The 56133-nt window shown below is 74.3% G+C and carries 54 protein-coding genes (2 of these 54 running past the window's edge); 30 read left to right on the forward strand and 24 right to left on the reverse strand.

The window, feature by feature from the left end:
• The 3 genes from HNR61_RS05670 to HNR61_RS05680 all read right to left on the reverse strand — a co-directional run.
• Positions 1-1057, reverse strand: partial view of a glycosyltransferase gene (locus HNR61_RS05670; RefSeq protein WP_182841952.1) — the 5' portion only. 86 nt of this gene lie to the left of the window's left edge; 1057 of the gene's 1143 nt are visible here — the first part of the coding sequence; it begins with the start codon at positions 1055-1057; its stop codon lies off the left edge, out of view.
• Positions 1054-1530 (reverse strand): hypothetical protein, encoded by a 477-nt coding sequence (locus HNR61_RS05675; protein ID WP_182841953.1) that lies wholly within the window; start codon positions 1528-1530, stop codon positions 1054-1056. Before HNR61_RS05675 ends, HNR61_RS05670 begins: the two co-directional genes overlap by 4 nt.
• Before the next feature lie 407 nt (positions 1531-1937).
• Positions 1938-2822, reverse strand: a complete 885-nt coding sequence (locus HNR61_RS05680; RefSeq protein WP_182841954.1) for a glycoside hydrolase family 16 protein — start codon at positions 2820-2822, stop codon at positions 1938-1940.
• Between the two features lie 145 nt (positions 2823-2967).
• Here HNR61_RS05680 and HNR61_RS47345 point away from each other — a divergent pair, with 145 nt between their 5' ends.
• The gene (locus HNR61_RS47345; protein ID WP_182841955.1) at positions 2968-4170 is read left to right on the forward strand and encodes a sensor histidine kinase; all 1203 of its coding nucleotides are present in this window, start codon (positions 2968-2970) and stop codon (positions 4168-4170) included.
• Entirely contained in the window at positions 4167-4856 is a 690-nt protein-coding gene (locus HNR61_RS05690) for a response regulator (protein ID WP_182841956.1), read from the forward strand. Before HNR61_RS47345 ends, HNR61_RS05690 begins: the two co-directional genes overlap by 4 nt.
• A gap of 24 nt (positions 4857-4880) precedes the next feature.
• Here the strand turns inward: HNR61_RS05690 and HNR61_RS05695 are convergent, their stop codons facing one another.
• Positions 4881-5105 carry a hypothetical protein gene (locus HNR61_RS05695; RefSeq protein WP_067820500.1) on the reverse strand — a complete coding sequence of 75 codons (225 nt, stop codon included), beginning with the start codon at positions 5103-5105 and terminating at the stop codon, positions 4881-4883.
• A gap of 259 nt (positions 5106-5364) precedes the next feature.
• On the opposite strand from HNR61_RS05695, the gene HNR61_RS05700 reads away from it, so the two are divergent.
• Positions 5365-7515: an MMPL family transporter gene (locus tag HNR61_RS05700; protein WP_182841957.1), complete on the forward strand. Its 2151-nt coding sequence runs from the start codon at positions 5365-5367 to the stop codon at positions 7513-7515.
• 72 nt (positions 7516-7587) lie between these two features.
• Here HNR61_RS05700 and HNR61_RS05705 read toward each other — a convergent pair whose 3' ends face one another.
• Positions 7588-8256: a TetR/AcrR family transcriptional regulator gene (locus HNR61_RS05705; RefSeq protein WP_182841958.1), complete on the reverse strand. Its 669-nt coding sequence runs from the start codon at positions 8254-8256 to the stop codon at positions 7588-7590.
• Positions 8257-8387: 131 nt separating this feature from the next.
• Between HNR61_RS05705 and HNR61_RS05710 the strand changes: the two genes are divergently transcribed.
• Positions 8388-8993 carry an HAD-IA family hydrolase gene (locus tag HNR61_RS05710; protein ID WP_182841959.1) on the forward strand — a complete coding sequence of 202 codons (606 nt, stop codon included), beginning with the start codon at positions 8388-8390 and terminating at the stop codon, positions 8991-8993.
• A 22-nt stretch (positions 8994-9015) separates the two neighbouring features.
• The gene (locus tag HNR61_RS05715; protein WP_182841960.1) at positions 9016-9165 is read left to right on the forward strand and encodes a hypothetical protein; all 150 of its coding nucleotides are present in this window, start codon (positions 9016-9018) and stop codon (positions 9163-9165) included.
• Between the two features lie 42 nt (positions 9166-9207).
• Here the strand turns inward: HNR61_RS05715 and HNR61_RS05720 are convergent, their stop codons facing one another.
• Positions 9208-9726, reverse strand: coding sequence for a hypothetical protein (locus HNR61_RS05720; RefSeq protein WP_182841961.1), 519 nt, complete (start codon positions 9724-9726; stop codon positions 9208-9210).
• A 170-nt stretch (positions 9727-9896) separates the two neighbouring features.
• Here HNR61_RS05720 and HNR61_RS05725 point away from each other — a divergent pair, with 170 nt between their 5' ends.
• A complete protein-coding gene (locus HNR61_RS05725; RefSeq protein ID WP_182841962.1) occupies positions 9897-10691 on the forward strand; it encodes a hypothetical protein in 795 nt (264 codons plus the stop codon).
• 81 nt (positions 10692-10772) lie between these two features.
• On the opposite strand, the gene HNR61_RS05730 is transcribed toward HNR61_RS05725, so the two are convergent.
• A complete protein-coding gene (locus HNR61_RS05730; RefSeq protein ID WP_182841963.1) occupies positions 10773-11780 on the reverse strand; it encodes a 1-aminocyclopropane-1-carboxylate deaminase in 1008 nt (335 codons plus the stop codon).
• A 23-nt stretch (positions 11781-11803) separates the two neighbouring features.
• Complete coding sequence (locus HNR61_RS05735; protein WP_182841964.1) at positions 11804-12472, reverse strand: GntR family transcriptional regulator; 669 nt, start codon at positions 12470-12472, stop codon at positions 11804-11806.
• Between the two features lie 103 nt (positions 12473-12575).
• Between HNR61_RS05735 and HNR61_RS05740 the strand changes: the two genes are divergently transcribed.
• Positions 12576-13535, forward strand: a complete 960-nt coding sequence (locus tag HNR61_RS05740) for a UbiA family prenyltransferase (protein ID WP_182841965.1) — start codon at positions 12576-12578, stop codon at positions 13533-13535.
• Here HNR61_RS05740 and HNR61_RS05745 read toward each other — a convergent pair.
• A complete protein-coding gene (locus HNR61_RS05745) occupies positions 13532-14590 on the reverse strand; it encodes an Rv1352/Rv1906c domain-containing protein (RefSeq protein ID WP_182841966.1) in 1059 nt (352 codons plus the stop codon). The genes HNR61_RS05740 and HNR61_RS05745 overlap by 4 nt on opposite strands.
• A gap of 229 nt (positions 14591-14819) precedes the next feature.
• Here HNR61_RS05745 and HNR61_RS05750 point away from each other — a divergent pair, with 229 nt between their 5' ends.
• Complete coding sequence (locus tag HNR61_RS05750; RefSeq protein ID WP_182841967.1) at positions 14820-15491, forward strand: aminoacyl-tRNA hydrolase; 672 nt, start codon at positions 14820-14822, stop codon at positions 15489-15491.
• 78 nt (positions 15492-15569) lie between these two features.
• Here HNR61_RS05750 and HNR61_RS05755 read toward each other — a convergent pair whose 3' ends face one another.
• Entirely contained in the window at positions 15570-18098 is a 2529-nt protein-coding gene (locus HNR61_RS05755; RefSeq protein ID WP_182841968.1) for a M14 family zinc carboxypeptidase, read from the reverse strand.
• Positions 18099-18293: 195 nt separating this feature from the next.
• On the opposite strand from HNR61_RS05755, the gene HNR61_RS05760 reads away from it, so the two are divergent.
• Positions 18294-19364 carry a zinc-binding dehydrogenase gene (locus HNR61_RS05760; RefSeq protein WP_182841969.1) on the forward strand — a complete coding sequence of 357 codons (1071 nt, stop codon included), beginning with the start codon at positions 18294-18296 and terminating at the stop codon, positions 19362-19364.
• A 4-nt stretch (positions 19365-19368) separates the two neighbouring features.
• Here HNR61_RS05760 and HNR61_RS05765 read toward each other — a convergent pair whose 3' ends face one another.
• Entirely contained in the window at positions 19369-20085 is a 717-nt protein-coding gene (locus tag HNR61_RS05765) for a hypothetical protein (RefSeq protein ID WP_182841970.1), read from the reverse strand.
• A gap of 235 nt (positions 20086-20320) precedes the next feature.
• On the opposite strand from HNR61_RS05765, the gene HNR61_RS05770 reads away from it, so the two are divergent.
• The 6 genes from HNR61_RS05770 (at position 20321) to HNR61_RS05795 (ending at position 26398) form a co-directional block, all read left to right on the forward strand.
• Positions 20321-20617 (forward strand): hypothetical protein, encoded by a 297-nt coding sequence (locus HNR61_RS05770; protein ID WP_182841971.1) that lies wholly within the window; start codon positions 20321-20323, stop codon positions 20615-20617.
• 338 nt (positions 20618-20955) lie between these two features.
• A complete protein-coding gene (locus HNR61_RS05775) occupies positions 20956-22041 on the forward strand; it encodes a sugar ABC transporter substrate-binding protein (RefSeq protein ID WP_182841972.1) in 1086 nt (361 codons plus the stop codon).
• Positions 22042-22140: 99 nt separating this feature from the next.
• Positions 22141-22953 (forward strand): ATP-binding cassette domain-containing protein, encoded by an 813-nt coding sequence (locus tag HNR61_RS05780; RefSeq protein WP_182841973.1) that lies wholly within the window; start codon positions 22141-22143, stop codon positions 22951-22953.
• A gap of 11 nt (positions 22954-22964) precedes the next feature.
• On the forward strand, positions 22965-24260 hold the full coding sequence (locus HNR61_RS05785) for a sugar ABC transporter permease (protein WP_182841974.1): 1296 nt from the start codon (positions 22965-22967) through the stop codon (positions 24258-24260).
• A gap of 162 nt (positions 24261-24422) precedes the next feature.
• Positions 24423-25175 carry an ATP-binding cassette domain-containing protein gene (locus HNR61_RS05790; protein ID WP_067820428.1) on the forward strand — a complete coding sequence of 251 codons (753 nt, stop codon included), beginning with the start codon at positions 24423-24425 and terminating at the stop codon, positions 25173-25175.
• Entirely contained in the window at positions 25175-26398 is a 1224-nt protein-coding gene (locus HNR61_RS05795; RefSeq protein ID WP_182841975.1) for an ROK family transcriptional regulator, read from the forward strand. The genes HNR61_RS05790 and HNR61_RS05795 overlap by 1 nt, the downstream gene beginning before the upstream one ends.
• A 4-nt stretch (positions 26399-26402) precedes the next feature.
• Here HNR61_RS05795 and HNR61_RS05800 read toward each other — a convergent pair whose 3' ends face one another.
• Complete coding sequence (locus HNR61_RS05800) at positions 26403-26906, reverse strand: flavin reductase family protein (protein ID WP_312897780.1); 504 nt, start codon at positions 26904-26906, stop codon at positions 26403-26405.
• Positions 26907-27311: 405 nt separating this feature from the next.
• Between HNR61_RS05800 and HNR61_RS05805 the strand changes: the two genes are divergently transcribed.
• From HNR61_RS05805 to HNR61_RS05820, 4 genes are read left to right on the forward strand one after another with little or no spacing between them, the layout of a single operon-like run.
• Complete coding sequence (locus tag HNR61_RS05805) at positions 27312-28487, forward strand: thiolase C-terminal domain-containing protein (protein WP_067820435.1); 1176 nt, start codon at positions 27312-27314, stop codon at positions 28485-28487.
• Entirely contained in the window at positions 28484-28936 is a 453-nt protein-coding gene (locus tag HNR61_RS05810; protein WP_182841977.1) for a Zn-ribbon domain-containing OB-fold protein, read from the forward strand. The genes HNR61_RS05805 and HNR61_RS05810 overlap by 4 nt, the downstream gene beginning before the upstream one ends.
• A 54-nt stretch (positions 28937-28990) precedes the next feature.
• Positions 28991-29197: a winged helix-turn-helix transcriptional regulator gene (locus tag HNR61_RS05815; RefSeq protein WP_376770246.1), complete on the forward strand. Its 207-nt coding sequence runs from the start codon at positions 28991-28993 to the stop codon at positions 29195-29197.
• A 5-nt stretch (positions 29198-29202) separates the two neighbouring features.
• Positions 29203-30738 carry a hypothetical protein gene (locus HNR61_RS05820; RefSeq protein WP_220508904.1) on the forward strand — a complete coding sequence of 512 codons (1536 nt, stop codon included), beginning with the start codon at positions 29203-29205 and terminating at the stop codon, positions 30736-30738.
• Here the strand turns inward: HNR61_RS05820 and HNR61_RS05825 are convergent.
• The 5 genes from HNR61_RS05825 to HNR61_RS05845 all read right to left on the reverse strand — a co-directional run bounded on the left by HNR61_RS05825 (position 30664) and on the right by HNR61_RS05845 (position 37421).
• Entirely contained in the window at positions 30664-32247 is a 1584-nt protein-coding gene (locus HNR61_RS05825; protein WP_182841979.1) for an AMP-binding protein, read from the reverse strand. The genes HNR61_RS05820 and HNR61_RS05825 overlap by 75 nt on opposite strands.
• A gap of 65 nt (positions 32248-32312) precedes the next feature.
• On the reverse strand, positions 32313-33392 hold the full coding sequence (locus tag HNR61_RS05830; protein WP_182841980.1) for a phenylacetate--CoA ligase family protein: 1080 nt from the start codon (positions 33390-33392) through the stop codon (positions 32313-32315).
• Entirely contained in the window at positions 33389-34456 is a 1068-nt protein-coding gene (locus tag HNR61_RS05835) for an LLM class flavin-dependent oxidoreductase (RefSeq protein ID WP_182842318.1), read from the reverse strand. The genes HNR61_RS05830 and HNR61_RS05835 overlap by 4 nt, the downstream gene beginning before the upstream one ends.
• Positions 34457-34578: 122 nt before the next feature.
• Positions 34579-35766, reverse strand: coding sequence for a lysylphosphatidylglycerol synthase transmembrane domain-containing protein (locus HNR61_RS05840; RefSeq protein ID WP_182841981.1), 1188 nt, complete (start codon positions 35764-35766; stop codon positions 34579-34581).
• Between the two features lie 95 nt (positions 35767-35861).
• Positions 35862-37421, reverse strand: a complete 1560-nt coding sequence (locus tag HNR61_RS05845) for a hypothetical protein (protein WP_182841982.1) — start codon at positions 37419-37421, stop codon at positions 35862-35864.
• Positions 37422-37553: 132 nt separating this feature from the next.
• Here HNR61_RS05845 and HNR61_RS05850 point away from each other — a divergent pair, with 132 nt between their 5' ends.
• Complete coding sequence (locus HNR61_RS05850; protein WP_182841983.1) at positions 37554-38243, forward strand: HAD family hydrolase; 690 nt, start codon at positions 37554-37556, stop codon at positions 38241-38243.
• A 33-nt stretch (positions 38244-38276) separates the two neighbouring features.
• Here the strand turns inward: HNR61_RS05850 and HNR61_RS05855 are convergent, their stop codons facing one another.
• Positions 38277-38597, reverse strand: a complete 321-nt coding sequence (locus HNR61_RS05855) for a hypothetical protein (RefSeq protein ID WP_182841984.1) — start codon at positions 38595-38597, stop codon at positions 38277-38279.
• 93 nt (positions 38598-38690) lie between these two features.
• On the opposite strand from HNR61_RS05855, the gene HNR61_RS05860 reads away from it, so the two are divergent.
• Positions 38691-40154 carry a TerD family protein gene (locus tag HNR61_RS05860; RefSeq protein ID WP_182841985.1) on the forward strand — a complete coding sequence of 488 codons (1464 nt, stop codon included), beginning with the start codon at positions 38691-38693 and terminating at the stop codon, positions 40152-40154.
• Positions 40155-40201: 47 nt separating this feature from the next.
• On the opposite strand, the gene HNR61_RS05865 is transcribed toward HNR61_RS05860, so the two are convergent.
• From HNR61_RS05865 to HNR61_RS05875, 3 genes are all read right to left on the reverse strand, one after another.
• Positions 40202-43480 carry a S8 family serine peptidase gene (locus HNR61_RS05865; RefSeq protein WP_182841986.1) on the reverse strand — a complete coding sequence of 1093 codons (3279 nt, stop codon included), beginning with the start codon at positions 43478-43480 and terminating at the stop codon, positions 40202-40204.
• Positions 43481-43553: 73 nt separating this feature from the next.
• Positions 43554-44015, reverse strand: a complete 462-nt coding sequence (locus HNR61_RS05870) for a DUF4439 domain-containing protein (RefSeq protein WP_182841987.1) — start codon at positions 44013-44015, stop codon at positions 43554-43556.
• Positions 44012-44527 (reverse strand): hypothetical protein, encoded by a 516-nt coding sequence (locus tag HNR61_RS05875; RefSeq protein WP_220508905.1) that lies wholly within the window; start codon positions 44525-44527, stop codon positions 44012-44014. Before HNR61_RS05875 ends, HNR61_RS05870 begins: the two co-directional genes overlap by 4 nt.
• Positions 44528-44748: 221 nt before the next feature.
• On the opposite strand from HNR61_RS05875, the gene rimP reads away from it, so the two are divergent.
• The 8 genes from rimP to truB all read left to right on the forward strand — a co-directional run bounded on the left by rimP (position 44749) and on the right by truB (position 53053).
• Positions 44749-45393: a ribosome maturation factor RimP gene (rimP, locus tag HNR61_RS05880; RefSeq protein WP_182841988.1), complete on the forward strand. Its 645-nt coding sequence runs from the start codon at positions 44749-44751 to the stop codon at positions 45391-45393.
• 13 nt (positions 45394-45406) lie between these two features.
• Positions 45407-46408: a transcription termination factor NusA gene (gene nusA / locus HNR61_RS05885; protein ID WP_067820478.1), complete on the forward strand. Its 1002-nt coding sequence runs from the start codon at positions 45407-45409 to the stop codon at positions 46406-46408.
• A 55-nt stretch (positions 46409-46463) separates the two neighbouring features.
• A complete protein-coding gene (locus HNR61_RS05890) occupies positions 46464-46772 on the forward strand; it encodes a YlxR family protein (RefSeq protein ID WP_182841989.1) in 309 nt (102 codons plus the stop codon).
• A 149-nt stretch (positions 46773-46921) separates the two neighbouring features.
• A complete protein-coding gene (gene infB, locus HNR61_RS05895) occupies positions 46922-50020 on the forward strand; it encodes a translation initiation factor IF-2 (RefSeq protein WP_182841990.1) in 3099 nt (1032 codons plus the stop codon).
• 278 nt (positions 50021-50298) lie between these two features.
• Positions 50299-50595, forward strand: coding sequence for a DUF503 domain-containing protein (locus HNR61_RS05900; RefSeq protein WP_182842319.1), 297 nt, complete (start codon positions 50299-50301; stop codon positions 50593-50595).
• A gap of 36 nt (positions 50596-50631) precedes the next feature.
• Positions 50632-51123, forward strand: coding sequence for a 30S ribosome-binding factor RbfA (gene rbfA / locus HNR61_RS05905; RefSeq protein ID WP_067820488.1), 492 nt, complete (start codon positions 50632-50634; stop codon positions 51121-51123).
• Entirely contained in the window at positions 51120-52184 is a 1065-nt protein-coding gene (locus HNR61_RS05910) for a DHH family phosphoesterase (protein WP_182841991.1), read from the forward strand. The genes rbfA and HNR61_RS05910 overlap by 4 nt, the downstream gene beginning before the upstream one ends.
• Positions 52181-53053, forward strand: coding sequence for a tRNA pseudouridine(55) synthase TruB (gene truB / locus HNR61_RS05915; RefSeq protein WP_182841992.1), 873 nt, complete (start codon positions 52181-52183; stop codon positions 53051-53053). Before HNR61_RS05910 ends, truB begins: the two co-directional genes overlap by 4 nt.
• 68 nt (positions 53054-53121) lie before the next feature.
• Here truB and HNR61_RS05920 read toward each other — a convergent pair whose 3' ends face one another.
• From HNR61_RS05920 to HNR61_RS49840, 3 genes are read right to left on the reverse strand one after another with little or no spacing between them, the layout of a single operon-like run.
• Positions 53122-54141, reverse strand: coding sequence for an SCO family protein (locus HNR61_RS05920; protein WP_182841993.1), 1020 nt, complete (start codon positions 54139-54141; stop codon positions 53122-53124).
• Positions 54142-54171: 30 nt separating this feature from the next.
• Positions 54172-54750: a hypothetical protein gene (locus HNR61_RS05925; RefSeq protein WP_182841994.1), complete on the reverse strand. Its 579-nt coding sequence runs from the start codon at positions 54748-54750 to the stop codon at positions 54172-54174.
• 29 nt (positions 54751-54779) lie between these two features.
• The gene (locus HNR61_RS49840) at positions 54780-55742 is read right to left on the reverse strand and encodes an endonuclease/exonuclease/phosphatase family protein (RefSeq protein ID WP_220508907.1); all 963 of its coding nucleotides are present in this window, start codon (positions 55740-55742) and stop codon (positions 54780-54782) included.
• Positions 55743-55938: 196 nt separating this feature from the next.
• Here HNR61_RS49840 and HNR61_RS05935 point away from each other — a divergent pair, with 196 nt between their 5' ends.
• On the forward strand, positions 55939-56133 hold the start of the coding sequence (locus HNR61_RS05935; RefSeq protein WP_182841996.1) for a bifunctional riboflavin kinase/FAD synthetase. The gene runs 753 nt beyond the window's last position; 195 of the gene's 948 nt are visible here — the first part of the coding sequence; the start codon lies at positions 55939-55941; the stop codon falls past the right edge of the window.

Raw genomic sequence — 56133 nt, forward strand, 5'->3', positions numbered from 1 at the left:
CGCCGTCCAGCGCGTCCTGGGCCGCCAGGGCGGTGCCGAGGGCCAGGGCCAGCGCCGCCGGGTCGTGCTCGCAGACCAGGCCGCGCTGGGACCGGGTCACCAGGTGCTGCGCCAGGTTGTCGGAGGCCGAGGTGGTCACCACCGGCAGCCCGCAGGCCAGCGCCTCCAGGACCGCGATGCCGAAGCCCTCGCGCTCGGACGGGAAGGCGAACACCCGTCCGGCCTTCAGCAGCGAGTACAGGTCCTTCTGCTCGCGCACGTCGTGCCGGAAGTCCACCGCGTGCGCGATCCCGAGCCGCGCGGCCTGCTCGTGCAGGGCCTGCTCCTCGGGGCCGGTGCCGATGACGCGGCAGGTCACGGGCCTGCCCTCGGCGTGCAGGCGGGCGACGGCGTCCAGCAGCATGTCCAGCCGCTTGTGCACCATCAGGCGGCTCACCACGACCAGGTCGGTCGTGTCGGGGTCCGGGGAGGAGGCCCGGACCGCGGACAGGTCGATCCCGTTGGGGGCGACCATGATGGAGGCGCCGGGGCCCAGGTAGCGGGTCAGCCGGTCGGCGGTCTGCGGGGACGCGGCGATGATGTGGTCGGGCAGGCGCATCGACACGCGCTCCACCCACCAGGCGAGCCGGCCGCCCCAGCCCAGGTAGTCCCGCCAGTACTCGGGTCCCCACACCTCGTGCCAGGTGGCGATCAGCGGCTTGCGGCGCACGGTGGCCACCAGGCGCAGCGTGAACAGCTGGAACTGGGGGATGTGGTCGACCTTGAGGATGTCGAACCGGCGGCGCAGCAGCACCAGGCAGGCCAGCGCGAAGACGAGGGCCTGCCGGAACGAGCGGCGGCGGCCCCGGTACAGCGGGCGGTACCGGGTGATGCCGTGCAGGGTGACGGCGCTCTCGGTGAGCCTGGCCGGACCGTCCCACCAGCGCATCGTGTACACGTGGACGTCGGCGTCCACCGCCATCAGCCGCGACAGCTCGTGGTAGCGGATCTCCCGGCCGCCGAAGCTGTAGGGATGGACCGCGTCGGTGACCAGCGCCACCCGTGGGCGGGCGCTCATCCCTGCCTGCTTCCGATGTCGTTGACGCACTCGGCCTGGTAGGCGATGGCCCGCCGGTCGTCCAGCCGGACCTCCACCCGCAGCGTCCCCGGACGGCACATCACGCGGGGCCGGGTGGTGATGGTGGCGTCCTCGTCCGGCGCCAGGACGGTCTGGCCGCCGTCCAGCCGCTGGACGGCGTTCTGGGCGGTGCCCGCCTGGGGGGTGGCGTTCTGCACGGTGGCGGTCACCGACCAGGTGTAGGTGCGCCGCCGGTCGGTGGCGTTGTGGATGCTGAACGCCAGCGGCAGCTCCGACCCGCCGACCAGCACGCGCTGGAGCTGTCCCGGGTCGGTGAAGGCCAGCTCGCTGTAGTGCTCGGTGGCGCCGACCAGTCCGGCCGACTCCAGCAGCGACCGGCCGGGCGGCGTCTGGACCAGCCCGCCCACGGCGACGACGAAGGCCAGCAGGATCAGGTAGGGGCGCCGGCGCACGAGGGGACGGCCCGGTCGGGCGGGGGCGGCGGCGGGTTCCGGGTCGGAGCCTCGGCGGGATCCGGGGGAGGGGGGCCTGCCCGTCTCGTGCGGGGGACCCGCGTGGTGATGAGACAAGTCACTTCCATGGCTGGGGGACATTTCCGAGGCGGGGGTGAAGGGAAGTATGCCCGATATGTGAAGTGACGGGGACGGCTGGTGGGGCAAGAGGGGATGAGATCTCAGATATTGAAAAATTTCGCCTGAGGAGGCGGGTCCACCCAAGCTGATCAGGAATTTTTCACAGCGGATGTAAACCTCTGATGGGTCTCGCGCGTCGGGTTCGTATCGCGACGTGTTCGAAAAGGGAAAGCCCCCGTGTTCCAGAGGGAACGCGGGGGCTTCGCCAGGCGGTCGGACGCCGCCGGTCAGGCACGGTAGACGCGCACCCAGTCCACCGACATGTACGCCGGGAAGCGGGTCGTCCGGTCGGGCTTTCCGGGCCAGTTGTTCCCGACCTGCAGGTTGAGGATCAGATAGAACGGCTTGTCGAACGGCCACCCCTTGTACGCCTTCATCTGCGCGTAGGGCTTGCCGTCCATCCACCACACGATCCGCCAGGGAGTCCAGTCCACGCCGTAGGTGTGGTACTCGGCCGACACCGGCTTCCTCAGCTTCAGATGCCCCGCCCCCACCCTGCGGTTGGCGTGCGCGAAGCCCTGGACGAGCTTGGGGTACTTGCCGGAGATCTCCACCACGTCGATCTCGCCGTAGGGCTTGCCCCGCTTCTGCATCCAGAAGGCGGGCCACATGCCGCTGCCGGTGGGCAGCTTGGCACGCACGGCGAACCGGCCGTAACGCTGCTCGAACTTGCCGATCGTCTGGATGCGCCCGGAGGTGTAGCCGCACCTGCCGTTCCAGCACTTCAGCTTGGACGAGGCCGGCGTCTTCCGGGCGGCGATGACCAGCTGGCCCCGGCCGTTCTGCCGGCTGGCCTCGGGGACGTAGTACTGGCGCGCCTGGTGGCCCCAGCCGCGCACGCCGTTGCCGGTCAGCGCCGTCCAGGCGGCGGACGGCTTGCCGCGGCCGTTGAACTCGTCGCGCCAGGACAGCTTCCAGTCGACCTTCGGCAGCGTGATCCTCGGCGCGGCCGCCTTGCCGCTGATGCCGGTGTTGCGCGTCTTCCGGGGCTCCTGCCCGCCCAGGCCGACCGCCGCCACCATCGTGGTGGCGGCGATGATGCCGCTGACCGAGCCCGCAGCGATCCAGATGCGTCGTCGGCTCCGGAGCGGAGAGACGGACGGTGCTGTCATGTCGATGTCCTTGGCCATGGGCGGGTGCCCGAGACGGAATGGGATCGGCGGGGGGAGTCCGACCTTAGGGGGAGGGAGTGGCTTTTGCGAACCTTCGGCCGATGAGGGCGGGCCCGCGCGGGCCCGCGCGTCGTACCGTGACGGCGTGGAGAGCACATCGTCGTCGGACGGGGACCGGGCGCCCGCCCGGCGGGAGCGGCTGGTGGACGCGGGGGCCGTCGTGCTGGTCACCGCCGTGGTGGCGCTGATGGTCCGGGAGACCCGGGAGGAGGGCGCGGTGCCGCCCGACGCGCGGGCGTACCTGCTGGCCTTCCTGATGGCGCTGCCGATCCTGGCGCACCGGCGGCGGCCGGTCGCGGCGCTGATGCTGTCGAGCCTGATGCTGTTCGTGTACTACGCCAGCGGCTATCCGGGGATCTCGCCGACGATCGCGCAGGCCCTCCCGATCTACTCGGCGGTGGTGGCCGGGCACCTGCGCTGGGCGGTGGGCGTGACCCTGGGGTTCTACACGGTCGGCTACGTGATGGTGGTCGTGGAGAAGCACCTCACGCCGATGCTGGCGCTGGCGGAGTTCCTCTCCCACATCGGGCTGGGGGTCACGGTGATCCTGCTGGCCGAGGTGGTGCGCAGCCGCCGCGCGCTGGCCGCCGAGACCCGAGAGCGGCTGCGGCTGGCCGCCGAGGAACGCGACCGCGAGAGCGCCCGCCGCGTCGCCGAGGACCGGGTGCGCATCGCCCGCGAGCTGCACGACACGCTCGCCCACAGCATGGCGACCATCACCGTGCAGGCGGGCGGCGCCCTGCACGTGCTCGGCGAGGCGAACGGCGACGGCCGGGCGGACGAGCGGGTCCGTCCCGCGCTCACCGCGATCCGCGAGACCAGCAAGGACGCGCTGCGGCAGCTTCGGGCCACGCTCGGGGTGCTGCGGTCGGGCGCCGACCTCGGCCCCGCGTTCGGCCTGGACCGGCTGCCCGCGCTGGCCGAGGCGGTGCGGGCGGCGGGCGTCCCGGTCGAGGTGACGGTCACCGGCCGGGCCGCGCCGGTCGCCCCTCCCGTCGACCACGCCGCCTACCGCATACTGCAGGAGTCGCTCACCAACGTGCTGCGGCACGCGGGCCCCGACGTGCGCGCCCGCGTGACCGTCGCCCACCGGAAGGACGGGATCGCCCTGGAGATCGTCGACGACGGGGCCGGCGGGAGGCCCGGGGGCGGGCACGGGCTGACCGGCATGCGCGAGCGCGTGGCCGCGCTGGGCGGGACCTTCGAGGCCGGGCCACGCCCGGAGGGCGGGTTCGCGGTCCGCGCGGTCCTGCCGGGCGGCGCGGGCGGCCCGGGGGACGCGGCGTGATCCGGGTGGTGCTGGCCGACGACCAGGCGCTGGTGCGGGCGGGGTTCCGGCTGCTGCTGGACTCGGCCGACGACATCGAGGTGGTGGGGGAGGCCGAGCACGGCGGCCGGGCCGTCGCGCTCGCCCGGGAGCTGCGGCCCGACGTGCTGCTGATGGACCTGCGGATGCCCGAGGTGGACGGGCTGACCGCGATCGGCCGGATCTCCGCCGACCCGGCGCTGGCCGGGGTCCGCGTGGTGGTGCTGACCACCTACACCGAGGACGAGAACGTGTTCCGCGCGCTGCGCGCGGGCGCGGCCGGGTTCCTGGTCAAGGACATCGAGCCGGTGGACCTGCTGAACGCGGTGCGAGTCGTCGCCGAGGGCGCGTCGCTGCTCGCGCCCTCGGTCACCCGCGCGGTCGTGGAGGCGTTCGTCGGACGGGCGCCGGCCGGGGAGCCGCCGGGTCCGGGACGGCGCCCCGAGGCCGCCGGGCTCACCGCGCGGGAACGCGAGGTGGTGCGGCTGGTCGGCCGCGGCCTGTCCAACGAGGAGATCGCCGGCCACCTGGTCATCAGCCCGCTCACCGCCAAGACGCACGTCAGCCGGGTGATGGGCAAGCTCGGCGTGCGCGACCGGGCGCAGCTGGTGGTGTTCGCCTACGAGTCGGGTCTGGTCACCCCCGGGAACGGCCCCGCCCGCCCCTGAGCCCGCCGGTCCCTCCCCGGCGCCTCATCCCTGGGAACGAGCGTTGATGATCGCGTCGCGCAGCAGCTGGGGGGTGGGCGCCTCCACCAGGCGCGGCCCGTTCGCCGACGGCACCAGCGCCCACCATGCCCGCGTCGCCTCGCCGTACCAGACGCGCACGCCGGGGAACTGCTCCTGCAGCCCCTGCACGGTGTTCGCGCGGACCGCCGCCTGGTCCCCAGGTCCGGCGGCGCCCCGTTGAGCCGACATGATGTCCACACACCCCCGTACCCCCGCTGGCCTCATCGGTAACAGCGTCCCCAGCACCATGAACGTCACGCCTATTCGCACAAGTGTGACCAAAGACACGAAAGCAAACGTAAAGGGGGGTCAACCCTTCCGCCGAGCGGCGTACGCCCGGGGGAGTACGCGCGCGGACAGGTGACTCCGCGGGTCAGATGTGGGGGCGGGCGCCCGGCGGCCAACCTCGGGGGGACACGTTGAGACTTCTCTCCGAGGTGAGTGCCCCATGCCCGTTCCCGATCCCGCCGGAGGGCCGCTGTCGCGGCTCGCCAGGCTCTGTTACCGCCGCCGACGCCTGACCGTCCTGGCCTGGATCGTCGGGACGGTGGCCGTGATGTTCCTCGGCTTCTCCAACGCCGCCGAGCCGCTGAACGACTTCACCGGCGGCGAGTCGGAGTCCGCCCGCGCCCAGGAGGTCCTGGAGAGGCATTTTCCCGGGACCAGCGGTGAGAGCATCATGCTGGTGGTCCGCGCCGACGCCGGGGTGCGGACGCCCGCCGTGCGCGCGGAGGTCGAGCGGGCCGTGCGGCGGCTCGCCACGACCCCGCACGTGACGTCGGTGTCCTCGCCCTACCAGGCGCCCGGCCAGATCTCCCGGGACGGCCGGACCGCGTTCGCCTCCGCGGGCCTGGCCGTGTCGGCCGACGACATGCCGACGGCCGAGGTCGTCAAGCTGCTGGACGAGGTGCGCAGGAGCGACGGGCCGGTGCGGCTGGAACTGGGCGGCTCCGCGGTCACCGCCGCCGAGACGCCCGGCGGCGGCCCGTCGGAGGGCGTCGGGGTGCTGGCCGCCGTCGTCATCCTGCTGGTCGCGTTCGGCTCGGTGCTGGCGATGGGCCTGCCGATCCTCACCGCGCTGCTGGCGATCGGCTCCGGGCTCGCGCTGATCATGCTGCTGGGGCACCTGCTGCCGGCGCCGTCGTTCAGCCCGATCGTCGCGGTGCTGATCGGCCTGGGCGTCGGAATCGACTACGCGCTGTTCATCGTCACCCGCTACCGCGAGTCGCTGGCCGAGGGGGCCGACCCCGAGTCGGCCGTCGTCACCGCGCTCACCACCGCCGGGCGCGCCGTGCTGTTCGCCGGGACCACCGTCGTGATCGCGCTCATGGGCCTGCTGGTGATGCGGCAGGACCTGCTGACCGGCGTCGCCACCGCCGCCGGGGTCGCGGTGCTGATGACGATGCTGGCGGCCGTCACGCTGCTGCCCGCGCTGCTCGGGTTCGCCGGGCGCGGCATCGACCGGCTGCGCGTCCCGGGCCTCGGCCGGGCCCGCCGCCCCGCCGCCGAACGCTGGGCCCGCACCGTGCAGCGCCGCCCCCTGCTGGCCGGGCTCGCCGCCGCCGCGGTGCTGCTGACGCTGGCCGCGCCCGCGCTGTCGATGCGGCTCGGCCTGCCCGACGACAGCGTCCAGCCCCGCGACAGCAGCGCCTACGCGTCCCACAAGCTGCTGTCGGAGGGCTTCGGCCCCGGGACGGGCGCGCCGCTGGTGGTCGCCGTGCAGGGCGGTGACGCGGCCCCGGTCGCCGAGGCCGTGCGCCGCACGCCGGGCGTGGCGGCGGTGCAGCCGCCGGTGCGCAGCCGGGACGGCGCGGCGTCGATGTTCGTGGCGTTCCCCACGACCGCCGCGCTGGACGAGAGGACCGGCGAACTGGTCCACCGCCTGCGCGACGACGTGGTGCCGTCCGCCACGAAGGGCACGGCCCTGGAGGTCCACATCGGCGGGCCGAACGCCGGATCGATCGACTTCGCCGACGACGTACGGGAGCGGTTGCCGGTGCTGGTCGCGGTCGTGGTCGGGCTGTCGCTGTTCCTGCTGGTCGCGCTGGTCCGGTCGGTGACGGTGGCGTTGCAGGCGGCGGTGATGAACCTGCTGTCGGTCGCCGCCGCCTACGGGGTGCTGACCGCCGTCGTGCAGTGGGGCTGGGGCGGCGGGCTGCTCGGCTTCCCCACCGACATGCCGGTGGCGACGTGGGTGCCGCTGATGATGTTCCCGATCCTGTTCGGGCTGTCGATGGACTACGAGGTGTTCCTCGTCTCGCGGATCCGCGAGCTGTACGAGCGGGGCGTGGAGACCCGCGAGGCCGTCGCGCAGGGCCTGGCCCGCACCGCCCGCGTCATCACCGCCGCCGCGGCGATCATGGTGATGGTGTTCCTGTCGGTGCTGCTCGGCGCGGACATCGCGGTCAAGCAGATGGGCCTCGGCATGGCCGTGGCGATCGTCATCGACGCGACGGTCGTCCGCATGGTGCTGGTCCCGGCGCTGATGGAGCTGTTCGGCCGGGCCAACTGGTGGCTGCCGGGGCCGCTGGCGCGGATCCTGCCCGCCCGGCTGGCCGCCGAGCCGGCGGTGGACGAGCGCGTGCCGGTGCGGTCGTGACGGCGCGCCCATGACGGCGCGGTCCGGCCGGGGACGCGAAGGCGTTCCCGGCCGGACCGCGTCCGGACGTCGTCAGTGCGTGTTGATGCCGTCGAACATCACCTTGAGGTAGTGGTCGGCGAGGCCCTGGGAGTCCAGCCGCCCGCCCGGCCGGAACCAGCGGACCGCCACCCACACCGTGTCGCGGATCATCCGGTAGGTGAGCTTGGGGTCGATGTCGGGGCGGAACAGGCCCTGCTCCTGGCCGGCCTTGATGGTGTCCACCCACATCCTCTCCACCTCGTCCTCGGACCTGGTGAGGTAGGCGAAGCGCTCCACGCTCTTGAGGTGGTTCCAGTCGTTCTGCATGACCGTGATCGCCGCGCGGTGCGGCTCCAGCGTGCCGAACGCGATGCGGACCAGCCCGGCGATGGTCTCGCGCGGGTCCTTGCCCTCGTCGATGACCTTCCGGTACGCCGCCATGATCTCGTTGAAGAAGCCCGCGAGGATCTCGTCGACGATCGACTCCTTGGAGTCGAAGTGGTGGTACAGGCTGCCGGAGAGGATGCCGGCCTCGTCGGCGATGTTGCGCACGGTGGTGGCCTGGTAGCCCTTCTCGGCGAACAGCTCGGCCGCGAGCCGCACCAGGTGCTCGCGCCGTTCCGAGGCCAGGGCGGCCGAACCCTTGCCGCGGCGGCGGGCTCCGCCCTCACCCGTGGCACGGTTTCTGGGGCGTCCGGAGTTCGCGCTCGTGGTCGTCACCCTCTCATTATGCCGGGTGCGCCCAACCGCTTGTTCAAATGGGCGCGTCACCCCCAGGGTACGCGCGCTATCAAGCGCTTGTTCGAAGAACGCCGGACCCGGCGTGTCCCGTCCCGCATAGGCTCGGGCGCATGTCCGACGTGATCGTGTTCGACCTGTACGGGGTGATCGCCCGCACCCAGACCGACGAGGCCCGCCGGGAGATCGAGACCCGGGCCGGTCTGGCGGAGGCGGGCGTGCCCGCCCCGGCGTTCTGGGAGGCCTACTGGGACCGGCGCCCCGCCTACGACGCGGGCCAGTCCAGCGCCGACTACTGGGCGGCCGTCGCCGGCCGGCTGGGGATCGCGATCCCCGACGTCCCCGCCCTGGTCGAGGCCGACCTGAACAGCTGGACCGACGTGGACGACGCGATGGTCGCGCTGGTGGGCGAGCTGGCCGACCGGGGCCGCACGCTCGGGCTGCTGTCCAACATCATCACCGATCTGATCCCGCGGTTCGAGGCCCGGCACGGCTCCTGGCTGCGCCGGTTCGCGGCCCTCACCTACTCCTGCCGGATCGGCGTCGCCAAGCCCGACCCCCGCGCCTACCTGATCTGCGCCGAGCGCCTCGGCGCCGCCCCCGCCGACATCGTCTTCTTCGACGACAACGCCGCGAACGTGGCGGCCGCCCGCGCCGTCGGCATGCGCGCCGAGGTCTTCACCTCCCCCGAGGGGGTCCGCGCGGCCGTGGGCGCCTGAGACGGTACTAACATGATCGTCCGTGACGACCGCGGTATCCGATGATCTGCCCGTTCCCGCCGACCTGCTCGGCACCGGCTGCCCGCTGTGCGGCGGCCGCGTGCGGGAGGTCCGCCCGGCGGGCGACGGGCTCGTGGCGCTGGGCCCCTGCGGCTGCGTCGTCGAGGAGTGAGAGGGGCCCCGCCGGAACGGCGGGGCCCCTTCGCGCACGGGACTAGCAGCGGGTGCCGCCGTCACGGACCAGCTTCACCGTGTAGGAGTACTTCTTGTAGTGGAGGGTGTGCTCCGACCAGCAGCGCTTGCCGCTGACGTCCACCCCGGCGGTGCCCTTCTTCTTCCAGCGCGTGAGGGTGTGCAGCTTGCGGTCCTTCATCGCGCGGAAGCGCAGCTTGACCGACACGCGGCAGTCGTTCTTCGAGCCCCGGTAGAGCCGGGTGTGGGTGGCCATGTAGGTCCAGCCGGGCCCGATCACGCTGCCGATGTTGCGGTGGTACGCCTCGGCGTGGCACGGACCGAGCTGGAAGAACGTGTCGTAGTACTTGTTGGTGAAGGTGATCTTCCGCTTCGGCGGCTTGGCCGCGGCCTGGACCCGCGGTTCGGCCGTGACCTGAGCCGTGGCCCGCGCCTCGGCCGGGGCGACGGCGGCCGACGCGGTGACGGGGGTGGCCAGCGACACGGCGGCCGCGGCCGCGAACGCCGGCGCGGCCACGCGGGACAGGGACGGAACGGGCATCGGTGCTCCTCCGGTGAGGCTCGGGACGGCGGAAACCCCCCACGATCATGAAGGACGCGGACCGCGCGCCGGAAGCCCCCGCGGGAGAATTCACCGGCCCCTCACCCGCCGATCGCGGGATGATCGGCGCCGGGTCACGGCGGACCCGGCGGCACGGGGATGATGGGGGCATGGCGGAGGCAGGGGGCGCGTGGCGGCTGGAGGCCGCGGCGGGGTTCTACCGGGGACGCGGCGAGATCGCCCGGTACGCGCGTGCCGAGCTGCGGTTCCTGCGGTGGGAGATCGACCGGGGCGTGCTGGACGAGCGTTCGGGAAGCCCGTGGTGGCGGGCGGTCAACGACCGGCTGCTGCGGGACAGGGCCGAGGCCGCGCTCGTCCGGGAGGACGGCGGGGAACCGCCGTCGGCGGGCGCGCGCGCCTGGGCCGCGTTCCTGGCCGGACCGTCGCCCGAACGCTGGTACCGGGCGCACAACTCCAGCGTCGTGGCCGGTTACCTGGAGAACGAGGACCTCGCCGCCGCCGAGCTCCCCGCCGAGCGACTGATGATCAACGTGACCCTGTCGCGGGTCCTCTACGCGCACGCGATGGTCGCCGTGCCGCGCCTGGCGCTGGGGCCGCTGGCCGCGCTCGGCCCCCGGCTGGGCGATCCGCGCACCGGGTCGGTCGGGATGTTCCTGGACCTGCGGAACGTCTTCCCGCAGCACTACCCCCTGGACGGCTGGAGCACCGGGCGGGTCATGGACCTGGAGGGGCGGCGCGCCCGGATGCTGGACCACGGGGTCATCAAGCCGAGGCTGCGGGAGCTGTACGCGTTCTCGGCGCGGGCCCTCGGCGAACCGGGGCTCGTCGACCTGCTGAACGGGGACATCCCCTCCTACGCGCGACCGGACATCGACCGCTCCCGGTGGCACGAGCGGCGTCTCCTGCACGGCCTCGCCACGCTCGTCACCGCCCCCGGCCGCTGACCGCGCCCGCCGCCGACCGCGCCCGCCGCCGACCGTGCGCGGCGGGCCGTCGGCGGCGGGCGCGGTCCGAGGAGGGGCGGGTCAGCCGAAGACGCCGCTGTAGGCGTTCAGCGCGGGCTGCCCGCCCAGGTGGGCGTACAGGACGTTCGAGCCGCGCGGGATGTCGCCGCCGCGGACCAGCCCGATCAGGCCCGCCATCGACTTGCCCTCGTAGACCGGGTCGATGATCATGCCTTCGAGGGAGCCGGACAGCCGGATCGCCTCCATGGTCGAGTCGACCGGGACGCCGTACCGGTCGCCCGCCCAGTCCTCCAGCAGCACGATCTCGTCGTCGCGCAGGTCGCGGCCCAGGCCGATGAGGTCGGCGGTGCCGCGGGCGATCCTCGCGACCTGCGCGCGGGTCTCGGCGGGCCTGGCGGAGGCGTCGACGCCCAGCACGCGGCGGGGGCGGTCCTGGCCCGCGAAGCCCGCGACCATCCCGGCCTGGGTGCTGCCGGTCACGCTGCACACCACGATCGTGTCGAAGAAGACCCCCAGCTCCTCCTCCTGGGCGCGGACCTCCTCGGCCCAGCGGGCGAAGCCGAGGCCGCCCAGCGGGTGGTCGGACGCCCCGGCGGGGATCGGGTACGGGGTGCCGCCGGCCGCGCGCACCTCGTCCAGGGCCCGTTCCCAGCTCTCCTTGACGTCGATGCCGAAGCCCGCGTCCACCAGCCGCACGTCGGCGCCCATGATCCGGGACAGCAGGATGTTGCCGACCTTGTCGTAGACCGGGTCCGGCCAGTCCACCCAGCTCTCCTGGACCAGGACCGCCCTCAGACCGAGGCGGGCGGCCGCGGCGGCGACCTGCCGGGTGTGGTTGGACTGGATGCCGCCGATGCTGACCAGGGTGTCGGCGCCCTGCCGCAACGCGTCGGCGACCAGGTACTCCAGCTTGCGGGTCTTGTTGCCGCCGTAGGCGAGACCGCTGTTGCAGTCCTCCCGCTTGGCCCAGACGCGGGGGCCTCCCAGGTGCGCGCTGAGGCGGTCCAGCGGATGGATCGGGCTCGGACCGAACAGCAGGGGGTGGCGGTCGAAGTCGGCCAGGGACATGGGCGCTCCCGGAGGGTCGAGGGTCAGTCGCCGGACAGGGGTCCGGCGAGCAGGGGCAGGAGGGTCCGCCAGTTGTCGCGGGCCGCGGCCGCCGCGGCCTCGGCGTCCCCGGCCTCGCACAACGCGACGATCGTGTCGTGCTGCGCGACCGACGCCCGGCCGCACAGCGAGGAGAAGCGGAGCCGCTCCACCCGCCGCAGGACCGGCGTGAACTGCTCCAGGACGGTCGCGACGGCCTGGTTGGCGCTGGCGGTCACCGGGACGCCGTGGAAGCGGTCGTCGGCGTCGACCGCCCGCTCGGCGTCGCCGTCGCGCAGGGCGGCGGCGAAGTCGGCGTTGGCCGCCCGCATGGCGTCGAGCTCGGCGTCCGACAGGTGCGGGACGGCCTCGCGGACCGCCACCTCGTGCATCGCCGCCACGACCGCGACCGCCGACCGCGTCGCGCGCAGGTCCAGCGGGCTGACGATCGTGTGGCGGCCCGGCCGGGTCTGTACCAGGCCCGCCTGCTCCAGCCGGGCCAGGGCCTCCCGGATCGGCGTGCGGCTCACCCCGAGCCAGTCGACCAGCTCGGCGTCCACCAGGCGTTCGCCGGGGGCGAGGGTGCCGTCGACGATGGCGTCGCGGAGGGCGCGGTAGGCGTTGTCGCGCAGGAGGGACCGGGGGATCGTGGCACGGCTCCGGGGAACTGGCATGCAATATATTGCATGCCACGACTCGGGTCCCTGTCAAGAAATGAACGTGTTGTCTAATAGGGGGACCCCGCTTCCGATCCCGATCGCCCGGGGGTGACCGGCGATGCGCGTTCGCGAAGGCGTCCGGACGGCCGCGAGCGGCGGCCGCTTCCTCCTCGACCTGTGGCTGGTCGCCCGGCCCGCGCTGTGGCTGGTGTCGCTGGTGCCGTTCTACGTGGGGCACCTGCTGGCCACCCGGTGGCTGATCGCCGGGCAGGACGTGTGCGTGCCGCCCGGCCGGGGCTGCCCGGAGGCCCTGGCGCCCGTGCTGACCGGGCTGGTGGTGTGGGGTCCGCTGGTCTGGCTGGCGGTGCTGGCGATCAACGACGCCCGCGACCTGGAGGGCGACCGCCGCAACCCCCGCAAGGACGACGCCCCGCTGGCCGGGGGCCGGATGTCGGCGCGGGCGGCGACGGTGGTCGCGCACGTCGCGGCGGTCGCGGCGCTGGCGGTGGCGTGGACGGTGCGGCCCGCGTTCACGCTGGTCACGCTGGGGTTCCTGGTGCTGGGCTGGCTCTACAGCGTCCCGCCGGTGCGGCTGAAGGACCGGCCGGGGTTCGACGTGGCGACCAACGCGGTGGCCGTCGGCGGGTTCGCGCCGGCGGCCGGGTGGACGGTGGTCCGGCCGCTCGACGGGTTCCCGTGGGTGATGGCGGTGCTCGGGGTGCTGGTCGCGGTCGCGCTCTACGTCCCGACGGCGGTGACCGACTACCGGGCGGACCTGGCCAGCGGCTACACCACGATCGCGGTGCGGCTCGGCCCGCGCGCGGCCTACCGGATCGGCCTGACGGCGTGGACGGCGGCCTGCGCGCTGACGGTGCTGCTGGCGGCCCGGGGACAGGTCTTCCCGCACCGGCTGCTGTGGCCCCAGGCGATCAGCGCGCCGCTCCTGGTCGCCGCCTACCACCGCCTCCTCGGCCGAGCCCGCGAACCCGCCGAGATCGTCCACGGCATCACCACCGTGAGCTGGCTCTTCCTGATCCCGTGCGGGGTGTTCGCGCTGGCCTACACCGGCGTGCTCTAGGGCTTCGCGGGTGGGAGTTCGTCGCCGGCCTCGGTGGCTTCGGTGAGGCGGGTCCGGAGGGTGTCGACCAGGGCGTCGCTCTGGGCGGTGAGGCGTTCGATCGCCGGGATGGCCAGGTCGTCGCGGACGGTGTCGGCCAGCAGCTCGTCGTACTCGTGGGCGTGCTCGGTCAGCGCCTCCAGCTGCCGGTGGGCGCGCAGGGCCTCGTCGGCGGCGCGGGTGCGTTCGGCGTAGCGTTCCAGCGCCTCCACGCGCCGCGTCACCGCCTCCACCGACAGGTCCAGCTTCTCCTGCAACGGCCTCAGCGCCGCCTTCACCTCCGGCAGCGTGGCCTCGCCCTGCTCGGCGCGCAGCCTGGACTGGCGGGCCAGCACCTGGGCGATCTCCCACTCCTGGCGGGGGAGGGTGACGGCGTTGTCGACCGAGTCGAGCATGCCCTCCCGGTTGACCTCCGAGTCGCGCACGGTGTCGATCGCGCGCTGCACGCGGCCCAGCAGCGCGCGGGCGTCCTCGTCGAGCTGCTCGGGCATCAGGTAGCGGTCGCGGCGGCGGTCCAGCTCGCGGGCGCGTTGCAGGTCCAGCGACACCGACGGGGTGCCGAGCGCGATCAGCGTGGCCATCATCGCCATGCCCAGCAGCCACAGCGTCCCCAGGAACACCGATCCGGCGAGCCCGACGCCGAGCACCGCCAGCGGCGCCAGCCACACCAGCGGGCGGCGGCGCGCCACCGCCCGATCCAGCTCCTGCCGCAGGGTGGGGTCGGCGACCGGGCGCGGCTCGGCCGGGCCCTCCTCGTCGGCGCGGGCGGGCGCGACGCGCTCCCAGTGGCTGCCGATGTGCGTCTCGAACGCGAAGTCGCTCGGCGCGATCTCGATCTCGGTGGGGCCGGCGGGCAGCGGCCAGGACCCCACCGGTTCACCGCCGCCGGGACCGGTGAACCGCACCCACCAGCCGCCCTTGCCCTCCGCGCACCGGTACCGGCCCGGCGCGACGTCGATGCCGACGAAGAACGTTCCGACTCCTGGAATGGAGTTGCCCCAGGCACCACTGGTCACCGGCGACCTCCGAACCCGACCTCTCCCGCCGTGTTCCCTCGCGCCCCCGCGAACGGGGCCCACCCCGCGGACTCCGTCCCGTACCCGTACCGACGTCCGAGGAGCGGCAAGAGTTGCGTACCCACATCCGAGGGGGGAAGTCACCCGCCGGGGGAGAGATTGGGCCGTCTTCTCCCGTGATGGGCAGGGGCGGGACGGGTCATGGACGTGCCGGTGGAATACTCCTGGCGTGCGACCTGACTACGACCCTCTTGACGATCCGCCCTGGGCGATGCAGCTCGTGGTGCGCGCGGAGAAGGCGTCCCCGCCCTCCCACGGCGCGGTGTGCGAGGCCGCCGCGACGGCGGTGGTGGAGCTGCTGACCGACCCGCGCGCCGCCGATCCCGAGGGGGAGTGGGCCGAGGCGGTCCGGCAGTGGGAGTCGCGGCGCATCCGCAAGGTCACGCGGCGGGCGCGGGGCGTGCGCTGGCCGGAGGCCCAGGAACCGCCGGGCGTGACGGTGGACGTGAACGGCGCCGAGGTGCGCGCGCTCGTTCCCGGCCCGGTGGCGGAGGTCCCGCCGCAGATCGCCAAGCTCCAGGTCGCGGGGCTGGACCTGCCCGACGACGAGGAGCCCGAGCCCGCCCCCGAGCCGCCCTACGCCGCCCTCGCCCTCAACCCCGGCGTCTCCATCACCACGGGCAAGGCGGCGGCGCAGTGCGGCCACGCGGCCCAGCTCCTGCTGCGCCAGGGCGCGGTGCCGGACGTGACGGCGTGGATCGAGGGCGGCCTGCGCGTCCACCTGGTGCGCGACATCGCCTGGGGCCGGTGCGTGGAGCGCGCGACGGTCGCGGTCCGCGACGGCGGCTTCACCGAGGTCCCGCCCGGGACGATGACCGCCATCGCCTGGATCGTCCGCTGACGTCGCTTCCGCCGGACCCGGGCGACGCGAAAGCGAGGGGCGCGGGAGTCTCCTCCCGCGCCCCTCGCCGTCAGCCGGTCACGGCAGCGTCACCGCGACGGGCGTGATGCCCGCCTTGCGGATCAGCGCCGGGACGCGGCCCGCGAACGGGTGCTGGTCGGCCGTCAGGCCCTGCGGGTTGTCGATGACGTAGCGGACGACGTCGCCGTGGCGCTGTTCGGTCCACTTCGCCCCGAGGGAACGCAGCACGCCCGCCGCCCGCGCCGCGTCGGCCGCCTTCACCGACACGCGGACCGGGGCCGTGAACCGCGGCAGCGACCGCGCCTGCCGGGCCTGCGCCGAGCCGGGGGCCGGGGCGGCGAGCGCCGCGGCGCGGGCCGCCGGGTCCGGACCGGCGATCGCGTTGAGCAGCAGCTTGGCGGTGCCGTCGGTGAGGGCGCGGAAGTTCGGCTCGGCCGCGAACAGGACCGTGCGGCCCCGGCCGACCTTCTCGTCGGTGGCGGCGGCGGTGCCGCCCAGCTCGGCCGCGCCCTTCTCGAACCCGGAGACGAACCAGTCCGGCGAGTCCACCGCCGGGTAGGCGACCGCGACCCGGGCCGGGTCGGACTGCCGCATCACCAGGTCGTAGGCGTAGAACGACCAGGCGGTGGGGCCGACGTTCCTCGCCAGCGGGCTCCTGGGGTCGACCTTCACGCGGAACAGCGTGCCGGGGACGTCGGAGGTCGGCTCGGCCAGCGTGCTGGTGGTCAGGCCGAGGCGGGCGGCCAGGACCGCACCGCCCTGCCAGCCGACGTAGCGGCCGCCGTCCCGCGTCCACTTCTGGAGCGCGGCGCGCCCGGCCTCACCGAGGCCGTCGTAGGCGCCGTCGGCCGGGCCGTTGGGCACCAGGAGCACCTGCGCGCCGTTCAGCCTGCCCGCGGCGACGTCGGCCGGGGACAGCACGGTGAACGGCATCCGCCACTCGCGGTCCAGCTTGTGCCGCAGCCACCCGGCCGACTGGCGGACGGTGGAGTTGGTGGCGGACGGGGCCGGCTCCAGGATCGCGATCTTCGGTGTCTTGCCGGGCCTGGCCGGCCGCTCGGCGGGCAGCGTGGGCAGCGGCGCCGTGCGCGGCTTCAGGTCGGCGCCGGACGAGCCGCCCGACACGTTGCCGAGCAGCGGCATGCTCCACGCCGTCACGTCGTAGAAGTAGGGGAACGGCGTGTAGGAGTCCTCGTTCAGCATGGCCTGGATCCAGTGCTTCTGACCCTGGGCCATGGAGACGTGGTAGGTCCCGGCGGGCAGCGTCGCCCTGCCGGCGGGGCGGCCGTACTCCTTGTAGTCCGGCACGGTCACCGGCCGGACCAGGCGGTCCACCCGCACGCCCATGCGCTGGAGCCGCCGCACGATCGTGCGGACCTCGGCGCGCTTGGTCGGGTCGTCGGCGCGCAGGAAGTAGTGCAGCACCTTGCGGTCGGGCACCGGCCGGTCCACCTGGTTGGGCGGGTTGTAGACCTGGTTGGGCTCCAGCTTCCCGGCCCTGCCCTGCCGGTAGGCGTCCACGGCCATCTGGTGCCACTGCGTGAGGATCCGCTGCCGGTTGACGGCGGCCGCCGACAGCGACACCCACTGGGTGAGGTACTGCTCGCGCACCTTCTCGGGGTAGGGGCTGGCACCGCCCTTCTCGAACGTCATCCCGGCCGCGTGGAACCCGGTCGTCGGGACCGTGTCGCCGTACCCCTGGTAGAACAGGTCGTAGGTGTCGCGGTTGAAGAAGTCGATGCCCTGGCGCGTGAACTCCTTGATCATCGACGCGCCGTACACGTCGTTGATCCAGCCGATCGCCTGCTCGGGCGTCTCGTGGTAGACCGGGTCGGCGTTGGGCGGGAAGAAGTAGGACGTGCCGCCCATCTCGTGCGCGTCGATGAAGAGGACCGGCGGGAGCTTGCTCAGCATCGACAGCTTGCCGTCGGTCTCCGGCTGCGTGCGCGCGAACCAGTCGCGGTTCATGTCGAAGCCGTAGGCGTTGTGCCGGGTGCCCGCCTCGCGCCCGTCGGGGTTCTGCACCGGCAGGACGACGACCAGCGCGTTGTCCAGGATGTTCGTCGCGGCGCAGTCGGAACGGTCGCCCAGGTCGCGCAGCGTGCGCAGGGCCGCGTCGGTGCCGCTGGGCTCGTTGCCGTGGACGTTGCCGCTCACCCACAGGATCGGGATCCCGCGCCGCGCCAGCCTCTCGGCGATCCTCGCGGGGGTGTGCGGGTTCCGCAGCAGCGCGGCCTCGGCGCGCACCCGGCCGAGCCCGGCCTTGGTGAGCAGCTCGGGGCGGCCGACGACCGCGTACTTGAGGGGGCGGCCCTGGGCCGAGGTGGCGAGGGTGCCGGAGACGACGCGCTCGCTCCTGGCGGCGACGGTCTCCAGGTACCGGTCGGACTCGGCGGCGGTGACCTTGCGCTCGCCGAACTCGATGCCGAGGACGTCCTTGGGGGAGGGGACCTTGCCCCGGTACACCGGGGTGGTCTGGGTGGGGTCGCAGGTGGCGGGGGCCGGGGCCGCCTGGGCGGCGGACGTGGCCGGAACCACCAGGGACGCGGACAGCAGCGCTGACCACGCGAGGCTACGGGCTCTCATGGGCCCCAAAAGTGTCACCGGCCCAAACGTTCACCAATGGCAACTTGTGCCAATAACCCGCCCGGCGTTGATCGTTTCCGTTGATTGACGGGGATCCGCCGGCGTTCCCTGGTGAGGGGGGCTACCGCCGGGACGGTGAACGTGGTTCGGTGCGGGGACGGAGCGTTTTTCCGAGGACCGCCCGGGGAGGCAGCCATGCGCGCCGCGCTGACCACCAAGGACAACACCATGGTCGTGACCGAGGTGCCCGACCCGGTGCCGCTCGACGGGCAGCTGCTGGTGCGCACGCTGGCCTGCGGCATCTGCGGTTCGGACCTGCACGCGCTGGCCGACCCGGAGGCGTTCATGGAGACCGCCCGGCGCTCCGGCGGCACCCCCTACGACCCGCGCGACGGGCTGGTGTTCGGCCACGAGTTCGCCGCCGAGATCGTCGAGTACGGTCCCGGCACCCGGCGCGAGCTGCCGGTCGGGACGGTGGTGTGCGGGCCGCCGATCGGGATCGGCCCGCAGGGCGCGGGGATCGTCGGGTACGCGCCGATGTTCCCCGGCGGCTACGGCGAGTACATGATCCTCAACGAGGGCCTGACGATGGCCGTGCCGAACGGCCTGGACCCGAGGGTCGCCGCGCTCACCGAGCCGTTCTCGGTCGCCACCCGCGCCGTGGACCGCAGCGGGATCGGCGCGGACGACGTCGCGGTGGTGCTCGGCCTCGGTCCGATCGGGCTCGGCGTGGTCGCCGCGCTCACGGCGCGCGGCCACGGGCCCGTATTGGCCGTGGACTTCTCGGCCCGGCGGCGCGCGCTCGCCGCGGGCCTGGGCGCGGACGAGGTGATCGATCCGGCCGTCGCCTCGCCCTACGACCGGTGGGCCGACCTGGACGTGCCGGTCGGGACCGTGGACCGGATGGCGGCCGAGCTGCTCGGCGTCCCGGCGCGCGGCGCGGTCATCTTCGAGTGCGTCGGGGTGCCCGGCGTCCTGCGGCAGGTCATCGAGGGTGCGCCCGCCGGGGCGACGGTCATGGTGGTGGGGGTGTGCATGCAGTCCGACCGGATCGAGCCGGGCGTGGCCGTGACCAAGGAGCTGACGCTGCGCGGGACGTTCGGGGCCTACCCGGCCGAGTACGGCGCGACGCTGCACGCCATCGCCGAGGGGCGGATCGACGCCGGGTCCATCATCACCGGGACGGTCGGCCTGGACGGGGTCGCGGGGGCGTTCGCGGACCTGGCGCGGCCGGAGGAGCACGCGAAGATCGTCGTGGTCCCCTGAGCGGTCAGGGGGTGGGGTCCTGCGGCGGCTGCTGGCGGTTCTGCTGGGTGCGCTGCCAGCGTTCCAGCGCCGCCAGCGCGAACTCCTGCGTCCGGGTGAGGCCGCCGCCCGGCGCGTCGCCCCCGGCCTGCGGGGCCGCGGACGCGGCCGGACGCCGGCCCACCCGCGCCCTGACGCTCAGCCCGTAGGACACGAACAGCAGCACCGCGAAGCCGACCAGGTACGCGCCGTGCTCCAGCAGCGCCAGCCACTCGCCCTTGACCAGGTCCAGCACGGCGAACACGCCGAAGCCCGCCATCCAGCCCGCCAGCGCGGGCAGGAACCACACGTCCCGGCGGCGCAGCAGCCCGGCCAGCGCGACCAGCACCAGCAGCAGCTCGACGACCTTCACCGCCACCAGCGCCGGAACCGCCAGGCCCGACCCCACGTAGCCGGCGAACCACTCGCGCCGGTCGCTCCAGCCGATCGCCGTGGCGGCCAGCGTCGTCACCCCGTAGGCGGTCAGGAACACGCCGACCGGGTAGTGCCAGCGGTGCCAGTTCCGGCCGCCCGAACCGGTGCCGGGCCCCGGCTCCGGCCGCCGCGGCGGCTCCGGAGGGGCGGGCGGGGTGGGGAGGGGGTCCCCCGCGGTGGCCTCGGAGCCGGGCCGCTTCGGCAGCGGCATGTCCGGACGGGTCAGCCCCGGCGTCTTGTCCCGGCCCGCCCCCGCGCTCCCGGTCATCGTCTCCCCAATCCGCCCTGAAAGCAGTTATGTGGGCAAGATATCCCGGATGCGGTCCCGCATGCGCTGCGCCGGTCCGCCACGCCCGGCGGGCGCCGTCGCGCGCTTTCGCCCCACCCCCTTTCCAGGGGGTGTTCCGGTGCTCTGACCTGCCCGAAGTGCTTGCGGAGCGGCCGTCGAACGGGGAGGCTGAGTCCTCGTCGGGCCATGCGGAACCCAGGGGGAGTGACCGAGGATGACGCCTGACGATACGGGAACGGCCGCGTTGCCGAAGACGCGGCTCGAATATCTGGAAGAGCTCGGCGACGAGCTGGCGAGACGGGGACTGAGGGTGAGGCTCACCCTTCCCCGGCTACAGGAGCCGAGCCTGCACGTCATGAATCCCGACGCCTCCGTCCTCACGGAGAACATCCTGGCCGAGGAGGGGGCGGACGGCTGGTGGTACTGGTGGTCGTGGGCCGAGCGGATCGCTCCCGCCCGCGACGTCGCCGTCGCGGCCGACCGGGTCGCGCGGGTGCTCGCCGCCCACTGAAACAGTGATCATGCGGACGCCCGGCACACCGGCGCCCTCCGCATGATCACCCCGGGCCGGGCGCGGGTCCGACACGCGTCCTGTCTGGTGGACGAATGTTGAGTCCGGAAACATTCTCCCCTTCCGGACGGGGTATCGATCAGAGTGCGTCACCTGGTCGGGAAGCCGAAGAGATGATCTTCTCCCAGGTGAGGGCGTGTTACGTGATTGTTACTGCGAACAACAAATAGACCTCGTTGAAGGTCTGGCGTCCCGCGCGAAGCCGACATAAGTTGCGGGGCACAACATTCACCCACCCCGAACGGCCGCACCGCGGCCGACCCTGAAAGGACCCGGCCATGCGCAAGGGGATCCTCGGCCTGACCGCTCTGACGGCCGCCGCCGCGCTCACGCTCACCGCCTGCGGCGGCGACGACTCCGGCTCCGGTTCCGGCGGCGGCGACGCCAAGGCCAAAGGCAAGATCGGCGTGATCCTGCCCGACACCAAGTCCTCGGTCCGCTACGAGAGCTTCGACCGTCCGTACCTGGAGCAGGCCTTCAAGGCCGCCGGCGTCCAGTACGACATCCAGAACGCCGAGGGCTCGACCCAGCGCTTCCAGACCATCGCCGACCAGATGATCACCAGCGGCGCGACCGTGCTGGTGCTGGACGGCCTGGACTCCGACTCGGCCGCCGCCGTGCAGCGCAAGGCGCAGCAGCAGGGCGTCAAGACCATCGACTACGACCGCCTCGCCCTCGGCGGCGTCAGCGACTACTACGTCTCCTTCGACAACGTGAAGGTCGGCGAGGAGCTGGGCAAGGGCCTGCAGAAGTGCCTGGGCGACAAGGACGCCAACATCGTCTACCTGAACGGCGCGCCCACCGACAACAACGCCACCCTGTTCTCCCAGGGCGCGCACGGCGTCCTGGACAAGGTCACCAGGTACAAGAAGGTCGCCGAGCAGGCCGTGCCCGACTGGGACAACCAGAAGGCCGCCACGATCTTCGAGCAGATGTGGACCCAGCAGAACGGCAAGATCGACGGCGTGCTCGCCGCCAACGACGGCCTCGGCAACGCCGCGGTGTCGATCCTGAAGAAGAACAACGCCGCCGGCAAGGTCGCGGTCACCGGCCAGGACGCCACCGTGCAGGGCCTGCAGAACATCCTCGACGGCACCCAGTGCATGACGGTCTACAAGCCGGTCAAGCAGGAGGCCGACGCCGCCGCCAAGCTCGCGCTCGCCGTCCTCAACGGCCAGAAGCCCGAGACCAACGGCACCACCAAGGACTCCAAGGGCAACCGCGACGTCCCCTCGGTGCTGCTCACCCCGATCGGCATCACCAAGGAGAACATCAAGCAGGTCGTCGACGACGGGTTCGTGAAGAAGGACGAGCTCTGCAAGGGGGCCTACGCCGACAAGTGCAAGGCCGCCGGGATCGGCTGACCCCGCGTCACCGTTCCAGCAGATCCCCGTTGACACCGTGGCGGGTCCCCCACCGCTGGGGGGACCCGCCACGGGCCCGACGTCTCCGGAAGGAGCACCGTGACCGACCCCACCCGAGGTCCCGCCGCCGACCGCGACGGCGAACCCGTCCTGAAGATCACCGGGCTGAACAAGAGCTTCGGCGCCGTCCACGTCCTGCACGACGTGGACTTCACCCTGCGCAAGGGTGAGGTGATGGCCCTCGTCGGCGACAACGGCGCGGGCAAGTCCACCCTGATCAAGTGCATCGCGGGCATCCACCCGATCGACTCCGGCACCGTCGAGTTCGAGGGCCGCAAGGTGGAGATCGGCAGCCCGCGGGAGGCGGCCGGGCTCGGCATCGAGGTCGTCTACCAGGACCTCGCGCTGGCCGACAACCTCGACATCGTGCAGAACATGTTCCTCGGCCGCGAGCGCCGCAGGGGCATCGTGCTCGACGAGAACGCCATGGAGCAGGCCGCCCGCGAGACCCTGGCCAAGCTGTCGGTCCGCACCGTCAAGTCCGTGCGCCAGCAGGTGTCCAGCCTGTCGGGCGGGCAGCGGCAGACCGTCGCCATCGCCAAGGCCGCGCTGTGGGACTCCAAGGTGGTCATCCTCGACGAGCCGACCGCCGCGCTCGGCGTCGCCCAGACCCGGCAGGTCCTGGACCTGGTGCGGCGGCTGGCCGACACCGGCCACGCCGTGGTGCTGATCTCGCACAACATGAACGACGTGTTCGAGGTCGCCGACCGCATCACCACCCTGTACCTCGGCCGGGTCGCGGCCGAGGTGAGAAAGGACGACGTCACCCACGGCCAGGTCGTGGAACTCATCACCGCCGGTCGCTCCGGCGACCTCGGACTCGCCCCGGCCACCGCGGCCGAGAGCATGTAGTGGGAGCATCGATGTCCACCGACACCCCCAAGGAGCAGGGGGCCATGAAAAGCGGCCCGGTGCGGATGGCGGACGCGGACTTCGCCGCCGACCGCCGCCAGAACGACGTGGCGGGCGCGCTCCGCGACTACTGGGCGCAGGTCCGCTCCGGCGACCTGGGCGCGATCCCGGCCATCCTCGGCATCGTCGCGCTGGTGGCGCTGTTCACGGCGCTGCGCCCGGAGACGTTCCTGACCGACCGCAACATCGCCAACCTGTTCACCCAGGCGCTGCCGGTGACCATCCTGGCGATGGGCCTGGTGTTCGTGCTGCTGCTCGGTGAGATCGACCTGTCGGCGGGAGTCACCAGCGGCGTGTGCGCCGCGGTGATGGCCAAGCTGATCGTCGACTCCGGGCAGCCGTGGTACGTGGCCGTGCTCGGCGCGGTCGTCACCGGCATCGTGATCGGCACCGCGATCGGCTGGCTGGTCGCGGTGATCCGGATCCCCTCGTTCGTGGTGACGCTGGCGCTGTTCCTCGGCCTGCAGGGCATCACGCTGCGGCTGGTCGGCGAGGGCGGCACCGTCCCGGTCCGCGACGACGTCATCGTCGCGCTGGCCAACAAGAACATGCCGGTCGCGCTCGGCTGGGCGCTGGCCGCGGCGTGCGCGGCCGGCTACGCCGCCGTGCAGCTGTGGCGCTGGCGGCAGCAGCACTCGCGCGGCCTGTCGGTCAAGCCGCTCCAGATGGTGGTGGCGCGGGTCGCGGTCGTGGCCGCGGCGCTGCTGGGCGGCACGCTGCTGCTCAGCCAGGACCGCGCGCCCAGCCCGCTGATCACCCTGGCGGGCATCCCGTGGGGCGTGCTGCTGGTGGGCGTGCTGCTGATCGCCTGCACGTTCGTGCTGGGCCGCACCCCCTACGGCCGGCACGTCTACGCCGTCGGCGGCAACGCCGAGGCCGCGCGCCGCGCGGGCGTGAACGTGACCCGCATCCGCATCTCCGTCTTCATGATCGCCTCGACGCTGGCGGCGATCGCCGGCATCGTCGCCGCCTCCCGGCTGAACTCGGTCACCCCGAGCTCGGGCGCCGGCAACGACCTGCTGTACGCGGTCGGCGCGGCCGTGATCGGCGGGACGAGCCTGTTCGGCGGGCGCGGCAAGGCCCGCGACGCGGTGCTGGGCGGCCTGGTCATCGCGATCATCGACAACGGGCTGGGCCTGCTGGGCACCAAGGCCTACCTCAACTTCCTCATCACCGGCAGCGTGCTGCTGCTGGCCGCCAGCATCGACGCGCTGGCCCGGCGACGGCGTTCGTCCGCCGGAAGATGACGGTCGCGGAGGGATGACGTGACACGGTGGCCCGGTGGTCCGGCGGCGCGCGGCGCCGCCGGGCCACCGGCTCCGGCTTTCCGGCCCGCGACCGCCGCTGCTACCCTCACCAGCCAGCACCGCACGACCCGAAGCGGCGCGGCGGCACGGTGGGAGAGGGCAGTGACACCGGTCCTGGACCTGCGCGGCATCGACAAGAGTTTCGGCTCGGTCCAGGTGCTGCACGACGTCGACTTCGTCGCCTACCCGGGGGAGGTCACCGCACTGGTCGGTGACAACGGCGCGGGCAAGACCACGCTGGTCAAGTGCATCGGCGGCGTGCACGACCTCGACCGGGGCGAGTTCTACTTCGACGGCGTCCCGGTGCGGCCGCGCAGCCCCCGCGACGCCAACGCCCTCGGCATCGAGATCGTCCACCAGGACCTCGCGCTGTGCGAGAACCTCGACATCGTCGAGAACATGTTCCTCGGCCGGGAGCGGACCCGGGGCCTGTCGCTCGACTACTCCACGATGGAGGAGGAGGCCACCCGCGTCCTGTCGAACCTGTCGGTCCGCACGATCGGGTCGGTGCGGCGTCCGGTGGCGGCGCTGTCGGGCGGACAGCGGCAGACCGTCGCGATCGCCCGCGCCGTGCTGTGGGACAGCCGCCTGGTGGTGCTGGACGAGCCCGCCGCCGCGCTCGGCGTCGCCCAGACCCAGCAGGTCCTGGAGCTGGTGCGCCGTCTGGCCGACAAGGGCCTGGCGGTGGTGCTGATCTCGCACAACATGAACGACGTGTTCGCCGTCTCCGACCGCATCGCCGCGCTGTACCTGGGCCGGATGGCCGCGCAGGTCCGCACCTCCGACATCACCCACCGCGAGGTCGTCGAGCTGATCACCGCCGGGCGCAGTGGAAAGCTCGGGCTGCGCGCATGATGAGGGCGGGACCTTCGCAGGAGGACATCCGGCGGCACAATCTGGGCACTTTGCTGCGGTTCGTCCATCTTCGCGGTCCGGCGTCGCGGGCCACGCTCGCCGAGTCGCTGGGCCTCAACCGCAGCACGATCATGGCGCTCACCGCCGACCTCACCGCCGCCGGGCTGGTCCGGGAGGAGCTGCCGCGCCGTCCCGGCCGCCGCGCCGGGCGGCCGTCGCTGGTGGTGCGGCCGGAGTCGACGCGGGTGTACGTGCTGGCGTTCGACGCCGGCGTGGACCGGCTCGCGGTCGCGCGGGTGGGTCTCGGCGGGGAGATCCTGGACCGGCGCGAGACCACCCGGTCGCCCGGCGACCCCGACGGCGCCGAGCTGGTCAACGTGCTGGCGGGCGCGGCCCGCTCGCTGGTCCGCAAGGCCGGGCGCGACGCGGTGTGCGTGGGGGCGGCGCTGGCGTTCCCCGGCGTGGTGCGGCGCGCCGACCACCAGATCATGTTCGGTCCCAACCTGGACGTCGGCGACGTCCCGCTGGGCGAGTCCCTGTCGCGCCGCCTCGGCCTGGGCGTGCCGGTCGCCGTCTGCAACGACGCCGACCTCGGCGCGCTGGCCGAGCACGAGCGCGGCGCGGGCGTCGGCTGCGACGACCTCATCTACCTGCACGGCGACGTCGGCGTCGGCGGCGGCATCATCGTCGGCGGGCGGCTGCTGGGCGGCCAGGAGGGGTTCGGCGGCGAGATCGGCCACATGATGGTCAACCCGAACGGGCGGCCCTGCGCGTGCGGCGCGCGCGGCTGCCTGGAGACCGAGGTGGGGGAGCGGACCCTGCTCGCCCACGCCGGGCGCGCCGAGCGGCCCGGCGAGACCGGGCGCGACGCCGTCCGCGCCGTGGTGGACGCCGCCGACCGGGGCGACATCGTGGCGCGCGAGGCGCTGCACCGGGTCGGCAACTGGCTGGGGTTCGGCGTCGCCAACCTGGTCAACATCTTCAACCCGGGGATGGTCGTGTTCGGCGGAACGCTGCGCGACATCTACCTGGGGTCGGCGGCGCAGGTCCGCAGCGTGCTGGCCAGCAGCGCGCTGGCCGCGCCGCGCGAACGCGTGAAGCTGCGCACCTCGGCGCTCGGCGACGACGTCACGCTGGTGGGGGCGGCCGAGTACGCGTTCGCGGAGGTGCTGGCCGACCCGTTGCAGGTGCTGGCGCGGTTGCGCGAACCGGCCGCGACCTGAGGGCTCAGCCCGCGAACCGGCCGTAACCGCCCTTGTAGAACAGCAGCGGCTCGCCCTCGTGGTGCTTGTCCAGGGCCCGCACGCGCGCCACCACGATCACGTGGTCGCCCGCGACGTGCTCCTGCTCGACCGAGACCTCGATCCACGCCAGGGCGCCCTCGATCACGGGACTGCCGCCGGGCGAGCCGGTCCAGGTGATGTCGGCGAACTTGTCGCCGCCCTTGACCGCGAGCCGCTTGCAGACCTCGATCTGCGGCTCGCTGAGGATGTTGATGCACAGGCGGTCGGCGGCGCGCAGCAGCGGCCAGGTGCTGCTGGTGTGCGCCACGCAGAACGCCACCAGGGGCGGGTCCAGCGAGACCGAGGTGAAGGAGTTGGCGGCCAGGCCCGTGGGGCGCCCGGAGCCGGCGTCGATGCCGGTGATGGCGACCACGCCGGTGGCGAAGCGGCCGAGGACCGAGCGGAAGCGGGCGCTGTCGATGTCGGTCACCGCTGCGCCGTCGGTCACCGGGGCACCGGCCCGGCCCTGGGGGGATGGCTGCATCAGAGGTTTCACTCTCCGGCCCGCGGGGTGTCCGGCCGTGCCGGCTGCGGGCGAGGCCTGGGAGGCCACGGAGGCCGCGGCGGCGTTGTCGGCCATGGACCCGTTCCCTTCTCTTAGCCAAGCGCTTGCTTGGACGATAGGCGGGCGGCCTCCGGGGTGTCAAGCCGCCCCCGGCCCGTCACCGACCCCCCATCATCTAAAGGCCCTGGTGGGGCGCTTGATTCCGGGAGGGGGCCCAAGCGGGGGGATCTCCGTCCAAAGTCCGGGGTCGGGCTAGGACCGCGGGCCGAGGCCGCGCGCCGTTGACGCCGCCGTCCGGCCGCGCCTACGCTCGCGGTCAAGCGCTTGCTCGGGTGACTGGGAGGGCATGTGACGGGCTTCCGCGACCGGACGGCGATCGTCGGGGTCGGCTACACCCCGTTCAGCAGGGACTCGGGGGTCTCGACCCTGACGCTGGCGGCCGACGCGATCCTGGCCGCGCTGGACGACGCGGGCCTGACCGTGGACGACGTGGACGCGCTGGCCACGCACCGGGTCGGCGACTCCACGCCGCCGTGGGTGGTCGCGCCCGCGCTGGGCGTCCCCGAGGTGTCCTGGTACCTGGACCAGTTCGGGGGCGGGAGCGTCTCGCACTCGGTGGTCGCGCAGGCGGCGATGGCGGTCGCGTCCGGGGTCGCCGAGACCGTGGTGTGCTACCGGGCGATCAACGCGCGTTCGGAGTTCCGGATGGGCGGCACCGGGCGCGCGCCCGCGCCGGTCTTCGACGCGCAGTACCAGGCCCCCTACGGGTACTTCGCGCCGCCGCAGCAGTTCGCGATGTACGCGCGGGCGCACATGAACGCCTACGGCACCACGCACGAGCAGCTCGGCCGGATCGCGGTCGCGCAGCGGGCGAACGCGGTGAAGAACCCGCGGGCCCTGAAACGCGACCCGATCACGCTGGACGACTACCTGGCCTCGCGCTGGATCGCCGAGCCGCTGCGGCTGCTGGACTGCTGCCTGGAGACCGACGGGGCGTGCGCGGTGGTGGTGACCTCCCGCGAGCGCGCCCGCGACCTGCGGCACCGGCCCGTCCTGGTGTCGGGCGCGGCGTGGGGCGGCGGCGACAGCTTCCTGTCCGGGGCCGGGAGCGGCATGACCGGCACCGACTTCACCGTGACCGAGGCCGCCCGGATCGCGCCGCGCCTGTACGCGATGGCCGGGGTCGGGCCGGGCGACATCGACGTCGCCGAACTGTACGACTGCTTCACCTACTCCGTGCTCGTGCAACTGGAGGACTACGGGTTCTGCGCCAAGGGCGAGGGCGGCCCGTTCGTGGAGTCCGGCGCGACGGCCCTGGACGGGGCGCTGCCGGTCAACACCCACGGCGGGTTCCTGTCCGAGGGCTACGTCCACGGCATCAACCACGTCGCCGAGGCGGTCTCCCAGCTGCGCGGCGCGGCGGGCGACCGCCAGGTGCCGGGCGCGGAGGTCGCGCTGTCCACCGCCCAGCCCGGCTACGTCCTGGCCGGCACGTCCGCGCTGATCCTCAGGAGTGACCCGTGAGCCTCGCCCAGCGTCCGCGTCCCGAGACCGACCGCGACTCCGCGCCCTGGTGGCAGGCCGTGCGGCGGCACGAGCTGACCGTGCAGCGCTGCGTGAGCTGCGGCACGCCGCGCTTCCCGGCCCGCGCGGTCTGCAACCGGTGCCGCGGCCGCGAGCACCTCTGGGTGCCGGTGAGCGGAACGGGCCGCGTCTACACCTGGATCGTCAACCACCAGGTCTTCATGCGGTCGATGGCCGACGAGGTGCCCTACACGGTCGTCGCGGTCCGGCTGGACGAGGGCCACGACATGCTGATGTACGGCGACCTGGTCGACGGCGACCCGTCCGAGCTGCACGAGGGCTTCCCGGTGGAGGCGGTCTTCACCGACGTGGACGAGGAGACGACCCTGGTCCGCTGGCGGCCGCGCCCTCGGGACCCGGCGGCGCGCGCGTCGTCTCCTCGAACGTGACGGACAGGAGGCCCGCCTCCACGAGTGCGCCGATTGTTACAGTGGCCATGATCCGTGACCGTCGGTCCGAGTGGAGGAGGGCACCTTCGTGGCGGAGGCGACCCGGGGATCAGCCGGCGGATGCCCACCCTGACCCCGCGCGACCCGGAACGGGACGGCCTGCTGACGCGCACCGTGTACCCCACCGTCCCGCCCAGGGCCGAGTGGGAGGCCACCGCGACGGCCCGCGCCGCCTATGACGAGGGCCTGGCCGTTTCGTGAACCCCGTGCTGCGAGGGCTCGCCGTCAACCCGTCCCTGCCGCCCGCGCTGCGCGAACGGCTGGTCGCGGCCGCGGACCGCGAGCTGGCCTGGGAGCTGGCCGGGCGGGAGGACCTGACCCGCGCCCAGGCCGCCTCGCTGGTCGCGCGGTTTCCGGAGTGCGCCCCCCTGCTGGTCGAGCACGGGACGCTGACGGCCGACGGCGTCGATCCGGAGGCGTCGCCGGACGTCGCGCTCGCCCTTCTCGACCAGGGGCGGGGACGCCCGGAGTGGGCGCGGGCGCTGGCGGCGGACCCGGACGCCGGGCGGCGGGAGAAGCTGGCGGAATGCCCCGGCCTGCCGTCCGACGTGGTGGAGACGCTGGCCGCCGACCCGGAGGCGCGGGTCGTCGAGGAGGTCGCGCGGTGGGCCCCGGCGGGGCCGGCGGCCCGGCTCGCCTCGCATCCGCACGCCGGGGTCCGCGCGGCGGTCGCGGGCAACGAGGCGACGCCTCCGCGGACGCTGGCCGCTTTGGTCACCGGCGAGGGACTGCCACCGGCGCGGACGTGCCTGGTGTGCGAGCGCGAGGAGATCCCGTTCCTCCACGACCCGTACTGCCCCCGCGCCGACTGCGACCTGCCGCCGGGCGCGGCCTGCGACGGCTCGCACGAGTACACGACGCACCTCCTGCGCATGCGGGCGATCGCCAACCCGGCCACGCCCGCCGAGGCCGTCGCCCGTTTCGCCGACGACCCCTCGATGCTGCTCCGCTGCGAGCTGGCGCGGCGCGCCGGCCTGCCCGCGGCGGTCTACGAACGCCTCGCCGCGAGCCCGGAGCCCGGCGTCCGCTCCGACCTCGCCGCCAACCCCGCGATCGGCGAACGCCTGATGCGCGTGCTGGCCGCCGACACCGGCCACAACGTGCGACGCGATCTCGCGCGCAACCCGCGCCTGCCGCTGGACGTCCTGGTCACCCTGGCGAGGACCGTCAAGACCGGGCCGACGCCGCTGCCCCGGATCGCCGCCGCCCCGCCCGCCGAGGTCGCGGAGCTGGCCGCCCACCCCGACGCGGCGGTGCGGGCGCTGGTGGCGCGGCGGCGCGACCTGCCGGACGGGATCCGCGACGCGCTCGCCGCCGACCCCGACGCCAAGGTGGCCAACGCCGTGGCGCCGCACCCGGGGCTGCCGGAGGAGCGGCTGCGCGCCATGCTCGGACGGCACGGCGCGCGGGTCGCCGCCGGGATCGCCGCCAACCCGGGCGCCCCGGCGGCGCTGCTGGAGGAGCTGGCCCGGCGGCATCCGGTGGCGAAGGCGCTGCGCGAGATCGCCCGCCGTCCCGACGCGACGGCGGCGCTCCTCCTGGCGTGCCTGGCCGACCGGCGGGCCCGGCGCGTCGCCGCCGGGCACCCCGCGCTGCCGCCGGACGCGCTGGTCGCGCTGCTCGACGACGCGGACGGGGAGACGGCGGCGGCCGCCGCCGCCAACCCGTCACTGCCGTTCGGCGGCGGCGCGGGCGTGGAGGGACGGCTTGTCGATCTTCCCGTTGGCGTTGACGGGGAGTGAGTCCACGATGATCACGCGGCGCGGGACCTTGTAGTTGGACATGTGGGCGCGGGCCCAGGCGACGACGCCGTCCGGGTCGGGGGCCGTGCCCGGCGGGGGCACGACGTAGGCCCAGCCCACCTCGCCCTGCCGCTCGTCCGGGACGCCGATCACCGCCGCCTGCGCCACCAGCGGGCAGCGCAGCAGCAGGCCCTCGATCTCGGCGGGGTAGGCGTTGAAGCCCGAGACGATGAACATCTCCTTCTTGCGGTCCACGATCGCCACGTTGCCCGCGCCGTCGACCGTGCCGATGTCGCCGGTGCGCAGCCAGCCGTCGGCGTCCACGGCCTCGGCGGTCCGCTCCGGGTCCCGCCAGTAGCCGCGCATGACGCCGTAGCCGCCGACCAGGATCTCGCCGGGCTCGCCGGGCGGCAGGTCCTTGCCGTCGTCGTCGACGATCCGGACCGCCACGCCGGGCACGGGCCGTCCGGTGGAGGAGGCGATCACCTCGACCGGGTCCCCGGCCCGGGTCATCGACACGACCGTGCCCTCCATCAGCCCGTACGCGTTGATCATGCGTTCCAGGCCGACGCGGTCCACCAGCCGGCGGATCAGCTCGGGCGGGACGGCCGCCGCGCCGCAGATCGCCACCCGCAGCGACGACACGTCGCGGCCGTCCAGCTCGTCCAGGATCCTGAAGAACATCGGCGGCGCGCCCGCCAGGACGCTGATCCGGTCGCGTTCGATCATGTCCATCAGGTCGCCCGGGTCGAACAGCGCGACCGGCATCATCGTGGCGCGGCGCAGCACGCAGGCCAGCAGGCCCGCGTTGATGCCGAAGCCGTGCGAGAACGGCGCGATGATCGGGTACCGGTCGCCCTCCCGGAGCGTGACGATCTCCGCCCAGTCCCAGTAGCCGCGCAGCAGTTGCGCGTGGTACAGCATCACGCCCTTGGGCGCGCCGGTGGTGCCGGACGTCGCCATGATCGAGGCGAGGTCGTCGGGGGAGACCGCCCGCGCGCGCTCCTCGGCCGCCTCCGCGGTGACCTCCGCGCCGCGCGCGAGGAAGTCGTCCCAGGCCACGGCGCCGGGACGGGGGGACGTGCCGGTCAGCAGGACCGTGTGCTCCAGCTCCGGCAGGTCCGCGTCCGCGATCATGTCGAGGTAGGACACGCCCATGAAGCCCTCGGCGACCAGCAGCACCCTCGCGCCGGTCGCGCGGAGCAGCCCGGCGGCCTCGATGCCCTTGAACCGGGTGGACAGCGGCGCGATGACGCCGCCCGCGTCCCAGATCCCGTAGGCGGCGACCACCCACTCGGGGGTGTTGGGGGCCCAGACCGCGACCCGGTCGCCGGGGGCGACGCCGAGGGCGATCAGCGCCCGCGCGGTCCGGCGCGCCCGCCGGGCCAGCTCGGCGAGGGTCAGCCGGGTGTCCCCGGCGACGACGGCCGCCACGTCCGGGTGCCGCCCCGCCTGGTCGCGCAGCATGCGCGGGATCGTTCCCCAGGCGGGTACCGGCTGCAACTCCATCGCGCCTCCTCGCACGGACCGCGCGTCCCGGCCCCCGCGCCGGGACCGGGACGCGCGGGGACCTCCTACGACAGCTCGGAACGGTCGCGGCCCAGGTGGTGGCCGCGGTGGTCGGTGACGACGGGCGGGCGGCGCTCCTCCGACGCCTCCGGCTCGACCACGACCTCGATCGACACGGGGGTGAGGGAGTACAGCGCCTGCGCGATGCGGGACTTCCACATCGGGTTCTTCACCAGGGTGTCGCGGGCGAAGGTGACGTGCAGCGCCGCCGCGTCCAGCGTCCCCTCCCGCGTGATCCGCAGCTCCCAGCGGCTCACCCCGTCGATCCTGGAGAGCGCGGCGGCGACCTTCGGCAGGGAGAGCCAGCGGCCGCGCACCAGCACGTGCTCGCCGATCGTGTGCGCCGGGGCGGGAACGCCCTGCTCCCCGCCCGCCAGCCGGACGGCCTGCCCGGTGCGCAGCGCGGTCCCGCCGAGCGTGGAGTGCCAGGTCGGAGTGGTGACCAGTTCGGCGAGGCCCGCGTCGTAGGGGGCCTCCAGCAGGGCGTCCTTGTCGGGCCGGGCCAGGCCGAGCAGCCCGTCGCGGACCGGGGTGAGCACCGCGTCCGACGGCGCGCGCTGCGCGATCGGCACGCCCACGAACGGGTCGGCGTACAGCTCCCGCACCGACGCCTCGAACTCGGCCGCCAGCTGGGCGGCGGTGTTGGGGGAGGGGATCTCGCCGACCAGCAGGACGTGCCGCAGCTCCAGGTCGAGCGGGTCGATGAGGAACTCCAGGTGCAGCCGCGCCAGCAGGTCCATCGCGCCGGTCGGGGTGGTGACCAGGGTGGTGGCCCGGACGCGTTCGAGCGCGGTGTGCAGGCGCATCCGGCCGCGCGGCCCGACCGCCGCGGCGGCCTCCGCGACGTCGGCGGCGGCCCGCGCGACCAGCGGGCCGGGGCCGTCGCCGTCGCCGTTCAGCGCGACGACGACGCGGTCGGCCCGCCCGAGCCCGGCGGCGCGCAGCGTCTCGGCGGCCAGCGCGCGGGCGGCGTCCCGGTCGGCGGCCGACAGCGGCGCGACGGCGTCGCCCTCGGGGGAGACCAGCAGCAGGCCCCGCGCCGGGCCGCCGGAGGGGAAGGTCGCGCGGGTGATCCAGGACGTCACTGCATGACCTCCGACATGAACAGCTCCATCGAGGCGCAGACCCGGTCGTGGGCCAGCCCGCCCACCTGGGCCTGGAGGATGAGGTCGGTGGCCCCGGCCTCCCTGATCCGCTCCACGGCCTTGCGGGACCCCTCGACGTCGTCGATGACGACCATGGTCTGGTCGCGCAGGACCGCCATCGCCTCCTCCGGCGGCATCCCGACGGCCTGCTGGCCGAGCACGCGGTGGGTGGCGTGCCGGGCGTCGGTGTAGTCGGGCGGGGCGACCAGGTTGACCTGGCGGCGCAGGTACCACAGCACCGGGTCGGCGGCGGTCTCCACGGCCTCCTGCTGGGTCGGCGCGACATGCCAGGGGATCATCAGCGCGACCCGGCGGGTGTCGGGGTCGAAGCCGTTGTCGGCCAGGCACCGCTTGTACCTGGCGATGTCCTCGGCGACGTCGTCCAGGCCCTTGAGCATGGTCATGCCGAGCAGGTTGTAGCCCTGCTTCGCGGCGGCGAGGTACCCGTCCAGCGAGGTGGAGGCCACCCACACCGGCGGGTGCGGCACCTGGACCGGGCGCGGGTACACGCTCACGTCCGGGATCTCGAAGAACTCCCCGGACCGGCTGACCGGCTGGCCGTCGGCGTTCCAGATCGCCAGCACCGCCTCCAGGGTCTCCTCCCAGAGCTTGCGGGACTGCTCGAACGGCCGCTGGAACGCCTGGTACTCCAGCGGGGACGCGCCGCGCCCGGTGCCGAACTCGACCCGCCCGCCGCTGATCACGTCGAGGGTGGCGACGCGCTCGGCGGTGCGGATCGGCGACTGGAACGGCAGCAGCACCACGCCGAGGCCGAGGTGGATGCGCTCGGTCCGCTGCGAGATCCCGGCCAGCACCAGGTCGGGCGCCGAGGAGTGCGAGAACCCCCGGGTGAAGTGGTGCTCGACGAACCAGGCGGTGTCGTAGCCGAGCCGGTCGGCCAGCACGACCTGGTCCATGACGTTCCGGAACGCCTGCTGCTCCACCTCGCGGGACCGTCCGCGCACCTCAAGTTCGTAGCCAAGGCTGACCCGTAGGGACGTCATCGAGCCTCCGGTGATGCTCACTGTCGATTATGAACCAAGCGCTCGCTTGGGACATTAGCAGCAGGGTGCCATGGCAACAAGTCACCGGAGGGCGGGAGAGGGGCGAGAAGGGGGCGCGACGGTCAGGGGCCGCCGGGCTCGGCGCGGCCGCCCGCCGACGTCGTCGGGACGACCATCGGGGCCGTGGCCAGCGCCATGCCGTGCAGGGTGGCGAGGGCGGCGTCGTGCAGGCGGCGGCGCGTACGGGCCGAGATCCGCGGCCCCTCGTGCAGCGCCAGCCACGCCAGCCAGCCGATCGCCACCACGATCCAGTACGACGCCAGCCGGTACAGCCCGACCGCCGCGGCGGCCGGGGTGAGGGTCGCGCCGAACGCCGCCAGCGAGGCGGCCATGCTGCCCTCGACCGCGCCGAGGCCGCCCGGCAGCAGCGGCAGCAGGCTCGCGGCGGCCTGCGCGGCGAAGTAGGCGAGCGCCACCCCGTGCGGGGCGACGTCGATGCCGACGGACTGCGCCGCCGCCAGCAGCGCCAGGATGTCGAACACCCAGTTCGCCGTGGCCAGCAGGGCGAGCGCGCCCCAGTCGCGGCGGGTGGGGCGCAGCACCTGGCGGACGCCGCGCAGCCGGTCGGCGTGCGGGGCGATCCGGGGATGGCCGAGCAGCGCGCGCACGGGGCGGCCGGCCAGGGCGCGCGGCCCCGGATGGCGCAGCGCCACGACCAGCGCGGCCCCCAGCGCGGCGCACACGGCCAGGACGCGCAGCGCCGGGCCGCGCGCGTTCGGCTCGGCCAGCAGCGCCAGCAGCCCGATCAGCGTGTAGGCGGCCGTGGTGATCACGCCGCCGAGCAGGAGCACCGCCGTGGCCAGCCGCGCCGACGCGCCGTTGCGGCGGAACTGCTGGAACGTGTACACGACGCTGACGGCGGGACCGGCGGGCAGCGTGACCGACAGCGCGTTGCCCGCATAGGTGATCGCGAACGCGCGGCGCAGCCGGATCCGGGTGCCCCCGATCCGCAGCAGCCGCCGCTGCAACCGGGCGAACGCCCCCATCGAGGCCCCCGAGGCGAGCACCACCAGCACCAGCCAGGCGGGGTCGGCGCGCACGGCGGCGTCCAGCATCGCGCCGAGGTCGGGCAGCTGGTCGCGGAACACCACCAGCAGGGCGACGGTGGCGGCGAACAGCGCGGCCTGGAGCAGCAGCGACCGGCGGGACCGGCGGGGCGCGGCGACCGGGGGGCCGCCGGGATCGGTCGGGAGACCGGTCGGGAGGTCGGGCGAGGGGTCGTGCGAGGGCGCCGTAATGGTCTGGGCCATGTCCGGTCACCTCGCAAGATCGCCTGACCCCGAGAACGTTCTGTCAGTCCATGACATTCCCTTGGCGGGGGGTGAAATGCGCGAAGTGGCGGGCGTCACGTTCCGGGGCGGTCGCGGACGGCCACCAGCCCGCCGACGACGCCCACGTAGGCGGTGCCGTCGGGGCCCAGGGTGATCGGGGCCCAGTTGTTGTCGAACCACTTGCCGGTTCCGGTCAGCACCTTGAAGGCGGTGCGGCCGGTGTGCGCGTCCACGGCGGTCAGGTACCAGGCGTCCACCAGGTCCCGCCGGGGCTCCTTGGTGTAGAGGTAGAGCAGCCCGTTGGCGACCGAGGCCTTGGCGACGGTGGAGGGCGAGCGCTCCCGGCTGGTCCAGACGGTGCGGCACCCCTTCGCGGTGACGTCGATCCTGCTGACGCCGCCGACCGGCGAGCCGCCGGGCGGGAGTTCGAAGAAGTTGCGGTAGCCGTGGTTGTTCTCCACGAACAGGCTGTCGCCGTATCCGACCAGCGAGTTGTCGGTGGCGCTCGCGCCGTGCCCGAACACCGGCACCCTGCACACCAGGCGGCCGTCGCCGCGCCGGTGGACCAGCACGTTCATCCGGTCGTCGGCGTTGTCGGTGATCGCCACGTACCGGTCGCCGAGGAACGTCGGGGTGGTGCCCGACCCCTGGTCGATCTGGCCGGGCTTGCGGCGCGTCCCCCGGTCGTAGGGCCTGCGCCAGACGACCGCCGGGGCGCCGTCGGCGGCGGCGCGGAAGCGGTAGAGGGCGTGGTCGGAGACGATCGAGACGCCGTCCTCGGCGGCGGCGAACGAGTTCTGGATCCCCTCGCCCGGCAGGCGCGTGGCGCGGACCCTCCCGGTGCGGGGGTCGATGGTGCCGATCCGGCCGTTGCGGGTGATCCACCAGATCAGCCCGCCCCAGTCCGGCCCGACCGCCGTGATCGGGTCGCACTCGCCCTTCGGCCACGGGTTCGTCCAGGTGGCGCAGGAGTGCGGCAGGTGCCCGCTGAGGTCCCAGTCATCGGTGACCTTGAACCGCCACCTGCTGTCCGGCCCCTTCTCGTGCGCGAACCGCCGCACGTGGAACGCCGAGTCCGCCAGCACCGCCCGGTCCTGCGGGTCGAGGTAGTAGTACGCGCCGCCGGAGGTGTCGGTCAGCACCTGGTCGAGGTCGCCCGACACCACCGCCCGCACGGTGGAGGGGCGTTGCGGGAGTTCGTGGGTCGCGAGGTCCTTCAGCGTCGCGGGGTCGATGAGCCGCAGCGTGAACGTCTGGCCCCGCGTGCACTGCGCCACCATCAGCCCGGTCCGCCTGGCGAAGGTGACCGTCGAGCACAGCCCCGGCAGCAGGCCGCCCTTGGCCTCCGAGCGCACCCGCGGGTTCCGCCCGAGCGGTCCGGCGAACGGATGGGTGTCGGAGGCGTGGCTGTCGGCGTGCATCGACGACAGCCCGACCGGCCCCTGGTGCGGGTTGGCGGGGATCGGCCGTCCCCGCAGCGGCCTCGGCGTCGCCGGGGCGCCGAGGTAGGCGGGCACCCGGTCGCGTCCGGGACCGTCGGGGACGGGCGCGGCCCCGGCGGGAGCGGGCAGGGCGAGCGCGCCGAGCAGCGCGCCGACCGCCGTCAGCTCCCGCGGGAACGGTCTGCTGGCCATCGCGAACTCCTAACTCTATTAACTTGGTAGAAATAGTGGAGGGGGGTCCTGGCGGCCCCGGTCGCGCCCTCCGGGGTGATCCCTCGCACACCGGGACCAACGCGGCGCCGGGCGCGCGGTTACGATCCGTCCATGGCGATCGACGCGGTGATCTTCGACTGGGGCGGCACGCTCACCCCCTGGCACGACATCGAGCTGGGCGAGATGTGGCGGGCGGTCTGCGCCGCCCACCTGGAGCCCGGGCGGGTGGAGGAGGTGGCCACCGCGCTGCTGGACGCCGAGAACGAGCTGTGGCGGCGGCAGAGGGAGGAGCACCGCAGCGCCACGCTGGACGAGCTGTTCGCGCTGGCGGGCGTCGAGCCGACCGAGGCGCTGCTGGCCACCAAGTTCGAGGCGTGGACGCCGCACACGCTGATCGACCCGGCCGCGCCGCCGCTGCTGGCCGCCCTGCGCGAGCGCGGGATCAGGGTCGGTGTGCTGTCCAACACCATGTGGTCGCGCGACTGGCACGAGCGGATCTTCGCGCGGGACGGCGTGCTGGACCTGCTCGACGGGGCGGTCTACTCCAGCGAGATCCCGTGGACCAAGCCGCACGCCAAGGCGTTCCGGGCCGCGATGGACGCGGTGGGCGCGGACGACCCGGCGCGCTGCGTGTTCGTGGGGGACCGGCCGTTCGACGACGTCCACGGCGCGAAGTCGGCGGGCATGCGCGCGGTGCTGGTCCCCAACGCCACCGTCCCCGCATACGCGGACGCGACGCCCGACGCCGTCGTGACGGACCTCGGCGACCTGCTCGCGCACATCGACCGCTGGTCGGCCTGACGGCGCGGACGCCGCGCCCGGCGGATCGTCCCGCTACTCGCCCTCGGGCGCGCCCTTCAGCACCCTGCCCTCCAGCACCTCGTCCGGGACCCTGCCCGCACGGGGCTGTTCGAGCTGGAACTGCTGGGACCGCTGGTGCGCGGTGTCCAGCTGGGCGGCCACCGCCTGGAGCAGCTCCCGCACCCGGTCCTGGAGGCCGGCGAGGTCGGCGCGCGCGTTGACCGCCTCGGCCCGGGCCCGGCGCGCCTGCCGCCGCGCCTCGTCCCGCTCGGCCCTGATCTGGTCGAGCTGGGCGCGGTAGGCGGCGCGCAGCTCCGCGAGGGTGTCGGCGTGGGTGTCCTGGCTGACGGTCATCTGATCTGGTTCCTCCCCCGAACGATCAATCCGTACAAAGGCGACTAACGGTACTCGGGTGGCGGAAGGTTCCCGGTCCAGTAGCCTGCGGGGATGCTCTCCCTCCCCGCCGGCCTGCCCGCCAACTGGGCCCTCGTCGACGTCGAGACCTCGGGCCTCAGCGCCTCCCGCGACCGCGTCCTGTCGCTGGCGGTGGTGACGGCGGGAGCGGACGGCACCCCCCTGTCCGAGTACACCACCCTGCTGGACCCCGGCGTCGATCCCGGGCCCGTCCACATCCACGGGCTCACCCGCGAGAGGCTGCGCGGCGCGCCCACGTTCGACCGGGTCGCCGCGCGCGTCGCCGACCTGCTGGCCGGGCGCGTGATGGTCGCCCACAACGCCCAGTTCGACTACTCGTTCCTGGCCGGGGAGTTCGCCCGCGCCGGGGTGCCGATGCCCGTCGAACGGCGGCTGTGCACCCTCGCGCTCAACCGGCGGCTCGCCCCGCCCACCCCCGACCTGCGCCTGGGCACCCTGGCCGCGCACTACGGCGTGCCGCACGCCCGCGCCCACGACGCGCTGGAGGACACCCGCGCGCTGGCCGGGATCCTGCGCGCCTCCCTGGCCGAGGCGCGGCGGCGCGGCGTGGAGCTGCCGCTGGTGGACTGCACGCCCCAGCGCAGGGACCCCCACCGCGCGCTCCCCAAGACCCCCTGCGCCTACCGCAGCCCCGGCCCGCTGCCCGCCGGCGGCCCCCTCGTCCAGGGCATGAAGATCGCCATCACCGGCGACACCCGCCTGGCGCGCGAGGAGCTGGTCGCGCGGGGCGTGGCCGCCGGGCTCAACATGATGACCTCGGTGAGCCGCCACACCAGCGCGCTGGTGGCCAACGACCCCGGCTCCGGTTCCGGCAAGGCCCGCCGCGCCCGCGCCGAGGGCGTCCCGATCATCGACGAGGAGACGTTCCGCAAGCTGCTGGAGGACGTGCGGCCCGGCGTCCCCCTCGACCGCGCCGACACCGGCCGGACCGTCCCCCGGCCCCGCCCCGCCCACCCGCGCACCCTGCCGCGCGGCGCGGTGTTCGACCTGCCCGAGGCGCCCTGGTGGACGATCGCCGTGAGCTGGGAGCAGCAGGCCCGGGGCGCGGCCGACGTCGTGGCGTTCGCGCTGGACGAGGACGGCAGGGTCGCCGCCGACGGCGACTTCGTCTTCTACGGCGCGCCCGAGAGCACCGACGGCACCGTCCGGCTGTCCACCGACGGCCCCGCCGAGCAGTCGGTCGCCCTCGACCTGGCCGCCCTGCCCCCGGCCGTGCGGCGGGTCGCGGTCGCGGCGGCGATCGACGGGCCCGGGACGTTCGGCGACCTCGGCGCGATCGAGGTCGCCGCCGTGCCCAGCACGCGTTCGGTGCCGCTGGCCCGCGCCACCCTGGACACCGCCACCACCGAACGCACCCTGCTGCTCGCCGAGGTCTACCGGCGCGGCGACGGCTGGCGGCTGCGCCCGGTCGGGCAGGGCCACGGGCACGACCTGCCCGAGCTGGCCCGCTCCTTCGGCGTGGACGTCGAGGACTAGGAGCGCCGGGGCTCGGACCCGGACGGGCCGGGTCCGAGCCCCGGACCTCAGCGGAGCCCGTAGGCCCGGATGACGGTCTGGTCCAGCGAGGTGCCCTCACCGTCGGACAGGCGGACGCGCAGCGAGACGTGCCCGCCGGGCAGCGGCGGGTGGGTGAGCCCGGCCGTCCAGCGGTTGTCGCCGGCCGTGGCCACCTCGGCCGGATGCCAGGTCCTCCCGTCGTCATAGGAGGCCTCCACGGAGGGGCGGCCGAACCGGGGAAGCGTTCCGGGGGTGTGAAGACGCCCGTCGGTGACCCGCAGGGACAGGGCGAACCGGCCGCCCGAGGGCGCGCGGTTGTCCTGGTCGAAGTCCCCCTCGGTGCGCACGGCGAACAGCGGAGGCTCCTCCATCCTCGCCATCGTCGGCGTGTAGGGGAACCTCCACTCGGTCTCGGAACGGGTGCCGAGACCGGTCCAGGACGCGGCGCGTTCCGCGGTGGAGCGCAGGGTGTAGCGGGCCTCGCCGGGGGGTGTGGGGACCTGGACGGTGCCGGAGTCGGAGGACCCGAGCAGCTCGCCGTTCCGCCACAGCGACGTCCGCGCGGTCGTCGGCCGGCTCAGGTGGTCGACGGCGTCGGGTGTCGCGAACGGTCTCGCCCGGAAGGCCATGGGGCCGTTCCCGACCTTGCGCGCACCCCCGCCGAGCGTGCCCGGCGCGGCGGCGTTCCAGTGGCGGGTCCTCCGGCCCGGCTCGCCGGTGGGCAGGGCGGAGACGCCGGTGACGAACCCCGCCTGCTCGTCCTGACCCACCGTCAGGGTCCGGCCCCAGCGCAACGCGGGGGAGGCAGTGTACAGCTCGGTGCGCCGCCCCGGAAGCCGGACGGGGAACTCGCCGTAGCCCGCCCCGAACAGGACGCCGGGGACGGCGGCGACGGATCCGCGCAGCCCGGTCAGCGGCCGGTCGGCGTGGTAGACCGAGTCCACCGCCGCCAGCTCCGTATCCCGGACCCTGCGGTCCAGGCGGCGCGGGATCCGGCCGTCCGACAGATGCTGCAGGTGGTAGGCCCGGGGGCCGTCCGGCTCGGCGAGGTTCGCCACGTGGTAGAAGCCGAACGGGCGTCCGGCGACCTTCGCGGTGGGCCGGGCCGACAGGCCGGTCACCGTCCCGGCGACCGCCACCCCGAACGACAGCGGCGTCCCGGCGACCGTCTCGGTGACGCCGATCTCGTCGGCCCCCGCGCGCACGGCGGTCCGGCTGTCCACCCGGGCCGCGACCCGCCGGGCCCGGCGCGCGTCGGCGGTGATCGTCAGGTCGCGGTCGCCCACCGACAGGTCCGGATAGGAGAACAGCGCCATGTCGGTGTCCCCGGTGGGCACCACGGCGTGCAGCGAGTACCGGCCGGCGGGCACGCGCGCGGCGACGCCGCTCCCGCTGATGTACGTCTCGGCCTGCTTGCCGGTGGCCAGGTCGGTGAGGACGGCCCACGGCGTCGTCTCCACGGTCGTCCCGGCGGGCCTGCCGGTCCGGTCGACGCCGGCCAGCCTGACCTCGCGCAGCGCGGGCTCCCAGACCGCGCCGACCGGCAGCCGCAGCGTCTCCTCGTCCCCCTGCCGGGCCGTCAGCCCGCCCTCGTAGCGGCCCCGGGGGGCCTGTCCGGGCTCGGCGGTGACCGTGGCGTCGGCGGTGCCACCCGCGGGGATCTCCAGCGCGGCCGGGCTGACCGAGAACATCCCGTCCGGGGCGGGCCCGTCCGGTCCGCGCATCCGCAGGGCGAGGTCCAGGCGCACCGGGGCGTCGCCCTCGTTGCGGAACGTCACCCGCTGAGAGGCCCCCGCCCGCCGCAGGTCGAACGAGACGCCGCCCCGGTCGGCCAGGACCCGCTGGGCGACCGCCCGCCCCACGTCGATCCGGCCCGCGCCCTGGGCGAACACCGAGGCGCCCTCCGCCGGCCGCGCGGTGGTCATGAGCGCGGACTTCACCTGGGCGGGCTTCCATCCGGGGTGGCGCTGGAACAGCAGCGCCGCCGCGCCCGCCGCGTGCGGCGCGGCCATGGAGGTCCCGCTCATCGTGGTGTAGCGGTCGCCCACCGGGTCCCCGGCCGACGTCCCTCCGGCGCGCGCGGCGGTGATGTCCACCCCCGGCGCCGTCACGTCGGGCTTGACCGCGCCGTCGCCCGGCCGCGGGCCGCGGGAGGAGAACCCGGCGACACCGTCGTCGGCGCCCGCGGCCCCGACGGTCAGCGCCGACTCCGCCAGGCCCGGGGCCGTCACCGAGCCGTCCCCGCCGGCGTTCCCGGCGCCGACGACGAACAGCGTGCCGGTGCGGGCGGTGAGGGTGTCGACCGCGGCCGACAGCGGGTCGGTGCCGTCGCTGGGGAGCGACGCGCCGATGCTCATGTTCACCACCTCGACGCCCTGCTGCGCGATCCACTCCATGCCCGCGATCACGCCGGAGAAGGAGCCCGCGGCGTTCTCGTCCAGCACCTTGCCCACGACCAGCCGGGCGTCCGGGGCCACGCCCCGGTACCGGGGGTCGGCGACGCCGTCGCCGGTGATCGTCGAGGCCACGTGGGTGCCGTGGCCGTTGCGGTCCCGGACGTCCCCGGAGCCGGTGAAGTCCCGTTCCGCCACCACGGACCCGGCCAGGTCCGGGTGGGCGGCGTCGACGCCGCTGTCCAGGACGCCCACCGTCACGCCCTTGCCGGTGTACCCGGCCCGCCACGCCGACGGCGCGCCGATCCGGGGGACGCTCCGGTCGAGGGTCGCGCGCACCCGGCCGTCCAGCCACACCCGGCCCGTGCCGGACGCCGCCGTCGCGCCGCCGGTCAGCGACGACCGCACCGACGCCCACACCGACGCCGCCCGGTCCTTGCGGGCGGTGACCGCCGCGCCGTTCAGCGCCGCCAGCGGCCGGGTGACCGTCCCGCCCGCCGGGGCGGCGGCCCGGCGGGCGGGCGTCCCGGCGACGATCAGCGGGATGTCCGGGCGCGCGCCGTCGCCGTACCCGCCCCGCAGGAGCCGGGTGACGTCGAACAGCGCGGCGTCCAGGCGGCCCGCCGCGACCAGCGGCGCGGCGTCCGCCGGGACGACCGACAGCTCCGCTCCCCGGCTCCTGCGGTAGAAGGCGACCTTCCCCCGCCCCGCGCCGGGCTCGATCCGCACGAGCGGCCGTCCGCCCGCGTCCTCCCTGACGTGGACGCGGTCGCCGGTGATCAGCGTCACGGTCGCCCGCCCGCCCGCGTCCGGCGCCGCCGGCGGCGCGGCGTGCGCCGTTCCCGCGCCGTACGGGGGCGCCATCGCCATCGCCGCGGCGAGCGCGGCGGTCCCCTTGGCCCATCGCCTCATCGGCAGGGCTCCTCCCTAGTAGTCGATCACTAGGGAGTGGTGCGGGAACGCCGATCGTTTCAGGCCGATCGGATCAGGCGCCCGGCCGCGGCCTGGGGGCCAGCGCCGCGGCGGGCAGCCCCGGGAACGCGCCCGCCCCCGGCGGCCGCCCGATCGCGGTGCGCCAGTGGGCGGCGTTGCCCGCCGACTCCTGCATCGCCCGGGCCGCCCACGACCGCAGCCCCGCGTCCGCCGCGCCCGCCGCCCCCACCAGCGCCGCCACCACGGCGTCCTCCAGGGCGGCGGCCAGCTCGCCCGCCGTCCGGCCCGAGGTGGGCCGCACCGGCAGCCGGTACACCGGGGCCGCCGCCTCGGGCGTCGCCCCGGCGGCGGTGAGCCGCTCGGCCAGCGCGTCGCGGCGCGCGCGGTGGAGGTTCCACATCACCCGGGCCGTGGCCTGGTGGGTGCCGCGCAGCCGCGCGCCCAGCACCCCGTACCCGTAGACCGCCGCGTGCTCGGCCTTCAACGCCTCCTGGAGCGCCGGGACGTCGGTCACGGCCGTCCCCCCAGCGCCACCGCGTGTCCCGCCTCACACGCGCCGATGCTCGCCATCAGCTGCGCCAGCCCCGGAGCGGCCTTCGCGACGGCCGCCAGCCGGGCGGCGGCCGCCCTCGCCTCCGCCTCCCGCAGCGCGGCCAGCGTCTGCGCCGTACCGCGCGGGACCTGCGGGACGCGCGGGGCGGGGACCGCCCCGCCCTCGTCCCGCCGGGGCCCCGAACCGGGCACCAGATGCCGCCGCAGCACCGCCAGATGCTCCCGGTGGTGCGCCAGGGCCGCGTCCAGCCGCCGGGCCAGCCCGGCGTGGGCGCTCCGCGCGGCCTCGTAGAATGCGATCAGGTCCTGTTCGTCCGTGATCGCGGCGACCAGGGCCGGAACGTCCGCGTGCGCCGTCCTGCGAACGGCGCCCGGTGGTTCACAGCCGCTCAGCAGCGGCAGGGCGAACGCGCCGGTGCCCAGCACCGCGCGGCGGGACACGCCGGGAGCGCCCGGCGTGACGGCTTCTGGCAAGCGTGGCTCCTCACCCGACGGCGATGGCGAATCGGTGTCGGACCGGTGCGGCGACGGCGGCCGGTGGGCTCTCCCGCAGGGGCGTCCGACGGGCCGGTCCAAGCATTCCATACCCGGCGCGCCGGTGAGCTGTCCGAAAGACCGCTGAGGTGTCCGGCTGTCGATAGTCTTGAGAGGGCAACGGACACACGGTGGAATCAGCACGACGAGAGGGAGGTCCCATGAGCGTTCGGTCCGATGGCGACGGCGCTCAGCGGGGCCGCGCCGAGGGCGGACGGCTGCCGCGCGAGCAGGCCGTCGCCGAACTGACCCGGCTGCTGGAGCCCGAGGTGGCCCGGGCGGGCTTCGACCTGGAGGAGGTCGACGTGCGCCCCGCCGGCCGCCGCCGGCTCGTGAAGATCGTCGTGGACGCCGACGGCGGGGTGAGCCTGGACGACGTCTCCGACCTCAGCCAGGCCGTCTCCGAGATGCTGGACGCGTCGGACGTGATGGGCACCGCGCCGTACGTGCTGGAGGTGACCTCGCCGGGCGTCGACCGCCCCCTCACCGAGCCGCGCCACTGGCGCCGCGCCGCCGGGCGGCTCGTGGTCGCGCCACTGACCGAGGGCGGCCAGATCGAGGGCCGCGTCGTCGAGGCCGACGACACCTCGGTCGTGCTCGATGTCGTCGCCAGGCCCGCCAAGGGCAAGGGCGGACCCAAGGCCGGGAGCAAGCCCGTGCGGCGCACCTTCGCCTACGCGGAGCTGGGGCGCGGCCGGGTCCAGGTGGAGTTCCGCCGGGCCGACGACGGGGCCGCCCCCGACGACGGCGGGTCGGCCGACACCGCCGGGGCCGACGAAACGCGTTCTCCGGCCGAGCCGGAGTAGAGGGGGGAGCCTCGTGGACATCGACATGACCGCGCTGCGCAGCCTGGAGAGCGAGAAGGACATCTCGCTGGACGTGGCCGTCAAGGCCATCGAAGACGCCATGCTGATCGCCTACCACCGCACCGAGGGCGCCGCGCCCCGGGCACGGGTCGAGCTGGACCGCGCCACCGGGCACGTGACCGTGTGGGCGACCGAGACCGACGACGAGGGCAACCCGGTCCGGGAGTACGACGACACCCCCGAGGGGTTCAGCCGTATCGCCGCCACCACCGCCAAGCAGGTGATCCTGCAGAAGCTGCGGGACGCCGAGGACGAGCTGACGTTCGGCGAGTACGCCGGGCGGGAGGGCGACATCGTCTCCGGGGTGATCCAGCAGGGCAAGGACCCGCGCAACGTGCTGGTCGACCTCGGCCGGATCGAGGCGATCCTCACCCCCGCCGAGCAGGTGCCCGGCGAGGAGTACAAGCACGGCGAGCGCATCCGCGCCTACGTGGTCCAGGTCCGCAAGGGGCACCGGGGCCCGTCGGTGCAGCTGTCGCGCACCCACCCCAACCTGGTCCGCAAGCTGTTCGCCCTGGAGGTCCCCGAGATCGCCGACGGCACCGTCGAGATCGCCGCGATCGCCCGCGAGGCCGGGCACCGCACCAAGATCGCGGTGCGGTCGCGCAAGCCCGGCGTCAACGCCAAGGGCGCGTGCATCGGCCCGCTGGGCAGCCGCGTCCGCAACGTGATGGCCGAGCTGCACGGTGAGAAGATCGACATCGTGGACTGGTCGGACGACCCGGCCGAGTTCGTGCGCAACGCGCTGTCGCCCGCCCGCGTCTCCTCGGTGGAGATCGTGGACGCCGACGCGCGGGCCGCCCGGGTGATCGTTCCGGACTACCAGCTCTCCCTGGCGATCGGCAAGGAGGGCCAGAACGCCCGGCTGGCCGCCCGGCTGACCGGCTGGCGGATCGACATCCGGTCCGACACCGAGCAGCAGCCCGCGGCGCAGCCCGCCGGTACGGGGGAGTAAGCTCGGCGAGTCCGGCGTTTCTGGACCAAGTACGTATCAAGTGCGTCAGGAGAGCATGCGACAGGTCCCGCCGACGCCTCGGCGCGGTAGACTCGGAACCGACGGCCCGGCTGTGCCCATTCGCACGTGTGTGGGTTGCCGGGTTCGTACGGTCAAGTCCGACCTGCTGCGCCTGGTGGTGATCGAGGACGTCATCGTCCCCGACCCCCACGGCCGGCTGCCGGGCCGGGGTGCCCATCTGCATCCCGATCCGGCGTGTCTGGAGCTCGCTGAGCGTCGTCGGGCGTTCCCCCGGGCCTTCCGCCTGGCGGGGCCGCTCGACGCCGGTGTGCTGAGGGACAGGCTTGCGGCGTCCGCGCCGTAGCAGCAGGATGGCCAGGTGGCCGATCAGTAAGCGACGTCTAGTCGGAAGCAGGTCGAGATTGCTATGAGCGCTCGATGAGCACGCCGCGATGAGTACGGCAGGTTAACGACGGTCCGGAGGCCGCACCCCCGGACCGAGTAGGGAGTGTAGTGGCCAAGGTCCGGGTATATGAGCTCGCCAAGGAGCTGGGAGTCGAGAGCAAGGTCGTCATGGCCAAGCTCCAGGAGATGGGCGAGTTCGTACGGTCGGCGTCCTCGACGATAGAGGCGCCGGTCGTTCGCAGGCTTACCGAAGCTTTCAACAACAACTCCGGCAAGTCCGGAGACCGGAAGGTCGCGTCCAAGCGGCCGTCCCCCAAGCCGGGCCCCCAGCCGGGTCCGCGTCCGGCGTCGCCCTCCGGCGGCGCGTCCGATTCTTCCCAGGGGGCCCGTCCGGCCCCCAGGCCGGGTCCGCGTCCGGGCCCGCGTCCGAGCCCGCAGCCGAGCCCGCAGGGCGGCGCGCCCAAGCCGGGCCCGCGTCCGGCCCCGGGTCCGGTGCCGCCGGCGCCGGGCATGCCGGTGGAGCAGCCCGCCGCGGCCGCCGGTCCGCAGAGCGCTCCCCAGAGCGCCCCGCAGGCCGCCCCGCAGGGCGGTCAGCAGGCTCCGTCCGCCCCGCGTCAGCAGGGCGGCCCGCAGGGTGGCCAGCAGGCCCCGTCCGGCTCCCGCCCGCAGGGCGGCGCGCCGAAGCCGGGCCCGCGTCCGTCCCCCAAGCCGGGTCCGCGTCCCGGCCCGCGCCAGGGCCAGCAGGGCGGCGGTCGCTCGCAGGGGCCGCGTCCGGGCAACAACCCGTTCAGCTCGACCAACACCGGCATGGGCCAGTCGCCCAAGCCGGGTCCGCGTCCCGGCCCGCGTCCGGGTCCGCAGGGCGGCGCCGGTGCCGGTGACCGTCCCGGCGGTCCGCGTCCGGCCGGCGGCGCGCCGCGTCCCGGCCCGCGCCCGGGCGGTGCTCCCGGTGCGGGCGGTCCCCGCCCGAACCCGGGCGGCATGTCCCCGCGTCCGGCGGGTCCGCGGCCGAGCCCGATGAACATGCCGTCCCGTCCCGCCAGCGCCCCCGGGCGCGGCGGTCCCGGTGGCGGCGGCGGTGGCGGCCGTCCCGGTGGTGGCGGCGGTGGCCGTCCGGGCGGCGGTGGCGGCGGCGGCCGTCCCGGTGGCGGCGGTCGTCCCGGTGGCGGCGGCGGCTTCGGCGCCCGCCCCGGCGGCGGTGGCCCCGGTGGCGGCGGTCGTCCCGGTGGTGGCGGCGGCTTCGGCCCCCGTCCCGGTGGCGGCGGTCGTGGCCGCGGCGGAACGCAGGGCGCGTTCGGCCGTCCCGGTGGTCGTCCGGCGCGCGGTCGCAAGTCGAAGCGGGCGCGTCGTCAAGAGTTCGAGAACATGCAGGCCCCGGCGATCGGCGGCGTGCAGGCCCCGCGCGGCAACGGCAGGACCATCCGCCTGCCGCAGGGCGCCTCGCTGACCGACTTCGCCGAGAAGATCGGCGCGAACCCGGCGTCGCTGGTGCAGATCATGATGCACCTCGGCAAGATGGTGACCGCCACGCAGTCGGTGGAACCCGACGACCTGCAGCTTCTCGGTGTCGAGCTGGACTTCGACGTCCAGGTCGTCAGCCCCGAGGACGAGGACCGCGAGCTGCTCGAGTCGTTCGACATCGAGTACGGCGAGGACGAGGGCGGCGAGGAGCACCTCCAGACCCGTCCGCCGGTCGTGACCGTCATGGGTCACGTCGACCACGGTAAGACGAAGCTGCTGGACGCCATCCGGCAGGCCAACGTCCAGGCCAGCGAGGCCGGCGGCATCACCCAGCACATCGGCGCCTACCAGGTGCAGACCGAGGTCGACGGCGAGGACCGCAAGATCACCTTCATCGACACCCCGGGTCACGAGGCGTTCACCGCCATGCGTGCCCGCGGTGCCGACACCACCGACCTGGTGGTGCTGGTGGTCGCCGCCGACGACGGCGTCAAGCCGCAGACCACCGAGGCCATCGACCACGCGACCGCGGCCGGTGTCCCGATCGTGGTGGCGGTCAACAAGATCGACGTCGAGGGCGCCGACCCGCAGCGCGTCCGGGCCCAGCTCACCGAGTACGGCCTGATCGCCGAGGAGTACGGCGGCACCACCCAGTTCGTCGACGTGTCCGCCAAGCAGGGCATCAACATCGACGGCCTGCTGGAGTCGATCGTCCTGACGGCCGACGCCGAGCTGGAGCTCAAGGCCAACCCCGACATGCCCGCCCAGGGCACGGCCATCGAGGCCAACCTGGACAAGGGCCGGGGCGCCGTGGCGACCGTCCTGGTGCAGCGCGGCACGCTCCACGTCGGCGACTCCATCGTCTGCGGCGTGGCCCACGGCCGCGTCCGGGCGATGCTCGACGAGAACGGCAACAACGTCGAGGAGGCGGGCCCGTCCCGTCCGGTGCTGGTGCTCGGTCTGACGGCCGTGCCCGGCGCGGGCGACAACTTCCTGGTCGTCGACGACGACCGGGTGGCCCGGCAGATCGCCGACAAGCGCGTGGCCCGCAAGCGCAACGCCGAGCTCCTGCGCTCGCGCAAGAGCACCTCGCTCGAGGACATGTTCAAGGACCTCGAGCGCGGCGAGCGGGACGAGCTGCTGCTCATCCTCAAGGGCGACGTCTCCGGTTCGGTGGAGGCCCTGGAGGACTCGCTCCTCAAGATCGATGTCGGGGAGGAGGTCTCCCTGCGCGTCATCCGCCGCGGTGTGGGCGCGATCACGCAGGACGACGTCAACCTGGCGCTGGCGTCCGAGGGCGCGGTCATCATCGGCTTCAACGTCCGGCCCGAGCGCAACGCGCAGGAACTGGCCGACCGCGAGGGCGTGGACATCCGCTTCTACTCGGTCATCTACCAGGCGATCGAAGAGGTCGAGGCGGCCCTCAAGGGCATGCTCAAGCCGGAGTTCGAAGAGGTCCAGCTCGGTACCGCCGAGATCCGCGCGGTCTTCAAGGTGCCGCGGATCGGCAACGTCGCCGGCTGCATGGTCCAGTCCGGGGTCGTCCAGCGCAACGCCAAGGCGCGCCTGCTGCGCGGCGGCGTCGTGGTGAGCGACAACCTCACCGTCTCCTCGCTCCGCCGGGAGAAGGACGACGTCACCGAGGTCCGCGAGGGCTTCGAGTGCGGTATCGGCATCGGCTACCAGGACATCAAGGTGGACGACATCATCGAGTTCTTCGAGATGCGGGAGAAGCCCCGCACCTGAGACCCGAGGTGAAGGACGGCCGGCCCGGTGACCACCGGGCCGGCCGCCCGCCCCGCGGTCCGGCTCCCCGCCGGGCCGCAGGGCCCGTCCCACCGGGCCGAAAACCAGTGACGCGACGCCAGGTTGATCTTCTAGCCTGGCGTCGTGCCATGTCGGCGGCCGGACGCGGCGTCCCCGAGACGCCGCGGGACGCGGTGTTTCGAACCGGTGACGGACCGGGAACACTCCGCCATCCCGCCGTCGTTCCACATCCAGAGAAATCCGAGGTGATCGTCCAGGTGTACGTGGGAGCGCTGACGCTCGACCTGCTGCTGGGTGACGTGCGTTCGCTCAAGCAGAAGCGGGCGGTGGTCCGGCCCATCGTCGCGGAGGTGCGCAAGCACTTCCCGGGGGTGGCCGTCGGCGAGACCGGCGAGCAGGACCTGCACCGCAGGGCCGAGATCGGGGTGGCGGTGGTGTCCGGGACCGCCGAGAACGCCCACCACGTCATGGACCAGTGCGAACGGCTGGTGGCCGGTCGCCCGGAGATCGAGCTGCTGTCGGTGCGGCGGCGGCTCTTCAACGACGAGGACTAGCGTCCTGGTCCCAGACCGAGAAAGGGGGGTGCGATCATGGTGGACGCAGCGCGGGCGCGTAAGCTCGCCGACCGCATCCAGCAGATCGTGGCCGAGATGCTGGAGCGGCGGATCAAGGACCCGCGGCTCGGCTTCGTGACCGTGACCGACACCCGCATCACCAACGACCTGCGGGACGCCACGGTGTACTACACGGTCTACGGCACCGAGGCCGAACGGGCCGACACCGCGGCGGCGCTGGAGAGCGCCAAGGGCGTCATCCGGGCGGAGGTCGGCCGCAAGACCGGCGTCCGGCACACCCCGAGCCTCACCTTCGAGCTCGACTCGGTGATGGAGAACGCCGCGCACATCGACGACCTGCTGGCCCAGGCGCGGGCCCGGGACGCCGAGGTGGCCAGGGCCGCGCAGAGCGCCCAGTGGGCCGGGGAGGCCAACCCCTACAAGGAGCCCGCCGTCGACGACGAGGACGCCGACGAGGACGGGTACGACGGAGAGGGCGACGCGACCCCCGGGCGCGCCTCGTCATGACGGCCCCGGTCACCGGTGGCGGCCCGGCCACGCGTGGCGACCGGTGGCCCGGCCTCGACTGGGACCGGGCCGTCCGGCTGGTCGACCGGGCGGAGGAGATCTGCCTGGCCTGCCATGTCGCGCCGGACGGGGACGCCCTCGGCTCCATGCTCGCGCTCGCCCAGGCCCTGCGGGGGCTGGGCAAGCGCGTGCTGGCCTCGTTCGGGGAGCCGTTCCGGGTTCCGGCGAGCCTGCGGTTCCTGCCCGGGCAGGAGCTGCTGGTGGAGCCGGGCATGATGCCCGCCGCCCCGAAACTGATGATCACGCTGGACGCGGCCAGCACGGCCCGGCTCGGCTCGCTGGCGGCCAACGCCGACCGCGCCGCCGAGCTGATCGTCGTGGACCACCACGCCTCCGGCGGCGGGTTCGGGACGGTGCGGCTGGTGGACCCGGCCGCCGCCGCGACGGCCGTGCTGGTGGACGAGCTGCTGCGGCGGCTGGACGCGCCGCTGACCGCCGACGTCGCGCAGGGCCTGTACGCGGGGCTGGCCAGCGACACCGGCTCGTTCAAGTACTCCTGCACCACCCCCCGCGACCACGACCTGGCGGGACGGCTGCTGGAGGCGGGGGTGCGCCCCGCCGAGGTCAGCCGCGAGCTGTGGGACCGCGCCCCGTTCGGCTACCTCCAGGTGCTGGCGGGCGCGCTGGCGCGGGCCCGCCTGGAACGCGACGCCGCCGGGGGTTTCGGCCTGGTCTGGACGACCATCGGCCGCGCCGACCGCGACGTGCGGGGCGTCCCCTACGACCAGCTCGAAGGCGTGATCGACCAGTTGCGCCGCACCGACGAGGCCGAGGTCTCGGTGGTGTGCAAGCAGACCGACGAGGGCGACTGGTACGTCTCGACCCGCTCCAAGGGGCAGGTCGACGTCGGCGAGGCGTGCGTGGAGCTGGGCGGCGGCGGCCACCGCACCGCCGCGGCGTTCACCGCCGCCGGGGACCCGTCCGACATCATCGACCGGCTGCGGGCGGCGCTGCGCGCGCCGGGCCCCGCCGACCCCAACGACCGGAGCGACGACCAGTGAACTCTGTCTCGGGCCTCGTCATCGTGGACAAGCCCGCCGACTGGACCTCCCACGATGTGGTGGGCAGGCTGCGCCGGCTGGCGCGGACCCGCCGCGTCGGCCACGCGGGGACCCTCGACCCGATGGCGACCGGCGTGCTGGTGATCGGCGTGGAGAAGGCGACCCGCCTGCTCGGCCATCTGGCCCTCACCGAGAAGGGCTACGACGCCACGATCCGGCTCGGGCAGGCCACCAACACCGACGACGCCGAGGGCGAGGTCACCGCGACCGCCTCGGCCGCGCACGTGACCGACGAGGCGCTGCGGGCCGGGATCGCGCGGCTGACCGGGGAGATCCAGCAGATCCCGCCGCAGGTCAGCGCCATCAAGGTGAACGGCGAACGCGCCTACAAGATGGCCCGCAAGGGCGAGGAGGTCGAGCTGCGGGCCCGTCCGGTGACGGTGTCGGAGTTCCGGGTCACCGACGTGCGGCGGACCGGGGAGTTCGTCGACGTGGACGCCTCGATCGCCTGCTCGTCGGGCACCTACATCCGGGCGCTGGCCCGCGACCTGGGTGCCGGTCTGGGCGTCGGCGGGCACCTGACGTCGCTGCGGCGCACCCGCGTCGGCCCCTACGACCTGGGCATGGCCCGCACCGTCGACCAGCTCGCCGAGAGGATGGAGATCCTGCCGATCGCCGAGGCGGTGACGGCGGCGTTCCCGCGCCGCGACGTGACCGAGGACGACGCCCGCAGGATCGCCCACGGCGGGCGGCTGGCGGCGGCCGGCCTGGGGCCGGGGCCGGTAGGGGTGTTCGCGCCCGACGGGACGTTCCTGGCGCTGGTGGAGGAGCAGGGGCGGCAGGCGAAGCCGCTGGCGGTCTTCGTCTGAGGTCCCCTTGAGGCCCCTCGTCCGGCGGGGCCGGGGCACGGCGTTCCGCGCCCCGGCCGTTCAGCGCGTCAGGACCCGGCGGGGACCACGGTCGCCTCGACCCTGATCTCGCCCGCCCTCGCGAAGCGCAGGACCAGCGGGACCGTCCGGCCCTCCCTGATCCCCTCGGGCTTCATCAGCATCAGGTGCAGGCCGCCCTTCTCGAACCGGACGGTGCCCCTGGGCACCGGAACGGTCTTCACCTGCTCCATCCTCATCGAGCCGTGGCCCATCTCCATGCGGTGCATCTCCACCGACCCGGCGGCGGGGGAGGAGACCCCGGTGAGGGTGTCGGGGGCGCCGTCGTTGGTGAGGGTGAGGTAGCCGGCGGTCACGTCCGGGGCGGACGGGACGCGGACCCGCGCGTCGCTGACGGCGATCTCGGCCTTGCCGGGGTCGCCGGGACCGGCGGCGTCCTCGCGGGCCAGCAGCGTCCGGAGGTCCCTGGCCATGTCGGCGCTGCCGAACTGGTAGGGGAACATCAGCTTCCCGGAGCCGTCGGGGCCGTAGACCATCACGTTGCTGCCGTGCGACACCTGGTAGTTCCCCCTGGCGTCGGCGGGCGGCGGGGTGATCGACACCTTGGCGTCGGCGGCGGCCTTCTGGATGTCCTTCGTCGGCCCGGTCAGGCCGACGAACGACGTGTCGAAGCGGCCGAGGAAGTCCTTGAGGACCTCCGGCCTGTCGCGGCGCGGGTCGGCGGTGACGAACACCACCTGGGTCCTGGCACGCTCCCGCGGCGACAGCAGCGACATGGCCCCGGCGGCGTCGGCCATGGTGGTGGGGCAGATGTCGGGGCAGTGCGTGAACCCGAAGAACAGCAGCGTGACCTTGCCCCGGGCGCGTTCGGCCAGGGCGTGGGGCTTGCCGTCGGTGCCGGTGAGCGTCACCTGGGGGATCTTGTACGAGGCGGGCAGCCGCGTGGCCTTGTAGGGCGAGGCGGGCGCGGCGGCCTCGACGGCGGGCCGCTGCTGGCCGCCGCAGGCGGTGGCGGCCAGCGCGCCGACCAGGCCGAGCCCGGCCAGCAGGGAACGAACGGACGTGCGCATGCGGAACTCTCCACGGGTCGGAAAGGGAAGTCAGGAGGCGTGGGTGGAGAGCCGCCCCGGCGGGCCGCGCCGGACCAGCACGTGGCGCAGCGGGGGCCGCGCCGGAGGCGGGAGCGCGCCGCGCCGCCGGGCCACGGGGCGCGGCGGCGGCGTCACGGCCGGGAGGACCAGCGGCCGCCGGAGCACCCCGGCGGCGATCCGGCGCGCCAGCGACCACAGCGCGGCCTCGCCATGCCGCAGCCACCACGCCGCGGCCAGCGCCGCCAGCAGGTGGGCCAGCGTCATCGCCGGGCCGTCGTGGGCCGGGCGTTCGGCGAGACCGGCCCCCGCGTGGTGGACGGCGCCCGCGGACGCCCGCGTGAACAGCGCGTGCAGCCCGAACTGCGCGCCCAGCAGGCCGCCCAGGATCGTCGCGAAGGAGCGTTCGGTCCCCGCCAGCAGCGCCGAGAACGCCGTGACCAGCGCGAACCCCAGCCCCACCGTCCCGGTGGGCACGGCGGAGCCCGCCGCGTAGGCGTGTCCGGCGGTGGTCAGGGCCAGGCAGACCGTGGCGAAGACCACCGCGCGGGCCAGGCGCGGCAGGGGGCGTGCGGGCGGGTGCTGGGGCATGGCGGCGTCGATCTTCGCACGTCGTGGCGTCAGAGGGCGAAATCGGCCTGGACGGCCCGGTGGTCGCTGCCCGGGGTGTCCACCGTGCCCGCCCGCACCGGCCGCACGCCCCGGTACAGGATGTGGTCGGGGCGGGTCAGCGGGAACGAGGCGGGCCAGGTGAAGCCGAAACCGCGGCCGGCGTCGCCCTGCGCCTCCCGCAGCGGCGGCACCAGCGCGCCGAGCTTGCGGTCGGTGGTGGCGGTGTTGAGGTCGCCCAGCACGAGCAGGCGTCCGGCGGCGCCCTCGGCGCGGACGGCGGCGGCCAGCCGGTCCATGGTCATGTCGCGTTCGGCGGTCCGGCCGGGGCGGGCCGAGCCGAGATGCGCGACGATCACGGTCAGGTCGCCGCGCCCGGTGCGCACCGTGGCGCGCAGCGCGCGCGGCCAGCCCAGGCCGAGCGGCACCGCCCGGGCGTCGCGCAGCGGGAACCGGCTCCACAGCCCGACGGTGCCCTTCACCACGTGGTGCGGGTAGGTCCGGTCGAGGGATCCGGGGTGGCGCCCGCCCGGCATCTCCTGCAACGCCAGCAGGTCGGCCCCGGTGTCGAGCAGCCGGGAGATGGTCGCGGCCGGGGAGGGGTTGCCCGCGTACATGTTCTGGCTGACCGCGCGCAGGTCGCGGGAGCCGCCGGAGGAGGGCGCCAGCGCGGTGCCGAACATGGCGGTCCAGACGGCGGCGGGCAGCGCCACCGCCGCCGCGCCGCGCCCCGACCGCCGCAGCGCGGCGGCCGCCAGCAGCATCGGGACGCCGGCTCCCAGCCAGGGCAGCGCGGTGTCGAGCAGCGTCCCCGCCGCGCCGGGCACCAGCCGGTGCCCGGCCAGCAGGAGCGCCAGCGCGACCGCCGCCACGGCGATCACGGTGCCGCGGCGGCCACGGGAGGGGGACGGGGGACGGGCGCGTCCGGCGGGGAGCTCGTCACCCCGCGTTCCGGTCGTGGTCGGGAGGGTCACCCCGCCGACGCTACCCGCGCCCCGGCGGTGCCAGTGCCCGCCCGTCCGGCACCGACCCCGGGGGCTACCGGCGAGTAAACTACGCGGTGCGGCACCGCCGGGCGGGACGGCCCCTCGGTCACCCCATCCGGCGCGGCATGGCACCCTTGAGGGCGAGCAGGACCCGAGCAGGCAGTTCCTACACAGGGAGAGCATGGTGCGGCGCTGGCATGGCCTCGACGAGGTTCCCGCCGACTGGGGCAGGTCGGTCGTCACCATCGGCGTGTTCGACGGGGTGCACCGCGGACACCAGCGGATCGTCGCCGACGCCTGCGCGCAGGCGGCCGAACGCGGCATGCGGTCGGTGGTCATCACCTTCGACCCGCACCCCGACGAGGTGGTCCGCCCCGGC

Origin of the sequence: Actinomadura kijaniata, from assembly GCF_014138665.1 — a bacterium.
Classification (GTDB): Bacteria; Actinomycetota; Actinomycetes; order Streptosporangiales; family Streptosporangiaceae; genus Spirillospora; species Spirillospora kijaniata.

Coding starts and splice junctions, on each gene's coding strand:
- HNR61_RS05865 (WP_182841986.1), bottom strand. CDS start 43,480: ATGAGGCGATGGGCCAAGGGGACCGCCGCGCTCGCCGCGGCGATGGCG.
- HNR61_RS05755 (WP_182841968.1), bottom strand. CDS start 18,098: ATGAGAGCCCGTAGCCTCGCGTGGTCAGCGCTGCTGTCCGCGTCCCTG.
- HNR61_RS05795 (WP_182841975.1), top strand. CDS start 25,175: ATGAGGGCGGGACCTTCGCAGGAGGACATCCGGCGGCACAATCTGGGC.
- HNR61_RS05785 (WP_182841974.1), top strand. CDS start 22,965: ATGTCCACCGACACCCCCAAGGAGCAGGGGGCCATGAAAAGCGGCCCG.
- HNR61_RS05765 (WP_182841970.1), bottom strand. CDS start 20,085: ATGACCGGGAGCGCGGGGGCGGGCCGGGACAAGACGCCGGGGCTGACC.
- HNR61_RS05855 (WP_182841984.1), bottom strand. CDS start 38,597: ATGACCGTCAGCCAGGACACCCACGCCGACACCCTCGCGGAGCTGCGC.
- rbfA (WP_067820488.1), top strand. CDS start 50,632: ATGGTGGACGCAGCGCGGGCGCGTAAGCTCGCCGACCGCATCCAGCAG.
- HNR61_RS05695 (WP_067820500.1), bottom strand. CDS start 5,105: ATGTCGGCTCAACGGGGCGCCGCCGGACCTGGGGACCAGGCGGCGGTC.
- HNR61_RS05775 (WP_182841972.1), top strand. CDS start 20,956: ATGCGCAAGGGGATCCTCGGCCTGACCGCTCTGACGGCCGCCGCCGCG.
- HNR61_RS05730 (WP_182841963.1), bottom strand. CDS start 11,780: ATGTCCCTGGCCGACTTCGACCGCCACCCCCTGCTGTTCGGTCCGAGC.
- HNR61_RS05845 (WP_182841982.1), bottom strand. CDS start 37,421: ATGGCCAGCAGACCGTTCCCGCGGGAGCTGACGGCGGTCGGCGCGCTG.
- HNR61_RS05890 (WP_182841989.1), top strand. CDS start 46,464: ATGCGACAGGTCCCGCCGACGCCTCGGCGCGGTAGACTCGGAACCGAC.
- HNR61_RS05735 (WP_182841964.1), bottom strand. CDS start 12,472: ATGCCAGTTCCCCGGAGCCGTGCCACGATCCCCCGGTCCCTCCTGCGC.
- HNR61_RS05840 (WP_182841981.1), bottom strand. CDS start 35,766: ATGGCCCAGACCATTACGGCGCCCTCGCACGACCCCTCGCCCGACCTC.
- HNR61_RS05725 (WP_182841962.1), top strand. CDS start 9,897: ATGGCGGAGGCAGGGGGCGCGTGGCGGCTGGAGGCCGCGGCGGGGTTC.
- HNR61_RS05920 (WP_182841993.1), bottom strand. CDS start 54,141: ATGCGCACGTCCGTTCGTTCCCTGCTGGCCGGGCTCGGCCTGGTCGGC.
- HNR61_RS05910 (WP_182841991.1), top strand. CDS start 51,120: ATGACGGCCCCGGTCACCGGTGGCGGCCCGGCCACGCGTGGCGACCGG.
- rimP (WP_182841988.1), top strand. CDS start 44,749: ATGAGCGTTCGGTCCGATGGCGACGGCGCTCAGCGGGGCCGCGCCGAG.
- HNR61_RS05680 (WP_182841954.1), bottom strand. CDS start 2,822: ATGACAGCACCGTCCGTCTCTCCGCTCCGGAGCCGACGACGCATCTGG.
- HNR61_RS05770 (WP_182841971.1), top strand. CDS start 20,321: ATGACGCCTGACGATACGGGAACGGCCGCGTTGCCGAAGACGCGGCTC.
- HNR61_RS05860 (WP_182841985.1), top strand. CDS start 38,691: ATGCTCTCCCTCCCCGCCGGCCTGCCCGCCAACTGGGCCCTCGTCGAC.
- HNR61_RS05720 (WP_182841961.1), bottom strand. CDS start 9,726: ATGCCCGTTCCGTCCCTGTCCCGCGTGGCCGCGCCGGCGTTCGCGGCC.
- HNR61_RS05835 (WP_182842318.1), bottom strand. CDS start 34,456: ATGACGTCCCTACGGGTCAGCCTTGGCTACGAACTTGAGGTGCGCGGA.
- HNR61_RS05700 (WP_182841957.1), top strand. CDS start 5,365: ATGCCCGTTCCCGATCCCGCCGGAGGGCCGCTGTCGCGGCTCGCCAGG.
- HNR61_RS05925 (WP_182841994.1), bottom strand. CDS start 54,750: ATGCCCCAGCACCCGCCCGCACGCCCCCTGCCGCGCCTGGCCCGCGCG.
- HNR61_RS05760 (WP_182841969.1), top strand. CDS start 18,294: ATGCGCGCCGCGCTGACCACCAAGGACAACACCATGGTCGTGACCGAG.
- HNR61_RS05710 (WP_182841959.1), top strand. CDS start 8,388: ATGTCCGACGTGATCGTGTTCGACCTGTACGGGGTGATCGCCCGCACC.
- HNR61_RS05825 (WP_182841979.1), bottom strand. CDS start 32,247: ATGGAGTTGCAGCCGGTACCCGCCTGGGGAACGATCCCGCGCATGCTG.
- HNR61_RS05850 (WP_182841983.1), top strand. CDS start 37,554: ATGGCGATCGACGCGGTGATCTTCGACTGGGGCGGCACGCTCACCCCC.
- HNR61_RS05740 (WP_182841965.1), top strand. CDS start 12,576: ATGCGCGTTCGCGAAGGCGTCCGGACGGCCGCGAGCGGCGGCCGCTTC.